Origin of the sequence: Streptomyces sp. AC550_RSS872, from assembly GCF_019049285.1 — a bacterium.
Lineage (GTDB): Bacteria > Actinomycetota > Actinomycetes > Streptomycetales > Streptomycetaceae > Streptomyces.
Window position 1 is genome coordinate 1 of sequence record NZ_JAGMUL010000010.1, and the last position, 57,671, is coordinate 57,671.

The 57,671-nt window shown below is 73.1% G+C and carries 22 protein-coding genes (1 of these 22 running past the window's edge); 20 read left to right on the plus strand and 2 right to left on the minus strand.

Going from position 1 to position 57,671, the window contains the following annotated elements; all coding sequences use genetic code 11:
* The 10 genes from KUM44_RS03890 to KUM44_RS03935 all read left to right on the plus strand — a co-directional run.
* Positions 1–3,716: SDR family NAD(P)-dependent oxidoreductase (locus KUM44_RS03890; RefSeq protein ID WP_217206266.1), on the plus strand; the 3,716-nt coding region annotated here is incomplete at its 5' end.
* A 19-nt stretch (positions 3,717–3,735) separates the two neighbouring features.
* Positions 3,736–5,352: a fatty acid--CoA ligase gene (locus KUM44_RS03895; protein WP_217206267.1), complete on the plus strand. Its 1,617-nt coding sequence runs from the start codon at positions 3,736–3,738 to the stop codon at positions 5,350–5,352.
* A gap of 38 nt (positions 5,353–5,390) precedes the next feature.
* Entirely contained in the window at positions 5,391–6,395 is a 1,005-nt protein-coding gene (locus KUM44_RS03900; protein ID WP_217206268.1) for an LLM class flavin-dependent oxidoreductase, read from the plus strand.
* Between the two features lie 47 nt (positions 6,396–6,442).
* Positions 6,443–7,210, plus strand: a complete 768-nt coding sequence (locus KUM44_RS03905) for a thioesterase II family protein (RefSeq protein WP_217206293.1) — start codon at positions 6,443–6,445, stop codon at positions 7,208–7,210.
* 237 nt (positions 7,211–7,447) lie between these two features.
* Positions 7,448–8,761 carry a cytochrome P450 gene (locus KUM44_RS03910; RefSeq protein WP_254389009.1) on the plus strand — a complete coding sequence of 438 codons (1,314 nt, stop codon included), beginning with the start codon at positions 7,448–7,450 and terminating at the stop codon, positions 8,759–8,761.
* A 61-nt stretch (positions 8,762–8,822) separates the two neighbouring features.
* Positions 8,823–10,289: an MFS transporter gene (locus tag KUM44_RS03915; RefSeq protein ID WP_217206269.1), complete on the plus strand. Its 1,467-nt coding sequence runs from the start codon at positions 8,823–8,825 to the stop codon at positions 10,287–10,289.
* 30 nt (positions 10,290–10,319) lie between these two features.
* The gene (locus KUM44_RS03920) at positions 10,320–11,150 is read left to right on the plus strand and encodes an alpha/beta fold hydrolase (protein ID WP_217206271.1); all 831 of its coding nucleotides are present in this window, start codon (positions 10,320–10,322) and stop codon (positions 11,148–11,150) included.
* Between the two features lie 396 nt (positions 11,151–11,546).
* Positions 11,547–12,512, plus strand: coding sequence for a diacylglycerol kinase family protein (locus tag KUM44_RS03925; RefSeq protein ID WP_217206272.1), 966 nt, complete (start codon positions 11,547–11,549; stop codon positions 12,510–12,512).
* Between the two features lie 84 nt (positions 12,513–12,596).
* Positions 12,597–12,965: a nuclear transport factor 2 family protein gene (locus KUM44_RS03930; protein WP_030234889.1), complete on the plus strand. Its 369-nt coding sequence runs from the start codon at positions 12,597–12,599 to the stop codon at positions 12,963–12,965.
* 127 nt (positions 12,966–13,092) lie between these two features.
* Positions 13,093–14,646: an MmgE/PrpD family protein gene (locus tag KUM44_RS03935; protein WP_217206273.1), complete on the plus strand. Its 1,554-nt coding sequence runs from the start codon at positions 13,093–13,095 to the stop codon at positions 14,644–14,646.
* A gap of 89 nt (positions 14,647–14,735) precedes the next feature.
* On the opposite strand, the gene KUM44_RS03940 is transcribed toward KUM44_RS03935, so the two are convergent.
* Positions 14,736–15,395, minus strand: coding sequence for a ScbR family autoregulator-binding transcription factor (locus tag KUM44_RS03940; RefSeq protein WP_254389010.1), 660 nt, complete (start codon positions 15,393–15,395; stop codon positions 14,736–14,738).
* A gap of 335 nt (positions 15,396–15,730) precedes the next feature.
* Here KUM44_RS03940 and KUM44_RS03945 point away from each other — a divergent pair, with 335 nt between their 5' ends.
* A complete protein-coding gene (locus KUM44_RS03945; RefSeq protein ID WP_217206275.1) occupies positions 15,731–16,696 on the plus strand; it encodes a ScbA/BarX family gamma-butyrolactone biosynthesis protein in 966 nt (321 codons plus the stop codon).
* Positions 16,697–16,741: 45 nt separating this feature from the next.
* Here the strand turns inward: KUM44_RS03945 and KUM44_RS03950 are convergent, their stop codons facing one another.
* Positions 16,742–17,344, minus strand: a complete 603-nt coding sequence (locus KUM44_RS03950; protein WP_308402480.1) for a TetR/AcrR family transcriptional regulator — start codon at positions 17,342–17,344, stop codon at positions 16,742–16,744.
* A gap of 88 nt (positions 17,345–17,432) precedes the next feature.
* On the opposite strand from KUM44_RS03950, the gene KUM44_RS46695 reads away from it, so the two are divergent.
* The 9 genes from KUM44_RS46695 to ccrA all read left to right on the plus strand — a co-directional run.
* Complete coding sequence (locus tag KUM44_RS46695) at positions 17,433–18,713, plus strand: acyl-CoA dehydrogenase family protein (protein WP_308402481.1); 1,281 nt, start codon at positions 17,433–17,435, stop codon at positions 18,711–18,713.
* A gap of 106 nt (positions 18,714–18,819) precedes the next feature.
* Positions 18,820–19,458, plus strand: coding sequence for an HAD family phosphatase (locus tag KUM44_RS03960; RefSeq protein WP_217206277.1), 639 nt, complete (start codon positions 18,820–18,822; stop codon positions 19,456–19,458).
* 786 nt (positions 19,459–20,244) lie between these two features.
* On the plus strand, positions 20,245–20,994 hold the full coding sequence (locus KUM44_RS03965; protein ID WP_217206278.1) for a thioesterase II family protein: 750 nt from the start codon (positions 20,245–20,247) through the stop codon (positions 20,992–20,994).
* Positions 20,994–22,706, plus strand: coding sequence for a non-ribosomal peptide synthetase (locus tag KUM44_RS03970; RefSeq protein WP_217206279.1), 1,713 nt, complete (start codon positions 20,994–20,996; stop codon positions 22,704–22,706). The genes KUM44_RS03965 and KUM44_RS03970 overlap by 1 nt, the downstream gene beginning before the upstream one ends.
* Entirely contained in the window at positions 22,703–23,965 is a 1,263-nt protein-coding gene (locus KUM44_RS03975; protein ID WP_217206280.1) for a cytochrome P450, read from the plus strand. Before KUM44_RS03970 ends, KUM44_RS03975 begins: the two co-directional genes overlap by 4 nt.
* Before the next feature lie 67 nt (positions 23,966–24,032).
* Entirely contained in the window at positions 24,033–38,009 is a 13,977-nt protein-coding gene (locus KUM44_RS03980; RefSeq protein ID WP_217206281.1) for a non-ribosomal peptide synthetase, read from the plus strand.
* Positions 38,009–55,960 (plus strand): amino acid adenylation domain-containing protein, encoded by a 17,952-nt coding sequence (locus tag KUM44_RS03985; protein WP_217206282.1) that lies wholly within the window; start codon positions 38,009–38,011, stop codon positions 55,958–55,960. Before KUM44_RS03980 ends, KUM44_RS03985 begins: the two co-directional genes overlap by 1 nt.
* Complete coding sequence (locus tag KUM44_RS03990; RefSeq protein ID WP_217206283.1) at positions 55,957–56,733, plus strand: thioesterase II family protein; 777 nt, start codon at positions 55,957–55,959, stop codon at positions 56,731–56,733. Before KUM44_RS03985 ends, KUM44_RS03990 begins: the two co-directional genes overlap by 4 nt.
* Positions 56,730–57,671, plus strand: the 5' portion of a protein-coding gene (gene ccrA / locus KUM44_RS03995) for a crotonyl-CoA carboxylase/reductase (RefSeq protein ID WP_217206284.1). Its footprint extends 318 nt past the window's final position; the window shows 942 of its 1,260 coding nt (coding positions 1–942); the start codon lies at positions 56,730–56,732; its stop codon lies off the right edge, out of view. The genes KUM44_RS03990 and ccrA overlap by 4 nt, the downstream gene beginning before the upstream one ends.

The window sequence follows — 57,671 nt, forward strand, 5'->3', positions numbered from 1 at the left end:
TCGCCGCGCCCGCCGAGGACGTCACCCCGCTCCTTGCAAGCCGCCCCGACCTCGCCCTGGCCGCGGTCAACGCCCCCGACCAGTGCGTCGTCTCGGGCGCCCTGCCCGCCCTGGACGAGGTCTGCGACATCCTCAAGGAGCGCGGCGTGCGCGTCGACCGGCTCGCGGTCTCGCACGCCTTCCACTCCCCGCAGATGGCCGAGGTCTACGACGACTTCCGCGCCGCCCTCGACGGCATCGACTTCCACGAGCCGGCCATCAGCCTGATCTCCAACGTGACCGGACGGCTCGCCCGGTTCCGCGACATCGCCACCCCCGACTACTGGGTGCGGCACATCGGCGAACCCGTGCGTTTCCTGGACGGCATCCGCGCGGTGGCCCGGCGCGGCCGGCACGCCATGATCGAGATCGGCCCGCAGGCCGCGCTGACCGCGCTCGCCCGGCGCGGCGTCGTAGCCGAGGACCACCTGTGGCTGGCCAGCCTGCGCCGCCGGGACCGGACGGCCACCACCACCCTGACCGCGCTCGCCGAGTACTACGCCGCCGGACTCACCGTCTCCTGGCCCGGCTACCACGCCGGGCACGCCGAGCCGGCCAAGACGGACCTGCCCACCTACGCCTTCCAGCGCAAGCGCTACTGGCTGCCGGCCGCCGCAGTCCGCCGCGCCACCGCGGGCGGCACCGCCCGCCACCCGCTGCTCGGCACCGAGGAACGCTTCGCCTCGGGGGTACGGGAGTTCACCGCGGAGTTCACCGCCGAGGACCTCGGCCCGCTCGCCGACCTCACCGACGGCACACGCACCACCCTGCCCGCCGGCGCCTACGTCGACCTGCTGTTCGCCGTCCAGGACGCGGTCCAGGGCCACGCCCGCTCCGCCCTGCGCGACCTGCGGCTGCTCGCGCCGCTCGACGTTCCCGCCGAGACCCCGACCGCCCTGACCACCCGCTGGCGGCCGCTGCCGGGCGGGGGCGCCGAAGCGGCGGTGTTCACAGTCGTCGGCGGGGAGGAGAACGTGCACGCCACCGCGGTCGTCGCCGCCGACCCCGAACCGCTCGTCCCCGTCTGCGAACTGGCCGAACTGGACGCCGGCCTCACCCCCGCCGCCACGCAGATCGACGACGAGGACATCTACACCGACCTCGCCTCCGTCGGCCGCCCGCACGGCCCCCGGATGCGGCTGCTGCTGCGCGCCGCCCGGCACGCCGACGGCCTGGTCACCGGAGAGCTGACCGGCCGCAACGCCACCGCCGTCGAACACGTGCCGGCGGAGCTCGTGGAGGCCGCCGTCCAGGCGTGCGTCGTCCTCGACCCCGAGGGCCCGGTGTTCGTGCCCCGCGCCATCACCTCGGTCCGCCACCTGCGCAAGCCCCGGGGCGAGACCCTGCGCGTCCTCGCCCGCGTCCACGGCGACCAGGACCGCCGCACCGCCGACGTGCTGCTCCTGGAGAACGGCGACCCGGTCGCCGAGCTGCTCGGCGTCCGGCTGGCCCGCCCCGAGTCCAGCACCGGCCGCCGCCGCTTCCTGCACCGCCCCGAGTGGGTCCGCCGCGCCCTGCCCGCACCGCAGAGCGCCGCCCCCGCCCGGCACGTCGTCCTGCTCGACCCGTCACCCGCCCGCGCCGCCGACCTCGCCGCACAGCCCGGCCTGAAGGTCACCCGCGGCGCCAACCTCACCGAACTCAAAGCGGCCCTGGAGGACCCCACCGTCACCGACGTCTGCCGCGTCTGGCGCCAGCTCCCGCAGGCCATGTCCGCCGACCGGCTGCGCGCCGAGTGCGAGGAGAACTACCGCGAACTGCTGGCCCTGGTCACCGCGCTGGACGCCGCGGGCACCCCCCGCCCGCCCCGCCTGTGGCTGGTGACCGAGGGCGCCCAGTGGCTGCCCGGCGACCCGGCCGGCGACGGCGGACACCTGGCCGCCGCCACGCTCTGGGGCTTCGGCCGGGTACTGCTCACCGAGTACCCCCAGTACCGGGCCACCCTCATCGACGTCGCCCCCGGCAGCGGCCTGGCCCCGCTGCTTCAGGAGTGGCACGCCGAACCGCCCGGCGAGTACCAGGTCGCCCACCGCCCGGGCCGCCGCTACGTGCGCCGGCTCCTGTCCGGCGACGCCCCGCTCACCTGGCCCGGCGGCTTCGAACTGCGCGCCCCCGACTCGGGCGACCTGTCCGACCTCGCCCTGGCCGCCGCCACGGACGTGCCCCCCGCAGCCGGCCAGGTCCACATCCGCGTCCGGTCGGTCGGCCTGAGCGCCGACGACGCCCGCACCGCCCTGGACACCGGCCGCGCGCAGCGCGAGGAACTGCTCGGCGCGCAGGAGGAACCCCCGCCGCTGCTCGGCACCGCGGCCACCGGCACGGTCCTCGCCGCGGCCGAGGACACCGGCTTCGCGCCCGGCGACGACGTCCTCGTACGCCACGACGGCACGTTCCGCTCCACACTCACCGTCCCCGCCGCGGCCGTGGTGCACGCCCCGCCCGCCGAAGAGGACGACGGCGCTGGGCACTTCCGCCTCGACGAGACCGGCGAGGCGCTGCGCACGGCCCTGTCAAACCCGTCGGGACAGTCCTGGGTGACCCTCCCGGACACCCCCGAGGCGCAGCCTGCCGCCCCCGCCGAGGAGGTTTCGGCCGCACTGCGCCCGGACCGCACCTACCTCGTCACCGGCGGTCTCGGCGGTCTCGGCCTGGTCACCGCGGCCAAGCTGATCGCCCTCGGCGCCCGCCACCTGACACTGGTCAGCCGCAGCGGACGGCCCACCGAAGAGGCCGCCCCCGTCCTCGCCGACCTCGCCGAGAGGGCCGAACTCGACCTGGTCCGGGCCGACATCGGCCGCGCCGGGGACGTGCGGCGGCTGGTGCGCCACCTCGCGGCCGGCCCGCACCCGGTGGGCGGGATCGTGCACGCGGCAGGCGCCTACGACAAGAAGCTCATCGCCGAGCTGACCTGGGAGGCCATCGACGCCCAGCTGGAGGCCAAGGCCTACGGCGGCTGGCTGCTGCACGAGGCCGCCCAGTCCTCCTTCCCGGAACTGGACTTCTTCGTCACCTACTCCTCGATCGCCTCGGTCCTCGGCGGCGCCACCCAGGGCCACTACGCCGCGGCCAGCGCCGCCCTCGACGCCCTCGCCGAGTGGCGCGGCCGCCGCGGCGTGCCCGGCCTCTCGGTGAACTGGGGCGCCTGGGCACGCGTCGGCATGTCGGCCCGTCTGGAGGAGCACCTCAGCCAGGAGATCGAACGCAGCGGCGTGCGCTTCTTCTCCCCGACCCGCGCCCTGGACACCCTGGCCAGGCTCTGGGGACGCCCCCGCACCCAGCGGGTGGTCGGCGAGTTCGACTGGGACCGCTACGTCGCGGGCAGCGTCACCGGCGACCTGTTCTACGACCGGCTCGCCCGCGACGACTCGGACGACGACACCGGCCCCGACCTCACCGCGCTCGCCGCCCTGGCGCCGGCCGAGCGCAGTGCCGCGGTGAGCGCCGTCGTCCGCGAGAAGGTCGCCGCCGTCCTGCACCTGGAGGAGGGCGACGAACTGAACCCGAACACCGAGTTCGTCTCCCTGGGCCTGGACTCGCTGATGGCCCAGCAGGTCAAGGCCGCCCTGGAGCAGGCGTTCCGGCTGCCCCTGCCGGCCTCCCTCACCCACGACCACCCGACCGTGCGGCAGCTGGCCCAGTTCCTCTGCGGGCAACTCGAGCCGGTGCCGGCCGCCTGAACGCACACAAGGACGGATCATGACTGACATACCCAGCGGCACACCGAGGGAGCGCTGGACGCTCACCCACTCCTCACGGGCCCACGCCGGCAGCCGGCCGGACCACCCGGCGATCATCTGCGACGGCCGCGTCACCACCTACGACAAGCTGCACCGCGACAGCAACCGCGCCGCGCACGCCCTGCGCGCCGGCGGCGCGCGGCGCGGCGACCGGGTCGCCTACCTGGGGCGCGAGTCGGAGAACTACTACGTGGTGATGCTCGCCTGCGCCAAGGCGGGCGCGGTCCTGGTGCCGGTCAACTGGCGGCTCACCCCGACCGAGGTGGACCACATCCTGCGCGACTCCGGCGCCGCCCTGATCTTCGTCGACGACGAGTTCTGGGACACCGTCGCCGCCGTGCGCCACCAACTGCCCGGTCTGCGGCGGGTGATCCGCGTCGACGGCACCGACGCCGACGGCGAACCCGCCCGCGGCGCGGGCCTGCCCGCCTGGGCCGCCGACCAGAGCGACTGCGAGCCGGTGCCGGGCACCGGCCCCGACGACGCCGTGGTGCAGATCTACACCAGCGGCACCACCGGACTGCCCAAGGGCGCCGTCCTCGCCCACCGCAGCTTCTTCACCCTGCCGCACGCGATGCGCGAGCACGGCGCCGCCTGGATCGACTGGCTGCCCGACGACGTCAGCCTCATCTGCCTGCCGGGTTTCGGCGTCGCGGGCATCGGCTGGTTCCTGCACACCTTCAACGCGGGCGGCACCAACGTGATCATGCCGCAGTTCGACCCGCAGGAAGCGGTCCGGCTGATCCGCACCCACAAGGTCACCACCACCTTCGCGGCCCCCGCCATGCTCCAGATGATGGCCGCCGAACGCGGCGCGGGACCGCAGGCGTTCACCTCCCTGCGCAAGATCGCCTACGGCGCGGCACCCATGTCCGAGACCCTGCTCAAGCAGTGCCTTCAGACCTACGGCTGCGAGTTCGCGCAGATCTACGCCAGCACCGAGACCGGCAGCGTGGCGGTCTGCCTGCCCCCCGGGGCGCACCACCCGGGCAGCGGGGTACTGGACTCGGTCGGCAGGCCGTGCCCCGGCAACGAGGTCAAGGTCATCGGCCCCGACGGCGACCCGCTCCCGCCCGGCCAGATCGGCCAGATCTGCGTGCGCGCCCCGTCCCGGATGCTCGGCTACTGGAACCTGCCCGAGGCCACCGCGCGCACGCTGGTGGGGGAGTGGCTGCACATGGGGGACGCCGGCTACCTCGACGAGGACGGCTACCTCCACCTGTGCGACCGCATCAACGACACGATCATCGTCGCCGGGCAGAACATCTACCCGGCCGAGGTCGAGAAGGCACTCGCCGCGCACCCGGCCGTCGCGGACGCCGCCGTCGTCGGCCTGCCCGACGAGCACTGGGGCGAGAGCGTGCACGCGGTCCTCGTCCTGCGCCCCGGCGCAAAGGCGCACCCGCGCGAACTGCTGCTCTCCCTGCGCGGCCGGCTCGCCGACTACAAGATCCCCACCGCCTACCACTTCACCGACTCCCTGCCCCGCAACCCCTCCGGCAAGATCCTGCGCCGCGCGGTGCGCGAACGGCTGACGGCACCGGCCCGGGGCCCGCTGGCCGGCACGGTCGCATGACACCGCCTCAGCCACCACGGACAGAAAGGCCCTCGCCCATGAACGGGCCCCTGCACGTCGGCATCCTGCTGCCCACCCGGGAACAGGCCATCAACGGCACCTACGCGGCGGCCCCGCTGCTGGGCTTCGCCCGGCAGGCCGAAGCCCTGGGATTCGACTCCCTGTGGGCGGGCGACTCGCTCACCGCCCGCCCCCGCCTGGACCCGCTCGTCGTCCTGGCCGCCGCTGCCGCCGCCACCGAGCGGATCACCGTCGGCACCGCCGCCCTCACCCCGGCCCTGCGCCACCCGCTGATCGGCGCCAACATGGCCGCAAGCCTCAGCCATGTGGCCGCGGGCCGGCTGGTCCTCGGGCTCGGCTCCGGCTTCCCCATGCCCGAGACCGAGCAGGAGTTCGCCTCCGTCGGCGCCGGCTTCACCGGCCGCGTCGCACGCCTCGACGAGATCACCGCCCTGTGGCGCACGGCATGGCGCGCCGGACAGGAGGGCGAACCGGCCGACTTCAAGGGCAGGTTCTGGCAGGCCGGCCACCTCGACCGGCTGCCCTGCCCGGCCACCGCCGGCGGCCCGCCGCTGTGGCTGGCCGGCAGCGACACCCCCAAGGTGCTCGCCCGCGCCGCCACCCGCTACGACGGCTGGCTGCCGTTCCTGCCCGACCCCGACGCCTACGGCCGGGCCCGCCGCCGGATCGCCGAACTCGCCCAGGAGGCGGGCCGCCCCGCCGACGCCGTCACCCCCGCCCTGTACGCGACGATCACCGTGAACCGCGACGAGCGGGCGGCCGAGGCCGAACTGGAGCACTACATCAGCCACTACTACGGCCGCAGTCTCGACCAGATGCGCACCATCCAGGCCTACGCCTGGGGCAGCGCCGAGAAGTGCGCCCAATGGCTCGGCGGCTACGTCCGGGCCGGCGCCCGCCACCTGGTCCTGAGGATCGGATCGCTCGATGCGGAACCGCAGTTGAAGGAGATCGCCGAGGTGCTGCTGCCCGCGGTACGCGCCCTCGGCCCGTCCACCACCGTGGGGAGTACACAGCCGTGACCAGTACCACCAACCAGGCGGACACCACCGCCGCCGCCGGCAGCTGGATGTCCCGCGCGGGCCAGTGGTTCCACCCGGTGGAGCCCTCGCCCGACGCCTCGATCCGGTTGTTCCTGCTCCCGCACGCGGGCAGCGGCGCCATCATCTACCGGGACTGGGAGAGCCTGCTGCCGCCCGACATCGCCCCGCAGGCGGTGACCCTGCCGGGCCGTCACAACCGCCGCGAGGAGCCGACGTACGAGGAGTTCTGGCCGCTGCTTCAAGCGCTGCACGAGGCCGTGCTCGACGACCTGGACGAGAGGCCCTTCGCGTTCTTCGGGCACTGCCTCGGCGCCCAGCTGGCGTTCCGGCTGGCCATCCGCATGCAGGAGGAGGGCGGCCCGGCGCCCGTCATGGTCGGCATGTCCGGCTGGTCGCCCGTGGGCTTCTTCCAGCCCACCGAGGAGCAGAGCCGGATGCCCGAGCCCGAACTCGTCGAGTGGATCAAGAAGCTGGGCTCCTTCCCGGCCGAGATCTACGACAACCCCGAGATGCTCGCCCTCGTGGTCCCCGCGCTGCGCGCCGACCTCAGGGTCGCCGCCCAGTACACCGACGACGGCGCGGCAGTCACCTGCCCGCTCGCCTCCTATGGCGGGCGCAGCGACCCCTTGCAGGAGGAGCCGGACGCCATGACCCACTGGGCCGGACGCACCCCCGCCTACCTCGGCCACAACGAGTACTCCGGCGGCCACTTCTACATCGACACCCACGCCCAGGCCGTCACCGCCCACTTCGCGCACCGCCTGCAGCGCATCGCCGCCCCCCACGCGCGCTAGCGCCGCGACCGCAAAGGCCGACCGGCCGACCGGCCGGCCCGGCCACAGCACCAGCGCCGCACCGCCGAACACGCCCCGCTGTGGCGCCTTCGGCGGTCTGCACCGCACATTCCCAGCACCGGCCCCACACGAGTGCCCCGGGTCGCACAGCACGGCCGGCACCCGTGTCAGCGCCGTGTCAGCGCACTGCGCGACAGTGACGCACGACCGTCCGCGGCTTGGGAGGGGACACCACCCATGTCCCCTTCCGCCCCGGGCGGCGTCAGCGCGTCCGAGTCCGACCACGCAAGAGAGCCGGTGCCCGGGATCCCCCTGCCTGCCCCCCCACCCCTGGAGGCCGACGTGTCGCTCGCGGACCACCCCGATGTCCTGGACTGGCCCTTCGCCCGCACCGAGGACGGAAACCCGCCGCCCATCCTGGCGGAACTGCGCGGCGCACCCCCCTGCGTGGTGCGCCTGCCGGCGGGAGCCGCCGCCTCCCGCCTGGCCTGGCTGGTGACCCGGTACGCCGACGTACGGCAGGCGCTGGGCGATCCCCGCCTCAGCGCCGACGAACGGCTGCCCGGCGCACCGGTGCGCATCCAGGTCCCGCCCGGCCAGAACCCCAGCTCCTTCCTGCGCCTGGACGACCCCGAGCACACCCGGCTCCGCTCCATGATCCAGACCGAGTTCACCGCGCGCCGGGTCAAGCGGCTGCGCGAACCGGTCCAGCGGCTGGTGGACGAGCTGCTGGACGGCCTTGAGGCACTGCCCCGGCCGGCCGACCTGCACGCGGTGTTCTCCCGCGCCCTGCCGACCCTCGTCATCGCACGGCTGCTGGGCGTCCCGGAGCAGGACTCCGCGTTCTTCATCGACAAGACCCGCGTCACCATCTCCCAGGAGGACCCGGCCATCTCCCTGGCCGCCTACGAGGAGATGTCCGAGTACCTGGCCAAACTGGCGCTGCGCAAGCTGGAGAGCCCCGGCGACGACCTGATCAGCCGCCTCGCCGTCAACCACCACGCCAAGGGCGCCATCACCCTGGACGAGCTGGTCGGCATCGCCCGGCTGGTCCTGGTGGCCGGACACGAGACCACCACCAACCAGATCGCCCTGAACATCCTGGCGCTCCTGCGCGACGACGACCTGCGGGCACGGGTCGCCGCCGACGACGGCGCGCTCATACCGAACTTCATCGAGGAGTCGATGCGCTACTGGTCCATCTCCCAGGACGCGATGGTCCGGCTGGCGGTGGAGGACCTCGAACTCGGCGGTGTGGCCGTCTCCAAGGGCGACGCCGTCGTCATCTCCGTCCCCGCCGGCAACCACGACGAGTCGGTCTTCGCCTGCCCCAACCGGATCGACCCGCACCGCGACACCAGCGGCCACCTGCAGTGGGGCTTCGGCCCGCACTACTGCCAGGGGGCCCCGCTGGCGCGGCTGGAGATGGAGCTGTCACTGCGCTCCCTGCTGCGGCGCTTCCCCGGCCTGCGGCTGGCGGCCGACCCGCGCACGCTCTTCCGCCGCGGCACCGTCTTCCACGGGGTGACACACCTTCCCGTGACCTGGTGACCGGCCACGCTACCGGCACCACCGGCCAACCACCCGAAATTGATCGAGAAACGGAGTCGTCATGACTTCTGAGACAAGCACGCAAGTCGTCGTCGAGGGGCGTGCGCCGACGCCCCCCGGCGGCGCACCCGCCGCCTCGGCCGGTGCCCTCCTGGTGGTGCTCGTGGGCACGTTCATCACGGTGCTGGACTTCTTCATCGCCAACGTGGCCGTCCCCGCCATCAAGGCCGACCTGGGCGCCAGCGCCGCCCAGGCCCAGATGTTCGTCGTGGGCTACGGCGTCGCCTTCACCGCGGGACTGATCACCGGCGGCAGGCTCGGCGACCTCTTCGGCCGCCGGCGGATGTTCACCCTCGGCATGGTGCTGTTCATGCTGGCCTCGGCCGCGTGCAGCCTGGCACCCACGGCGACCGTCCTGGTCGTCGCCCGCATCGCTCAGGGCGCCGCCGCCGCGCTGATGGTGCCGCAGGTGCTCGGCATCATCGGCACGGTGTACACCGGCGCCGCCCGCGACCGCGCCTTCAACGCCTACGGCCTGGTCATCGGACTCGCCGGCGTCTTCGGCCAGTTCATCGGCGGCGCTCTGATCACGGTCGACATCGCGGGACTGAGCTGGCGGACCATCTTCCTGATCAACGTCCCGCTGTGCCTGGTCTCCCTGGCCTTCGTCGGCCGCACGATCCCCGAGTCGCGCGGTGAGGGCGGCACCCGGCTGGACCTCGTGGGCGCCCTGCTGGTCACGGCGTCCCTGGGCATCATCGTCTTCGCGCTGCTGGAGGGCCAGGAGAGCGGCTGGCCGCTGTGGGTGTGGGAGGCGTTGGCCGGGGCGGCCGTCCTGCTGGCGGTGACCGTCTGGCACCTGCGCCGGCGGGCCGCGGCCGACCGGGGCCCGCTGATCGAACCCGCCCTGTTCAAGAGCCGGGTGTTCTCGGTGGGGCTGACCGCGACGGTGGTCTACTTCCTCGCCATGGGTTCCTTCTTCTTCGTGCTGGCCCTCTACCTGCAACTGGGCCGGGGCCTGTCGCCCCTGGAGTCCGGCTCCGTCTTCCTGGCCCTGGGCGCGGGCTACTTCGGCGCCTCGGCGGTGTCGTCGCGCAAGGCCGCCTCGGTCACCGCCCGCCAGGTGGCCGCCGGCCCGCTGACCCTGGCGGTCGGCTACGCGGCGGTCGCCCTGACCGCCGACCGCCTGGACACGACGGGACACGTGCTGTGGCTGCTGCCCGCCCTCCTCGTCGCCGGGCTCGGCATGGGCCTGACCACCGGCCCGCTGACCAACCTGGTGCTGGGCGCCGCCGCGCCCGAGCACGCGGCCTCCGCCTCCGGACTGCTGAACACCGCCCAGGAGGGCGGCGCGGCCGTCGGCGTGGCGATCGCCGGCGCGGTCTTCTTCCCCGCCCTGGCCGACGCCGGCGGCTCGGCCGGCGCCTACCCGCACGCGTTCGCCGTCACGCTCGTCCCGCTCATCGCCCTGGGACTGCTGGCCTGCGCCCTGGTGCTGGCGGCGCCGGGCCGCACCGCGCGGCGCTGAGGGTTCCCACCACCAAGGAAGGCAGGCGTCATGCCGTACGTCACCACCCGGGACGGGACCCGGCTCCACTGCACCGACTGGGGCGAGGGACGTCCCGTGGTGCTGCTCAGCGCAGCGATGGCCGACTCGCGGATGTGGGAGTTCCAGGCGCCCTTCCTGGCCGGTCAGTCGCTGCGCTGCGTCACCTACGACCGGCGCGGCACCGGCCGCTCGGACGTCCCCTTCAGCGGCTACGACTACGACACCCTCGCCTCGGACCTCGCCGACCTGCTCGACCACCTCGACCTGAGGGACGTGCTGCTGGTCGGCTACGCGGCGGGCGGCGGTGAGGCCGTGCGCTATCTGTCCCGGTACGGCGCCGGGCGGGTGGGGAAGCTGGCCCTGGTCGCCTCGACCACGCCGTTCCTGCTGCGCGCCCCGGACAACCCGGACGGCCTGGAGATGGCGCTGCTGGAGGAGACCGAGAAGGCCATCCGGACCGACCGGGCCGCCTGGCTGAGATCACTGACGGGGCCGTTCTTCGCCGGACCCGAGGCGGATCTGGCGAGCACGCCGCTCTCGCCCCGGCTGGCCGAGTGGCTGACGGACCTGGCCATGGACACCTCGCCGCGGGCCGCCACGGAGATCTACCGCACGCTGTTCACCACCGACCAGCGAGCGCAGACGGCAGCCGTCCGGGTGCCGACCCTGGTCATCCACGGCACCGCCGACCTCGCAGCGCCGTATCCGCTGTGCGGTCCGCGCACCGCGGAGCTCGTCCCCGGCAGCACCCTGCTGACCTACGAGGGCGCGGCCCACGGCCTGTTCGCCACCCACGCCGACCGTCTGAACGCGGATCTGCTGGCCTTCGCCAAGCAGTGACCGCGAGGGCGGCGCCTCCCGCGTGAGCGCCGCCCGGCCCGCGCCCCGCCCTCCCCTCGCTCCCACTCCCGGCCCATCGCACACGTGTCTCACACGCCCGCGGACCGGGGCGCCGGGGCGCGGCTTCGGGGCGGCGCCCGGAGTCCGGCCCAGGGTGCCCGCGGCGCCCGGCCCGGCGCACCGCGGGCGTCCGCGGCGGGCCGGGCGTGCCCTCGCCCCCCGTGTCCCCGTGCCCGGCGTGTCCCCGCCCTGCCTCCCCGCGCCCGTGCGCCTCGCCGGCGTCAGCCGCACGTCAGCGCCGTGACAGCGGTCGGCGGCAGAGTCGACGTCGTGGGGCCGAGGCGCGGCCCCGGCCTGGGACCTGCCGGCCCCGTTCCGACGAAGGAGTACGCCCGCATGGCAGATACAGCAGCCCCGGTCCCGACCCGGGCACTGCTCCTGGCCAACCCGGCCTCCGGCAGCCACAGCCCGGAACTGGTGGAACAGGTGCGCCAGTTGTGCGACTCCTACCTTGAGCGCACCGAGGCCCACTCGACCACCGGACCGGGGGACGCCACCGTCGCGGTGCGCAGGGCCCTCGAACGGCACACCGGTGCCCCCGACCTGGTGGTGGTCATCGGCGGCGACGGCACCGTCCGGGAGGCCGTCCAGGGCCTGGTGCCCGCCTCCGGGCGCGCCGCGCTCGCGGTGGTGCCCGGCGGCACCGGCAACTCCGGCTACAAGATGCTGTGGGGCGACCGTCCCTGGACGGAGTCCCTCAAGGCGGTCCTCACCGACTCCGGCATAGGCGGCAGCGCCCGCCCGCGCCGCCTGGACCTGGCCCGCCTCGCCGAGACCCGGCAGTACGTCTACCTGGGCGCCTGCTCCGGAGTGATCGCCGACGCGCTGATCACCGCACGCGACCTGCCGCTGACCGGCCGCGAGCGGTACGCCCGCGCCTTCGCCGACACCGCCGCCGCCTACGCGCCGTACCCGGGCCGGGTCACCGTCGACGGACGGGTGGTGCACGAGGGCCCGACCGTCCTCGCGAACGTCGGCGGCGGCTCCTACCGCGGCGGCCGGTTCAACGTCCTGCCCGACTCGCTGCTCGACGACGGCCTGCTCGACGTCTGCGTCATCGGCGACGGGATCGCTGCGGCCGACGTGCCGCGGCTGACCCTGACCGCCGCCCACATCGGCCACCGGGCCACACGGTACGCGCGCGGCCGGACCATCACCGTGGAGCGCACCGACGGCCGCCGGCTGCCGCTGGAGCACGACGGCGAGTACCAGCACGGCATCGGCTCCACGGCCACCTTCGAGGTCCTCCCCGGCGCCCTCCCCGTGTGGGCCCCGGCCCCGGACCGCCCCCAGACCCCCTGAGACATCCCAAACCCCCGTCGTACCGCCCGCCTGGCGACGGCACGCCGGGTCACCCGCACCAACGAAAAAACGAGGAGAACACGCATGAGCGACCTGACCACCACCGTCGACCGCTACCTGGCCATCTGGAACGAGGCGGACGCCGACAAGCGCGCGGCGGCCATCGCCGAGCTGTTCACCGCCGACGCCCCGTACATCGACCCGCTCGCCGCCGTCGAGGGCCACGAGGGCTTCGGCGCGGTGGTGGCCGGGGCCCGCGAGCAGTTCAAGGGCCTGACCTTCGAACTGCACGGCACGGTCGACGCCCACCACAACCAGGCCCGGTTCCAGTGGGGCCTGGTCACCGAGCCCGGCGCCGAGCCGATCGCGATCGGCTTCGACGTCCTGGTCGCCGACGAGGCGGGCCGCATCAAGGCCGTCTACGGCTTCCTGGACAAGGTTCCGGCCGCCTGAACCCCTCCCGCGGCGGCGGCAGCACCCACCGACGGTGCTCCCGCCGCCGCTTCCACCCGCCCGGAGCGACCAGCCGCCGGCCACGGCACGCCCGGGCCGGCGCACGGCGAGAGAGGTGCCTCGCGCCATGACGGCAGTACTCGGTGAGAGCGTGGCCAGGGCGCTGTGCGAGGACTGGGGGAGCACGGCGCCCAGGCGTCCTCGCCGGCCCACCGACACCCCGCTGCGTGAACTGTCCCAGTGGGCGGCGACGCTGCGCCCCGAGCACATCCCGTGCCGGGTGCTGAAGCTCGCCGCCAGCCAGGTGCTCTCGCAGGCCGCATCCATCCGGGCCGGGCTCCACCACCCGCTGGGACGGCGGCTGGTGGCGGCCTTCGGGCACCCCATGCAGCGCGACCCGCGCACCGCCGCGGGCGTCTTCGCCGCCCTCGGGTCCTGGCTCAACCTCGACGACACCGCCTACGCCGGACACCTGTCGAACTCCACCGTCGCGGTACCGCTCGCCTTCGCCTACACCCGCCGGCTCGACGGGCTGTCCCTGCTGACCGCCGTCGTCGCGGCCAACGAGTGCGCGGCCCGCATCACCGCCTCGGCCACCCTGGGCCCGCTGCGCGGCCAGAGCGCCGTGCACACGCACCTGGCGGGCGCGGTGGCGGGCCGGCTGCACTGCGACCGGGCCCCGGCCGCGCTCTGGGAGAACGCCCTCGGACTGGCCTTCGCCATGCCCAACTGGCCCCTGATGCGCGCCTTCCTGGCCAGCGACGCCCGTCTGTTCAACACCTTCACCCCGGTGCGCACCGCCATGGACGCCTGCGACGCGGCGTACGCGGGGCTGCGCGGCGCTCCCGACATCGTCGAGCACGAGGACGGCTTCCTCGCCCGGTTCGCCACCGTGCCGCTGCCGCAGGCGGTGGCCAAGGGGCTGGGCCGGCGCTGGCACACCGACACGCTCTCCTTCAAGATGCACCCCGGCGGGCCGGGCATCGACGCGGCCGTGGACTGCGCCGCCGAGATCCACCGGGAACTGGGCGGCCTGCGGCCCGAGGACGTCGCCGAGGTCGTCGTCGAGGCATCCCTGTACACCCTGTTCGCCGGTGAGCGCGCCGCCCGGTACGTCAACGGTCCGGGCTCCCCGCTCGGCGCCCTGGTCCTCGACGTGCCCTACCCCGTCGCGACCACCCTGCTCACCGGCGAGTTCACCGTGGACGACTTCTCCTCCCCGCACCTGGACGACCCGGCCCGCTGGGCGCTGGCCCGGCGGGTGCGCCTGGAGCACGACACCGAGATGACGCGCGAACTGTTCCTGTCCGACGCCCCGTTCGGCGAGGCGGTAAGGGAGGCGGGGGAGCGTGCCGTGCCGTGGCTGCGCGGCTTCGGCGGGGACGAACTGGTCGACCTGCTGGGCCCGCTGAGCGCCGACGGCCGGGACTTCTCCCGTGCCGCCAAGGCCACCGGCGCCCGCGTCACCGTCCGGCTGGCCGACGGCCGTACGGTGACGCGCACCCGGCTGATTCCGGTCGGTGCGGCCGGCCCGGAGACCCGGGTCCGGCACGCGGAGCTGGTGCGGGAGAAGTTCCTGTCGGTCGGCGGCCCGCACGAGGTGTCCGACAGCGTGGAGCGGCTGCACCGCATGCGTCCGGGCGCCCTGCGCCGCTGGATAGAGGCCGCCTTCCTGGAGTGAACCGCCCGGCCCGCCGCCGCACGGCATGGCCGGTGCGGCGGGCCGGAGCGGTTCACCGGTTCCCACCGCACCCGCCCGGCCACACCGTCCTACCGCGCCGGCACCGACAGCAGGGGGAAGGCGTCGACGATCTCCTCGACCCGTTTGACGATGTCGGCCCGGTCGTTTTGCACCCAGGAGATGTGCTGGGCGCCGAACAGGGCGGAGACCAGGACCCTGGCCAGGGCCTCGGGCACCGCGCTCTGCGGCAGCCGGCCCGCGGCCCGGCACTCCTGGAGGAGTCCGACGATCAGTGACGTGAAACCGACGTACGGGACCGGCATCTCCGCCTTGATGTACGGGCGTTCGATCTGCAGGCGCGACCCCGCCTTGATGTAGACGTCGTCGCGGAACCCGCCCGCGGTGCGCAGCAGCACGTCCACCACCGTCGAGGGCGAGGAGTGGTCGCCGTCGAGCGCGGGGGAGACGATCTCGTTGAGCCTGCGGTAGAACTCCTCCGTCACGGCGAGCGCGAGGGTCTCCTTGTTGGAGAAGTGGAAGTACACCGCGCCCTTGGTCATCTCCGCGCCGTCGGCGATGTCCTTGATGGTGACGTTCGGGTAGCCGTGCCGGGCGAAGACCTCCGCGGCCGCGTCGAGGATGGTGCGCCGGGTGCGGATGGCGCGCTCCTGTTTGAGGTGCGAGGTGTCGTCGGCCGAGGTGCTGCCGGGGATGTACGAGGTCTGTGTCGTGTCGCTGTGTTCGCTCATGACGTCCATTCGTGCTGTGCCGTCCGCTGCGTTCGGCGGCCGGTTCGTGGGGGGGACCGGGCCGGGGCACGTGCGGACGTTTCGAGAGTTTCGCCCCTCTGACCAGCAGGGATGACCAATCATCCGGCATGCTTCGCCCGACCTTTGCAATATACCTTCCCGAAGGTATATTAATTTCGTGCCGAAGGGCGCCGCACGTCTGTTAGTTCGCATGGTCCTGGTTCTTCCAGTACGGGGGAGGCGAATCCCAGATGTCAGTCGTGCTCAATCATCCCAGCAACCCGCAGGCGTCAGCAATGGCCCGCGCCTGCGATTCGTTGAGCTTTGCACGTCCCGTGACGCGTGAGCTGGTGCACCGCAGCTCCGTCGCGGAGGTCTTCGTCACCGACGGAGCCCGCGTCGGTGACCGCGAGTTCGTCGTCGCGGCCCAGTGGCCGCGCGACCACGCGCTCTACCATCCGGACGAGAACGGTCTGAGCGATCCCCTGCTGTTCGCGGAGACCCTGCGCCAGGGGATGGTCTACGTCGCCCACCGGCACTGCGGTGTGCCGCTCGGCCGGCGCTTCGTCGGCCGCGACATCGACTTCGAGATCACCGACCCCGCCGCCCTGCGGGTCGAGGGCGTACCGCTCTCGGTGTTCCTGGTGGGCGAGTGGACCTGGGACGGCGACGGCACGCGGGGCAGGGCCGGGGCCCGGATGGACTTCCGGCTCGTCGTCGACGGCCGCGCGTGCGGCTGGGGGGCCATCAGCATGCTGATGGTGGACGAGCGGCGCTACGGCCTGCTGCGCCGGCTCGGCGGCGGTGCCGCGGACGGGCCGGGCGCCGCACCGCCGCGGACGGCCTCGTCCGGGGCGCCGCGCACGCCCCCGCACCGGGTGGGGCGGCTGCGCTGGCGGGACTGCGTCCTGGAAGAGGCCGAGGGGCCCGACGGGTGGCGGTTGCGCGTCGACCGCGACCACGCGGTGCTCTTCGACCACCCCACCGACCACATCCCGATGATGGTGATGCTGGAGGGCTTCCGCCAGCTCGGCCACCTCAAGGTGCACGAGGCGTGCGACGGCCCGTTCGCCGACCTGTCCTTCGCGCTGGCCCGGACCACGGTGCAGTGCCTGGCCTTCGGTGAGTTCGGCCGGCCCCTGCGGCTCGTGGTCGATGAGTGCGCGTCGGGCGCCCGTCCGCGGGAAACGTTTCAGCTGTCCGTCTCGGCGGTCCAGGGCGACACCGTACTGGCCCGCGCACGGACCGCCTGGGCCTGCGTGGGCACACGCCCGGCGGCGGCCGTCCCGGCCTCCTGGTAGCGGCGGCCCGCCGGCCCGTGCCCCGGGCCGCGCGGTCGTCGGCTCTCAGGCGGAGGCGCGCATCTCCATCGCGCGCGTCAGCACGCCCCACATCGCGGCGACGCTGGGACCGGGCCGGTCCGGGCCCGCGCAGGCGCAGGTCCACAGCGCGGTGCAGAACGCCGCGACGATGAGATCGGCCAGGGCCTCGGCCGGCGGTGCCTCGTCCCAGTGCCGCCCCCGCTGCATCTCGCCCACGAGTTCGAGCGCGATGCCATGGGTGTCGCTCAGGAGAGGAGCCACGGTGCCGTCCGCCCGGGCCGCCTCCACCTCCAGCCGCAGGGCCGCCTGCGCCCTGGGGTCGGTCTCGAAGAGCTTGCCGAGTCCGAGCACCAGGGCCTCCAGGCGGCTGGTGGCCGGCTCGGGCGAGGTCCTGGCCTCGTCCAGCAGCGTCCGCATGTTCTGGGACAGATGTTCCGTCAGTGCGGCGGCCAGCTTCTCCTTGCTGGAGAAGTGCCCGTACAGGGCTCCCTTGGTCAGCCCGATCCGGTCGGCGATGCGCTGCAGGTTCGCGTTCACGTAGCCGTAGCGTGCGAACTCGTACGCGGCGGCGTCGAGGACGCGACCGTGCGTCCGAAAGGCACGCGCCTGCTTGACCACGCTGATCACCTCCTTCACCCCGGCCGGGGGTGAAGGACCGGCCAGGAAAAATTCGTTCTGGAACGAATTCTAGTCGTGGAGTAAAGGAGAGCGATAGGTGAACCCGCGTCAAATCTGCACAGGTCAGGGGGCACAGGGTGGCGCGCCGCAGGCGCGCGGACAGCTGGCGGGCGCCGTGGCCTGTGCCGCGGCACACGCGTCCGCGGCGGATGCCACCGGCCGGCTGTCCGCGCAGACCGTCGCGCTGCTGACCCGCGCCGGCTTCGCCCGCCACTTCGTGCCCGCGGCCTGGCACGGTACCGAGGGAACCTTCAGCGAACTCCTCACCCAGGCGGCGGCCGTCGGCGAGGGATGCGCGTCCGCCGCCTGGTGCGCCGCCCTGTGGGCGGCCCACGGCAGATACGCCGCCCACCTGCCCCTCGAAGGGCAGCTCGACCTGTGGGGCGGATCGCCCGATGTGCGGATCGCCGCCGGACTGCGGCCCTCCGGCTCCGCCGCCCGCTGCTCCGAAGGCTGGCTGCTCACCGGCACCTGGGAGTGCGTCAGCGGGCTCGAGGACGCGCACTGGCTGCTGCTGGCGGCCCCGGAACCGGACGGAGCGCAGTTACCCGGCGGCCCGTGCCGGCTCTTCGCCGTCCCCGCCGCCGAGATCCAGGTGCGCGAGACGTGGCGCAGCACCGGAATGCGCGCCACCGGCAGCCACACCGCGGTCCTCGACGGCCCGGTGGCGGTGCCCGATCACCGCACCTGCTCCCTGTCGGACGTGCTGGCGGGCTCTCCCGGACCCGGACGGTCCCGCTGCCACACCGCCCCGGCGTACCTGGGGACGGGACTGCTGCTGTGCGCGCCCGCCCTCGGGGCGGCCCGCCACGCCCTGCGGGAGTGGACCGCGTGGGCCGCGCGCAGGGGAGCCGGCCGGCGCTCCGAACGCGCCATGCTCCAGCTGACGCTGGCGCAGTCGGCCGACGACATCGAGGCCGCCGGGCTGCTGCTCGGGGACGCGGCGCTGCGGGCCGACTCGGGCACCCGCGCCGAGCGGGACGTGGCCCGCAACCGCCGGGTCGCGGCCGCCGCCGCACAGCACCTGGTCACCGCCGTCGAGCGGCTGTTCCGTGCGGCCGGAACCCACGCCTGCGCCGGCCCCGGGCCGCTGGAGCGCACCTGGCGCGACATCCACGTGCTGGCCGCGCACCAGGCCATGCGCCGCGAGACCGCGGCGGCCCTGTACGCGGACGCGGTGTTCGCCGACTTCGAAGACCCCCCCGGACGGGCGGCCGCGCCGGCGGGCGCGCAGACCGTGTCTGCCGGCCCGCCGACGGCCGCGCCCCGGTTCATGGCGCACTCCGCGCCGGCGGAGGTGGCCGCCGGTGTCCGCTGAAACCCGCAGCGGGCGAGGCCGGTCCCCGCGACCCGCGCCGCCGCCTGCCCGCCCCACGTCATCCCGGCCCGCGGCGCGGGCACACCCCGAAGAGCCTCGCCGGCTGGTGTTCTTCGACGTCGACGAGACGCTGATCGGCCGCAAGAGCGGCCCGGACTTCCTGCGCCACCACATCGCGCGGCTGCACGGCGCGGACGCAGCGCGCCGGGCCGGCGAACTGCTCGGCGAACTGGCCGGTCTGCCCCGCGCGGAGGCCAACCGCCGTTTCCACCGGGCCTTCCGGGGCTGCCCGGCCGCACAGGCCGAGGCCGCGGCCCGCCGGTGGTACCGGGAGCACAGCCGGGCCGACGGCTTCTATCTCCCCACCACACTGGCCGCGCTGCGCCGGCACCGGGCCGAGGGCGCGTCCGTCGCCCTGGTCTCCGGCACCTTCCCGCCCCTGCTGGCCGTCATCGCCGAGGCGGTCGGGGCGCAGTTCGTCCTCGGCGCGAAACTCGAACGCTGCGGGCCGCTGCTCACCGGCGAACTGATCGGCCCCCCGGCCATCGGCGAGGGCAAACGCACCCTGGTGCGCAGGCTCCTCGCCCGCCACCCCGACATCGACCCGGCCGACTGCTGGGCCTACGGCGACCATCCCTCCGACCTGCCCATGCTGCACAGCGTGGGACACGCGGTGATGGTCGCCCCGGACGGGACCCACACCACCGTGCCACCCCCCGACGCCGGGACCGACAAAGACCGGTGACCGCGGCGGTGCGCCGGCCGCAGGAAGCCACCTGAAGGTGCCACCCGGCAGGCGGCCCTCTGCGTGCCCGCGGACCCGGACCCGGCCCCGGGCCCGCGGGCGCCGAAAGGTCGGCCCAGCGGCTCGCGCAGGCCCGCAACGAAGACAGCCGGAGATCCCCATGCCGCCCCGTCGCTGGACGGACCCCGGCGTCCTCGGCGCCGCACGGACCCGGAGAACACGGTCTCTTCGGCCCCTGGCCCGACCCCGCACAGCCCGAAGAGGACAACGCCGGCCCGGGGCACGGCGCGCCCGAGTGCTCGCCGGAGCAGGGAACCCCAGCAAGGTCAGACTCACGGGATTTCCTGTACCTCAACCACTCACACCCGCTCGCGGTTCCGGGCGGCGAGACGCCCGCCGAAACGCAGAACAAATCCGGCCAGTTCAAGCAAGTTTGGAGGCGCTGGCAGCAAGAGTTGCGTCATCGATTGTTGTCGTGCGACGTCGCTGCAAGGGGAGGAACCTCCCCAATTCTGTCTCGGGCATCGGTGCCGAGTACTCAGCGTAAGGAAAGTCGAGCGAATAGTTCCGGACGCCCGTGGAAGATCGCTTGTGTCGCATAGGGCCTCGTGCGAATCTTGAGAAGCGACCCAAATTGCGAACTAGAGTTCGAAGCTGAGCCCCTGGGCGTGTGTCCCGTGCCGCACTGGTCCGAAGGTGTCTGTCGCCCGCTTCTTCTGCCCGGGCGTGAGCGCGCGGTGATCGACACGCTCCGGTGCCGGCCACGGGACTAATGGGGGAGACTGCATGTCGCTCGAGACCAGTCGCGTCCGCGGACAGTGGTTGCTTCACCGTCCCAGCGCAACTGCGCCCTGTCGGCTCTTCTGTTTTCCGTACTCCGGCGTCGGGGCCTCGATGTATGCGCGCTGGCCGTCAAACGTGGGGCCGGCGGAAGTCTGTCCGGTACAGCCGCCAGGTCGGGAGAACCGGCTGAGCGAACCGCATTTCGGAACCTTCGAGAACTACGCCGAGCAGGCAATCAAGCAACTTCAACCCTATTTGGACCGCCCGTTCGCGTTCTTCGGGCATTGCAGCTCGGCGCTGGCGGCCTTCGCGACGGCTGCCCAGTTGGAGCGGGCCGGTCTGCCGACGCCGAGCCGGTTATTTGTCTCCTCCCAGGTAGCTCCGCACGAGCCGCCCTACGGCCGGTTCCTTTCCATGGGGGACGACGAGCTGGCGATGGAAGTGACCACGTTGGCCAAGTCCATGGGCAGTCAGCTGACGCCAGAGCTGTTGGACCTGGGGCTTTCGGTGATGAAGGCCGACATCCGTGCCCACAAGGCGTACCAGCTCCCCGCTCCGCTCCCGCTGCCGGGCGGGGTGACCGCGATTGGATGGGACTCTGACGACGAGGTACGGCCCGAGTTGATGGCCGGCTGGCGGGCGTACGGCGACGACGTCCGGTTCATCACCGTGCGCGGCGCGCATCACACCTTTCTGAACGCACCCCTGGCACTCATGGCAGAACTGGCGCGGGACATGGAGGGCGTGGCTTGATGGACACGGTCCACGAGCTGTTCAGCGCCCATGCCGCCGCGACTCCGGACAAGCCGGCAATCCACGGGCAGGACGGCGTTGTGACCTACACGCAGTTGGATGCCCGGGCTGACGGGATTGCGCGTCGACTGGCCGCCCGGGGAATAGGCGTGGAGTCGAGAGTGGGCGTGCTGGCCGAGCGGTCCCTCGGTCTGGTGGTGACGCTGCTCGGCATCCTCAAGGCCGGCGCCGCGTATGTGCCCGTCGATCCCCGGCAGCCGGACGACTGGCGTGGGAGGGCCCTGCGGTCGGCGGGTGTGAGCTGCCTTCTCGACGCGACCGGGGCCGTGATCGAGTCCTCCGCGCTCGCCGACCCGGCTCCGGCCGGCGATCGGGCGGCCCGGGCGGGCGGCGGCAACCTCGCCTATGTCGCGTTCACTTCAGGGTCGACCGGCGCCCCGAAGGGTGTCGCGATAACGCACGAGTCGGTCCTGCGGCTGGTGCTCGACCAGGCCTACGCACCGGTCGAACCCGACGACCGTTTCCTGCAGTTCGCCCCCGTCGCGTTCGACGCCTCCACCTTCGAGATCTGGGCCCCCCTGCTCAACGGCGCCGAGCTGCTGGTCCATCCCCCGGGGGAGCCGTCGCCGGCCGAGCTGGCGCGCTTCGTCAGCGACCACAAGATCACCACGCTGTGGTTGACCGCGGGCCTGTTCCAGCAGGTCGTCGACCACCACCTCGACCTGCTGGCGAACCTGCGGCGCCTCGTCGTCGGCGGAGACGTGGTGTCCCCGCGCCATGCTGAGCTGGTTCTCTCACGGCTGCCGGGGATCCGGCTCGTCAACGGCTACGGCCCGACCGAGAACACGACGTTCACGTGCTGCCATGACATCACAGCGGGCGACACCGACCCGGTGCCGGTCGGGCGGCCGATCGCGGGCACCGAGGTGCGCGTCCTCGATGCCCGACTGCGGCCGGCCGAGGCCGGCGAGCTCTACGCCGTGGGGCCGGGGCTCGCCAGGGGATACCTGGGCGAGCCAGGGCAGACCGGTGCGCGGTTCGTCGCCGACCCGTGGAGCTCTCCGCCCGGCGGACGGATGTACCGCACCGGCGACCTGGTCCGCGTGCGGTCCGACGGTGTGCTGGAGTTCCTCGAGCGGTCCGACCGACAGGTCAAGATCAACGGCTTCCGGGTGGAGCCAGGCGAGGTGGAGACGGTCCTGGCGCGCCTGCCCGGCGTTCGCTCGGCGGCGGTCGTGGCACAGCCCGGCCCCACCGGCGCGCTCCGGCTCGCCGCATTCGTGGCACCCCATCGCGGACAGGTGGTGTCGGTCCTCGGCATGCGGCGTCAGATGACGGAGGCACTGCCCGACTACGCGCGGCCGGCCACCTACCGCGTCGTCGACGAGCTGCCGCTGACCGCGAACGGCAAGGTCGACCGCTCGGCGCTGGCCGGCACCGTCTCGCGTGAACGCCCGGACCTCTTCTCCGACTTCGTGCCGCCGGCCACCGGGGTGGAGGTGCTCATCGCCGAGATCTGGTCCGATCTGCTGGGTGTCGACCGCATCGGGATCGAGGACGACTTCATCGCGCTGGGCGGCCACTCGCTGCTCAGCATGCGGATGACCGAGGACGTTGCCAGGGAGTTCGGCGTGACGATCGCCCCGCGCGACTTCTATCTGCGGCCGACCGTGGCCGGGCTGGCGGCGCTGGTCGAGGAGCGGCGCCGATGAGGATGTCGCCGCACGCTCCGGACGGGCAGGTCGATCTGGACAGCGTCGATCTGTTCGATCCGTTCCTGCACAGCGAAGGCCACCCGCACGCGGTCTGGCGGGCCCTGCGCGCCCAGGCGCCGGTGCACCGGCAACAACTCCCCGACGGGCGGCAGTTCTGGTCGGTGACGCGCTACGCGGACGCCTGCCGGGTGCTGCGCGACCATGAGGACTTCACCTCCGAGCGGGGCACCCTCCTCAGCGCCTTGGACGTCGGCGACCCGGCGGGCGGCAAGATGATGGCGGCGAGCGACCCGCCCCACCACACCATGCTGCGCGAATCGCTGAACCGGGTGCTGTCGGCACGGGCGGTCAACGCACGGCGCAACACCTTGCTGGGGCCCGTCGACCGGCTGGTCGAGCCGCTGTTGACCGGCGAGCCCACCGATCTCGCCGTGCTCGCCGCCGACTTCCCGATGGACTTCATCGGCACCTTCATGGGTCTGCCGGAATCGGACTGGCCGCGTCTGACGAAGCTGACCACCATGGCCGTCGCGCCCCATGACCCGGCCTTCCAGGAGGGCTCGGCCCCACTCACGCTCGTCACCGCGCACCATGAGCTGTTCGAGTACTTCTCGGAACAGCTCGCCGCGCGGGACGGGACCCCGACGGACGATTTGATCGGCCACCTGATGCGGACGCGGATCGACGGGAAGCCGCTGGACCACGAAAGCATCGTCTACAACTGCTACAGCCTCATCCTGGGCGCGAACGTCACCACCCCGCACACCGTCACCGGACTGGTCCAGGCCCTGATGGACCACCCCGACGCCTACCACGCGGTCGTCGCAGACCCCTCCCTGGCCGCCGGCTGCGTCGAAGAGGGACTGCGCTGGACATCACCGGCCAGTCACTTCATGCGGTACGCCACCCAGGACGTGCGGCTGAGCGGCCGTACGGTCAAGGCCGGCTCAGCGCTCGCGGTGTGGCTGGGGTCGGCCAACCGGGACGAGGACGTCTTCGCCGACCCCTACACATTCGATGTCAAACGCCGCCCCAACCGGCACATCGCCTTCGGATTCGGGCCCCACTACTGCGTCGGGGCCGCGCTGGCACGGCTGTCGCTGCGCATGCTCCTGGAGCGCGTCTGCGCGCTGGTCGAGCGGATCGAACCGGCCGGGGAGGTGCGGCACCTGGCCTCCAACTTCGTCGCCGGGATCACGTCCATGCCGGTGCGCGGCGTACCACGGGACGGCGCGCACCCGACCCGCCTGTCGTGACCGCCGCGGACCATCCGGCAACCGGAGTGGGTGGAGGGTACTCGTGAAACCCCTGGAGCCGTCACACATGCCCGACGCACTGCCGCTCTCGCCGACCCAGCAGGACATCTGGCTGTCGTACCAGATCGACAGCGACGCCCCCGTCTACCGGGCGGCGGAGTGCCTGGAGATCGAGGGCCCGCTCGACCGTGGGCTGTTCGAGCGGGCGCTGCACCGCACGGTCGCCGACGTCGACGCGCTGCGGGCCAGGTTCATCGAGACGCCGCAGGGCCCGCGCCAGCTGATCGGCGCCGTCCCGCAGGTCCGGCCGGTCTGGTCGGACCTGCGCGACCGCCCAGATCCCCGGGCTGCCGCCGATGCGTGGATCAACGCGGACCTCGCCCGGACCGTCGACCTGGCCGACGACCCGCTGTTCACCTTCGCGGTCTTCCGGATCGCCGACCAGCGTTACCTCTGGTACCAGGGCTACCACCACATCGTCATCGACGGCGTCAGTTTCGCTCTGCTCAACGAGCGGTTCACCGAGGTGTACAACGCCCTGGCCGACGGACTGCCGGTGCCGCAGTCCGGCATCGGATCGGTCCGCGCCCTCGTCGAGGACCACCACCGGTACACGCAGTCGGCGCGGTTCGCCGAGGACCGGCACTACTGGGGTGAGCGGTTCGCCGACCTGCCGGAGCCCGGCCGGCTGGCGGGGGAGCCGCCGACGGGCTGGGCCACACCCTTGCGACGCCGGGTGTCACTGCCCGAGCGCGCCCTGAGCGCGCTGCGTCTGGCGGGCCAACGGCACGGGGTGCGCACCTCCCGGCTGCTGTTCACGGCTGCCGCCGTGCTGGTGCACCGTCACTCCGCCTGCCCCGACGTCGTGTTGAGCCTGCCGGTGACCGCCCGGGTCACCGAGACCGCCAAGCGCGCGGCCGGCCCGATGGTGAACGTGCTTCCGCTGCGCCTGTCGGTGCATCCGCGCACCACCGTGCGCGAGCTGACCGACCAGGTCGCCGCCGAGGTCAAGGCCGCGCTGGCGCACCAGCGGTATCCCGGCGAGCTGCTGCGCCAGGAACTCATGGCGCGCGGGCTGCGCCGCTCCGTGCTCGGCCCGGCCGTCAACGTCATCCCGTTCCACTACGGCGGACGACTGGGCGCGGCGCGGGTGGTGAGCTCCCGCAATGTGTCGGTACGGCGCATCCACGACATGAACGTGAGCGCCTATCGGCGCCCCGGCGGCGGATTCGACATCGACCTGGAGGCGGATCCGCGGCTGTACACCGAGGACGAGGCGGCCGGGCACCACGAGGCGTTCACCGAACTGCTCGTAGAGGTCGCCGACGGACTCGACCGGCCGGGCCGGACAGTCGCCGCGCTGGCCGCCGTGAGCCCCAGGCGCCGGCGCACGGTGCTCGGCTGGGGAAGCACTCCGGCCGCGCCGACGACGCCGAGCACCTTCCCCGAACTCTTCCGGGAGGTCGCATCGCGCCGCGGGACGGCGCCCGCGCTCCTGGTCGGCGACCGGCGTGTGGGGTACGCGGAGCTGCACGGCCGGGCCAACGCGCTCGCCCGGCTGCTCATGGCCCGCGGCGTAGGACCGGAGTCGGTCGTGGCCGTTGCGCTGCCCCGATCCGTCGATCTCGTGGTGGCGGTGCTGGCGGTGCTACAGGCCGGCGGAGCCTACCTGCCGCTCGATCCGGCTCATCCGCCGGAGCGGATCGCCTACCAGCTGGCGGACTCGGCGCCGCACTGCGTGCTCACCGTCGGCTCGCTGACGGGCGCGATCGACACGGCGGGCGCCCCGGTGATCCTGCTGGACGCGCCCGTGACCGTCGACGAGCTGGCCGGCACCGACCGCGGCGACGTCACGGACGCCGAGCGCGCCGGGCGACTGAAGACGACGAACGCGGCCTACATCATCTACACCTCCGGATCCACCGGGCGCCCCAAGGGCGTGGTGGTGAGCCACCGCGGCGTGGCGGCGCTGGCCCGGGCCCAGCAGCGCCGTCTGGACCTCGACGACCGGACACGGGTGCTCCAGTTCGCGTCGGCCACCTTCGACGCCGCGTTCTGGGAACTGGTCATGGCTCTGCTGTCCGGCGGCAGCCTGGTGCTTGCATCCATACCCGAGGAGCTGATGCCGCCCGCCCTCGGCGACTTCGTCGCACGGCAGGGCGTCACCCATCTCACCGTGCCGCCCGCGGTCCTCGCGGCGGTGCCCGAGGACACGATCCCGCAGCGGACCACGCTCGTCGTGGCCGGCGAGTCCTGCCCGCCGCAACTGGCGGCCGCATGGGCGCCCAGCCGCACCATGGTCAACGCCTACGGGCCCACCGAGACCACGGTGTGCTGCACCGCCAGCGATCCGCTGACCGGCCCGTTCGGCGACCAGGTGGTCATCGGCACACCCTTCGCGGACTCCGGCATCATGGTGCTCGACCCGGCCCTGCAACCGGTCCAGCCCGGCGTCACCGGCGAGTTGTACGTGACCGGTCCGGGGCTGGCCCGGGGCTATCTCGGCCGTCCCGGCATGACCGCCGCACGCTTTGTCGCCGACCCGTTCTCAAACGACGGCGGGCTCATGTACCGCACCGGCGACCTGGCACGCTGGCGGGACGACGGCCGGCTGGAGTTCCTCGGCCGCGGCGACCAGCAGGTGAAGATTCGCGGCTTGCGGGTCGAACTGGGCGAGATCGAGTCCGTGCTGCTGGCGTCGGACGGCGTGCGGCAGGCCGTCGTCGTGCTGCGCTGCGACGACGGCGACCGGCAGCCGGCGCAGATCGTGGCGTACGTGGTGCCCGCGGCCGGACACACGGTCGACGTCGACGCGCTCCGCGAGCGGCTGGCCGCCGTGCTGCCGGAGCACATGCGGCCCCGCGCGATCGTCGTACTGCCGAACCTGCCGGTCACCTCGCACGGCAAGGTGGACCGCGACGCGCTGCCCGCACCGCACCGCGCGGTGGGCCGCGGCCGGGCGCCGCGCGACCGGGCCGAGAAGCAGGTGTGCGCTCTGTTCGCCGAGGTGCTCGGCGTACCCGCGGTCGGCATGGACGACGACTTCTTCGCGCTCGGCGGGCATTCGCTGTCCGCGACGACACTGGCGGCCCGCGTCCGCGAGGAGAGCGGCATCGCCGTCGGCGTCCGCGCCGTCTTCGACGCGCCCACCCCCGCCGGGCTCACCGCGCTGCTCGCCACCACCGCCGAACCCGCCGCACCACTGCGCATCACCGCGACCACCGAGGACGCTCCGCTGTCGTACGCGCAACGGCGGCTGTGGTTCCTCGACCGGCTGACCGGCGCCGACGCCAGCTACCACATCCCGCTCGTTGTCCGGCTGTCCGGACGGCTGGACCAGGACGCCCTCGGGCAGGCGATCGCCGACGTGGTGGCCCGGCACGCCCCCCTGCGCACGACCGTGGAGGACCGCAACGGCGAGCCATGGCCGGTGCCCGCCGGATCGCCCCCCGAGATGGAGGCGGTGGCCCTCGCCCAGGGGGAACTGGACGCGCGGCTGCGCGCCGAGATCCATCGCGGCTTCGACCTGGCCGCCGAACCGCCGCTGCGGGTCCGGCTCTATGCCCTGGCCGCCGACGAGCACGTACTCCTGTTGCTCCTGCACCACATCGCCGCGGACATGCTCTCGCTGCGTCCGCTCTCCCGCGATCTCGCCACGGCGTACCGGGCGCGGACGACGGGCCGGCGCCCCGACTGGCCCGTCCTGGAGGTCGGCTACCCGGACTACGCGCTCTGGCAGCGGCGGACACTCGGCGAACTCGGCGATCAGGACGGGGCGCTGCACGGTCAGCTCGCGTACTGGCGGGACCGCCTCGCCGGGGCGCCCGAGGAGATCCCGCTCCCCACCGACCGGCCGCGCTCTCCCGCGGCCGGTTCGGCGGGCGGCGCGGTGCCGATCGAACTGTCGGCGCAGACGCACGCCTCGATCGAGCGAGTCGCCCGCGAGCACGGCGCGAGCACGTTCATGGTGCTGCACGCGGCACTGGCCGTGCTGCTGCACCGACTCGGCGCCGGCCGCGACATTCTGCTGGGCACCCCGGTCGCGGGCCGCGGGGCACCCGCGCTGGAGGACGTGGTCGGCTTCTTCGTCAACACCCTTGTGCTGCGCACAACGGTGACGGGTACGGACGGCTTCGCCGACGTCCTGGCGCGGGTACGCGCGGGGGACCTTGAAGCCTTCGGCAACCAGGACATCCCGTTCGACCTGTTGGTGGAGGAGCTGAATCCGCAGCGGTCGACGGCTCGGCACCCGCTGTTCCAGGTGATGATCGCGCACAGCGCCGAGCCGGAGCCGACGCTCGACCTGCCCGGTCTGCGCACCGGTCTCGACACCGTCCGCCCGGACACCGCCAAATTCGACCTCACCTTCAACTTCCGGGAGCGGCGTACCGACGGCGCCGGTCCGGCCGGCGTCGGCGGCGTCGTGGAGTTCCGCAGCGATCTCTTCGACCGGCAGACCGTCGAGGCGCTCGTCCGCAGGCTCGGCACCGTCCTGGAACAGGCGCTCGCCGACGTGGAACGCGCGGTCGGCCGGATCGACGTACGACTGCCGGAGGAACTGCCCGCCCCGGTCGGCCCGTCGGCCCAGGTCGCCCCCGACCGGGCACGCTGTCTGCACGAGGTGTTCCAGGAACACGCAGCGCGGACCCCCGACCGCCCCGCCGTGGTCTTCGGCGACATGACACTGAGCTACGGCGAACTCGACGCCCGGGCTGACCGGTTGGCACGCCGGCTGGCTGGTTTCGGCGCGCGGCCCGAGACCTCGGTGGCGCTCGTGCTGCCCCGTTCCCCCGAGCTGATCGTCGCGATCCTCGCCGTGCTCAAGACCGGCGCGGCGTACGTCCCGATCGATCCGGCCTATCCGCAGGGCCGGATCGACTCGATCATCGCCGGCGTCCGCCCCGTCCATGTCCTGCACAACCTCCCCTCAGCCGACGACCCCGCGGACAGCGCGCCATCAGATCCGCCGCTGGGCGCGGTGCGGGTCGATCCGGCGGGCGCCGCCTATGTCATCCACACCTCGGGGTCGACCGGCCGGCCCAAGGGGGTGGTGGTGCCGCACACGAACGTCCTGAGATTGTTCCAGGCCACCGAGAAGTGGTTCGACTTCGGACCGCAGGACACCTGGCTGCTGTTCCACTCGGCGTCCTTCGACTTCTCGGTCTGGGAGATCTGGGGCGCGCTGCTGCACGGCGGCAGACTCGTCGTGCTCACCCATGAGCAGAGCCGGTCGCCGCGGGACGTGCTGCTCACCGCCGCGCGGACCGGCGCGACCGTGCTCTGCCAGACCCCTTCCGCGTTCGCCCAGCTGAGCGCCGCCGCAGCCGCACTGGGCGACACGCTGCCCCCGACCGCCCTGCGGTGGGTCATCTTCGGAGGCGAGCGACTGGACTTCGCGCTGCTGCGGCCGTGGTACGAGCGCCACGGCGAGCGAGGTCCGGTCCTGGTCAACATGTACGGGATCACCGAGACGACCGTGCACACCACCTTCCAGCGGCTCGACGCCGAGCTGGTGCGCCACGCACGGGCGAGCGGCATCGGCGTGCCGCTGCCGGACCTCACCGTCCAGCTGCTCGACGACATGCTGTGCCCGGTGCCGCCCGGCGTCGTCGGCGAGATGTACGTCAGTGGTCCCGGACTCGCGCGGGGCTATCTGGGGGCCCCCGGCCTGACGGCCGAGCGGTTCGTGGCGGACCCGTCCGGCAGCGGCCGGCGCATGTACCGGACCGGTGACCTGGCCAAGCGGCGGGTCGGCGGCGGTCTGGAGTTCGTCGGCCGCGCGGACGACCAGGTCAAGATCCGGGGCTTTCGGATCGAGCTGGGCGAGATCGAGTCGGTGGTCGGCCGGTGCCCGGGCGTCGGCCGTGCCGTGGCCACGGCGGCGGACGGGCGGCTCGCGGTCTACGTGAGACCCCTCCCGGGGGCCGAGCCGGATGCCCGGCAGGTTCGCGAGTTCGCCGCGGAACTGCTGCCGGACTACATGGTTCCGTCGGATGTGCTGGTGGTCGACGAGTTCGCGCTGACGACCAGCGGCAAGGTGGACCGCCGCGCCCTGCCCGCGATCGTCCGGGAAGGCGGCGGACAGGCGCCGAGAGGCGCCGTGCAGGAAGTGCTGTGCGGCCTGTTCGGCGAAGTCCTGGGCGTCGTCGGGGTCGGTGCGGACCAGGGCTTCTTCGAGCTGGGCGGCCATTCGCTGCTCGTGACACGGCTGGTGAACCGGGTCCGTCAGGTCCTCGGACGCGAACTGTCCGTGCGCTCGGTGTTCGAGCATCCCACGGTGGCGGGACTGGCCCGGGTACTGGCGGACACCGGCCCGGCCCGGCCGGCGCTGGCACCCGCCACCCGCCCGCAACGGGTACCGCTCTCGCCGGGCCAGCAGCGGCTGTGGTTCCTCCAGAGCGTCGAACCCGGTTCGGCCGCCTACCACCTGCCGGTGGTTCTCGACGTCCACGGGCCGGTCGACGCCGACGCCCTGGGCGCCGCCCTGAACGACGTGGTCCGGCGGCACGAGGTGCTTCGCACGTACTACCCCACCGATGAACAAGGCCCCTACCAGCAGGTTCTGCCCGACATCACGATCCGGGTGGAGACTGGCGGACCGGAAACCGCCCCCGGCCGGCCGGTGACCGACCCGGTCGGGGAGTACGTCACACGTCCCTTCGACCTGTCGGCCGAACCGCCCCTGCGGGCAGCCTTGTGGCCGGCGCCGGACAGCGACGCCCGCACCCTCGTACTGGTGCTGCACCACATCGCTGTCGACGGCTGGTCCCTCGGCGTGCTGCTGCGCGACCTGGACGCCGCCTACCGGGCCCGGCTCGGCGGGCGGGCTCCGCACTGGCGGCCGCTGCCCGCGCAGTACGCCGATGTCGCGCTGTGGCAGCGCGCGTTACTGGGCGACGTCGAGGACCAAGGCAGCCTGTCCGCCCGGCAGCTGGAGTTCTGGAAGGAGACGCTGGCCGGTGTCCCGCAGGAGGTGACGCTGCCGGTGGACCGGCCGCGCACCGCCGCGCCGAGCCGCTGCGGCGACGTCGTCCCCTTCACACTGGCCGGCCAGGTGTGGCAAGGGCTGCTCGATCTGGCACGCCACCACGGGGTGAGCGTGTTCATGGTCCTGCACGCCGCGGTGACCGCGCTGCTCTCCCGGCTCGGTGCCGGGGACGACATACCGGTGGGCACCGCGGTCGCCGGCCGTGACGAGCAGGCGCTCGACGATCTGGTCGGCTTCTTCGTCAACACGCTGGTCCTGCGGGTCTCGACAGCGGATGATCCCGCCTTCGCCGACCTGCTGGAACGCACCCGGGCCGTCGACCTCGCGGCCTACGCCCACCAGGACGTGCCGTTCGAGCACGTGGTGGAGGCACTCAACCCGCAGCGCTCGCCGGCCCGGCACCCGCTGTTCCAGGTGATGCTGACCTTGCAGCACACCCAGGACGCGCCGCCCGACCTGGGCGGCCACCACGTCAGCCGACGCTTCGCCGGTCTGGGGCAGGCCAAGTTCGACCTGTCCTTCCTCCTCACCCAGCACGCCGACGGGCTGACCGGCGCAGTGGAGTACGCCTCGGATCTGTTCGAACGCGCCACGGTGGAGCGCGTGGTGACGATGCTGCGACGGCTGCTCGACGTGGTCGTCGCCGATCCCGCGGTCCGGCTCGCCGACATCGACCTGCTCGGCGCCGCCGATCGTGAACTGCTCCTGCACCACTGGAACGACACCCGCCACGAAGTCCCGTACCCGACCGTGATCGACGGCTTTTGCCGACAGGCGGCACAGACGCCCGACGCCGTCGCCGTGAGCGCGGACGGCACCCGGCTCAGCTACCGCGAACTCGACGCACGCTCCGACCGCATCGCGGGTGCCCTGCTCGCCCGGGGCGCCGGTCCCGAACAGCTGGTGGCGATCCTCCTGCCGCGTGGCGTGGACCAGGTCGCGGCCGTGCTGGCGGTCTTGAAGTCAGGCGCCGCCTACCTGCCACTCGATCCCGGCCACCCCGCCGATCGGCTCGCCCGAGTCATCGAGGACGCGGCGCCTGTCCTGGCGGTGACCCATTCCGGGCTCGCCCATCGCACACAGCTGCCCACCGTCCTCCTCGACGAGGACATCCGCGCGGAGTCCACCACCCCGGGCAAACTCCCGCCCGTCCACCGCGCACACCCCGCCTACGTGATCTACACGTCCGGTTCCACCGGCCGGCCCAAGGGCGTCGTCGTCGAGCACCGCGCCCTGGCCGACTACGTCGCCTGGGCGGCGCGCACGTACCCGGGAGCGCGCACCGGTGCCCTGCTGCACTCGCCCGTCACCTTCGACATGCCCGTCACGGCGCTCTTCGCGCCGCTCGTGTCCGGCGGCCGGATCGAGATCGGCGAACTGACGGCCGGCCGGGCCACCGAAGGCGGATACGGCCTGGTGAAGGTGACCCCCAGCCACTTGGCCGCGCTCGGCGACCAGCTGCCGGTGTTCCCTCCCGGCTGCGATGTGGTGGTCGGCGGCGAACAGCTGCCCGCCGAGCTGACCGGCGCCTGGCTGGAGAGGATCCCGGGGACGACGGTCCACAACGAGTACGGCCCCACCGAGGCCACCGTCGGATGCGTGCTGTTCTCCGCGACGTCCGCGACACCACTGCCGGACGGCGACACCCCGATCGGGCGGCCCGCGTGGAACACCGCCGTCTACGTCCTGGACGCCCGGCTCAACCCGGTGCCCGTGGGCGTGAAGGGCGAACTGTACGTGTCAGGCACCGGGCTGGCCCGCGGATACCTCAAGGCACCGGGCGCGACCGCGGAGCGTTTCGTGGCCGATCCCTGGTCTGCGGGCGCACGGATGTACCGCACCGGCGACATCGCCCGGTGGACGGCCGAGGGGCTGCTGCGGCTGCACGGCCGGGTGGACGACCAGGTGAAGATCCGCGGCTTCCGGGTGGAGCCGGGCGAGGTCGAGTCGGTGATCGGCCGGCATCCGGCGGTGACACACGCGGTGGTGGTGGCCCAGGAGCACGAACTCGTGGCCTTCCTCACCACGTCGTCCCCGGTGACCGCGGCCGAACTGCGGGCCTGGGCCGAGCGGGAACTGCCGGGCTACATGGTGCCCTCGCACTTCGTGACGCTGGACGAACTGCCGATGACCGCCAGCGGAAAGGCGGACCGCCGCGCCCTGCCACGACTCACGGCGCGCGGCGGCGCCGGCGCCCCGCGCGGCGCGGTCGAAGAGATCCTCTGCGGCCTGTTCGGCACGGTGCTGGGCGCCGAGGACGTCGGCCCCGACGACAGCTTCTTCGACCTCGGCGGCCACTCACTGTCGGTGATGCGGCTCGTCAACGCGATCCGGTCGGCCCTCGGCCGCGAGGTGCCCGTCCGGTCGGTCTTCGAAAACCCGACGGCCCGCCGGCTGGCGCGGCTGCTGGACGACGCCGACGGCGCCCGCCCGGCGCTGCGCCCGAGCGCGCACACGGGCCGCATCCCGCTGTCACCGGCGCAGCGCCGACTGTGGTTCCTCAGCCGGATGAACCCCCACGACCGCACCTACAACGTCCCGCTCCTGCTCGCCCTGGAGGGAGACGTCCAGGTCCCGGCGCTGAGGGCGGCACTGGCCGACCTGGTCGAACGCCATGAGCCGCTGCGCACGGTCCTGCCCGACGACGGCGAACCGTGGCTGCACGTGCTGCCACCCTCTCCGCAGCTGCCGCCGACGGTGATCGACGAGACCGGGACAGGCGCCGACGAACTGGCCACGGCGATCGAACAGGCCCAGCGGCACGTCTTCGACCTCACGGCGGAACCCCCGCTGCGGGTGTGGCTGCTGCGAGGCGCGCCCCAGAGCTGGCACCTGCTGCTGGTGCTGCACCACGTCGCCGTGGATGGCCTGTCGTTCGGCCCGCTGCTGCGCGACCTGGACCTCGCCTACCGGGCACGGTGCCGGGGACAGGCCCCGCACTGGCGGCCGCTTGCGGTGCGGTACGCCGACTACGCGCTGTGGCAGCGCGAACTCCTCGACGCCGGCGCCTCCGACCGGGGCATCGAGTTCTGGACGTCCGCGCTGGCCGGCCTGCCCGACGAGGTGGCGCTCCCGGTGGACCGGCCGCGTCCGGCGGTACCGAGCCCGGTCGCCGGGGTGGTGCCGTTCGAACTGGACGCCGAGGTGTGGAACGGGGTCACGACACTGGCCCGCCGCTACGAGGTCAGCGCCTTCATGGTCGTGCAGGCGGCGGTGACGGCCCTGCTGACCCGGCTGGGCGCCGGGGACGACGTGCCGATCGGTACGCCCGTCGCCGGCCGGCAGGACGAGGCACTTGAGGACCTGGTCGGCTTCTTCGTCAACACCGTGGTGCTGCGGGTGTCCACGGCGGGCGCCCCGTCGTTCGCCGAACTGCTGCGGCGGACCCGGACGGCCGACCTCGCCGCGTTCAGCCACCAGGACGTGCCGTTCGAGCACGTCGTCGAAGCGCTCAACCCGGCACGGTCGCTGGCCCGCCACCCGCTGTTCCAGGTGATGGTGACGGTGGAGCACACGCCGGACAGCCGGCCGGAGCTCGGCGGCCTCGCCGTGACCCGGACGCTTCCCGACGCCACGGCCACCAAGGTGGACCTCGCCTTCGGATTCGTGGCCGAAACGCACGCCGGAAGCTGCCGAGGCGCCCTCCAGTACGCGACCGACCTCTTCGACCGCGGCACGGCCGAGCGGCTCGTCGCCATGATGCGGCGGCTGCTGCGCGCCGTGGTCGCCGAGCCCGAAACCTCCGTGGCCGACGTCGAACTGCTCGGCCCGCACGAGCGGGAACTGGTCCTTCACCGCTGGAACGACACCCGGCACGACCTCCCGGCCGAAGCCGTCACCGACGCCTTCGCGGCACGGCTCGCCGCCGGCCCCGAAGCGCCGGCCGTGATCGACGGCGACACCACGCTGACCTACCGCGAACTGGACGAGCGCGCCGAGCGGCTCGCGGACCGCCTCGCCGAGCTGGGCGTGACCACCGAATCCCGCGTGCTGCTGCTGATGGGCCCCTGCCTGGACCTGCCCGTTGCGGCACTGGCCGTGCTGAAAGCGGGCGGCGCCTACGTTCCGCTCGACCCCGCGTACGCGCCCGCCCGGATGCGCGTCGTGGCCGGGCGGACCGAAGCACTCCTGGTGCTGACCCCCTCCCGGCTGCGTGACCACGCGGCCCTGGACGTCCTGGGGCTGCCGGTGGCGTTCGCCGACGACCCTCAGCCGGCCGCCGCCCCGCGACGGCGCCGCCCGCGCCACCCCGCGCAACTCGCCTACGTCATGCACACCTCCGGCTCCACGGGCACCCCGAAGGGCGTGGCGATCAGTGACGCGTCGGTGGTCGGGCTCGCCCGCGACCGGTGGTGGTCCACCGGGACGACAGCACGGACGCTGCTGCACACCTCCATCGCGTTCGACCCCTCCACGTTCGAGCTGTGGGCACCGCTGCTCACCGGGGGAACCACCGTGGTCGCCCCGTGGACACGTCATCCCGAGCCGCACCTGCTGGCCGAGGCGGTCGCCCGGCACGCCGTCACCGGAGTGGCGCTGTCCGCCGCCGTCTACCAGGCCCTGGCCGCCGCCCCGGACTGCTTCCGGGGGCTGAAGGAAGTGTGGACCGGCGGCGAGAGCATGTCGCCCGAGCTGACCGCCCGGGTGCTGGCCGCCGCGCCCGGTACCGCCGTGACCAACAGCTACGGTCCGACGGAGACGACGTTCGCCGTGACGCAGCACGCCGTGGCAGGCACCGGGCCGGATGGCCGCGTCCCCATCGGCCGGCCACTCGACAACACCCGGTGCTATGTGCTCGACGAACGGCTGCGGCCGGTCCCCGTGGGCGTGGCCGGCGAGTTGTACGTCGCCGGAACCGGGCTCGCCCGCGGATACCTGGCCGGCCCCGGTCTGTCGGCGGCACAGTTCGTGGCGTCCCCCTTCGGCCCGGCCGGCGAGCGGATGTACCGCACGGGCGACCTGGCCAGACACCGCCCGGACGGCGCCCTGGAGTTCCTCGGCCGCGCCGACCAGCAGCTGAAGGTCCGCGGCCACCGGGTCGAGGCCGGCGAGATCGAGGCCGCGCTGGCGCGCTGCCCCGGTGTCGCGCGCGCCGCGGTGGCACAGCACGAGACCAGGCCCGGAAAATCCGTCCTCGTCGCCTACCTGGTCCCCGAACCCCAGGGGCCGGCCCTGGCCCTGGACGCGGTCCGGTCGCAACTGGCCGAGCTGCTGCCGCCCTACATGGTGCCCGCGACGTTCGTGGAGCTGGCGGACCTCCCCCTGACCCGCAACGGCAAGGTCGACCACGGCGCGCTTCGCGCACCCGCCCCGGCCGCCGGCACCGGCGGCTCGCGTCCGCCGCGCGACGAGCGTGAGGAACTGCTGTGCCGGGTGGTCGCCCAGCTGCTCGGCCTGGAAGAAGTCGGCACCGACGACAACTTCTTCGACCTCGGCGGGGACAGCATCCTGTTCATCCAATTGGTCAGCCAGGTGCGGGCCGCCGGACTGCTGCTCAGCGTGCGGGACGTCTTCACCCATCAGACGGTGGCCGAACTGGCCCTGGCCGCCAGACAGGTCCCGCAGGACGGCACACGTGCGGCCGAGCCCGCAGTCGGCACCCTCCCGGCCACCCCGATCATGCACTGGCTGCGTGAACTCGGCGGCCCCGTCGCGGCGTTCAACCAGTCGGTGACCCTGCGGGTGCCCGCCGGACTCGACCGCGCGATGCTGGCCGACGCCCTCCAGGCCCTGCTCGACACGCACGACATGCTGCGGGCCCGGCTCCGGCCGGACTGGTCCCTCGAAGTGCCCGAGCCCGGCACCTGCCCGGCCGCAAGGCTGGTCCACCGGGTGGACGTGGCAGGGCTGGACGGGACCGCGGCAGCCGCCGCCGCTGCCGAAGCCGGCGCCGAAACCGCGCGCCGACTCGACCCGTGGGCGGGGGTGATGCTCCAGGCGGTCTGGCTCGACGCGGGCCCGCACCGCCCCGGCCGGCTGCTGCTGGTGATCCACCACCTCGTCGTGGACGGAGTGTCCTGGCGCATCCTGCTGCCCGACCTGGCCTCGGCCTACCGGGCCCTGGAAGCCGGCAACACGCCACGGCTCGCACCGGTACCGGCGTCGTTCCGCGGCTGGGCCCGAGACCTGGCGGACGCCGCGGCCGACCCCGCACTCCACCGGCAGACGCCGTGGTGGCGCCGCACCGAGAACACCACGGCCCCCGGCGACGCCGGGCGGTCCTCGCGCCCGCCCACCTTCGCCGACCTCGCACAGCTGCGCCGCACCGTGCCCGAGCAGGTGACGCAGCAGATCCTGGGAGAGGTCTGCACGGAGCTGGGGCTGCGGGCGGACGACGTCCTGCTGACCGCGCTGGCGCTCGCGGCCGGCCGCTGGCGCAGCGGCCGGCACGGCCCCGGCGGCGGCCTGCTGGTGGACATCGAGAGCCACGGCCGCGACCTGGTGGGCGAGCGGGACGACACCGACCTGTCCCGCACGGTCGGCTGGTTCACCCGCATGCACCCCGTACGGCTGGAACCCGGCAACGTGCCCGCGCAGGACTTCCGGGACGGCGGCGCGAGCGTGGCCCGCGCCGCGCGCCGGGTGAAACAACAGCTTCGCGAGTGCCCGGACGGCGGAGCAGGGTACGGCCTGCTGCGCTACTGCGCGCCGCCGGGCGGCGACGCCGAACCGGCCAGGTGGCCCACGGCCGAGATCGGCTTCAACTACCTGGGCCGGTTCGCAGTCTCCGGTGAGGCGGACTGGCAGCCGGTTCCCGACCCGGTGGCCGTGCCCGCCGCCGATCCGCGCATGCCGCTGCCGCACCCCCTGGAACTGACCGTCGTCTGCCGCGACCGCGGCAGCGCGGCGGAGCTCACGGTCACGTGGGGGTGGGCCCGCGGGCGGTTCACCGAGGCCGAGGTGACGGCCTTGGCCGAGCTGTGGGAGCAGGCGCTGACCGCGCTGTGCGCCAGTGCCCGCATCGGCCAGAACACCGCCCGCACCCCGTCCGACCTTCCCCTGGTCTCGCTCAGCCAGGACGAACTGGACCTGCTCGAAGAGGATTGGAGTATCTGATGGCTCGTTCCGGGCTGGCCGACGTCCTGCCGCTGTCACCACTGCAAGAGGGGCTGCTGTTCCACTCACTGCTGGCCGGCGGGCAGGCCGACCCCTACGTCGTGCAGCTGGTCCTCGGACTCGACGGGGCCCTGCGCCCCGACCGGCTGCGCCGCGCCGCCGAGCAGGTGCTGACCCGCCACCCGAATCTGCGGGCCGGCTTCGTCAGCCGACGCGAGGGCACACCCGTCCAGATCGTGCCGCGCCGCGTCACCGTCGACTGGCGCGAGCACGACCTGTCGGGGCTGGTGCAGCCCGACCGGGACGCCGCACTGGACCGGCTGCTGCGGGAGGACCGCGACGCCGGCTTCGACCTGACCGAACCACCGCTGATCCGCTTCATCCTGGTGCGTCTCGCACCGGACACCCACCGTTTCGTGGTGACCAACCATCACATCCTCCTCGACGGCTGGTCCGGTCCGCTGCTGCTGCGTGACCTGTTCGCCCTCTACGCCGCCGACGCTCACGCCCCGCAGCTGCCGCCGGCCCCGCCCTACCGGGACTACCTCGCATGGCTGTCCCGGCGGGACCGCGAGGAGACCCGGCGCGTGTGGCGCGAGGCCCTCACCGGCCTGACGCAGGGGACGCTGCTCCCCACGACGGTCCCGGGCCCGCAGACCGCCGCGCAGCCGCCCCGTCACGAGCACGTCGAGGTGACGCTGCCAGAGCCCTTGACCGCGGCCTTGCAGGACACCGCGAAGTCGCTGCGCATCACGGTCAATTCAGCGGTGCAGACCTGCTGGGCCCTGCTGCTGTCCCGGCTGACCGGGCAGCACGACGTGGTGTTCGGCGCGGTGACCTCCGGCCGGCCCCCGGTGCTGCCCGGGATCGAGTCGATGGTGGGCCTGCTGATCAACACCGTGCCGGTGCGCGTCCGGCTCGACCCGGCCCAATCGCTCGGCGACCTCGCCGCCCGGGTCCAGCGGGAACAGTCCGCGCTCGCCGATCACCAGTACCTGGGCCTGGCCGAGTTGCAGTCCCTCGCGGGCGTGAGCGAACTGTTCGACACCGCTGTGGTGTTCGAGAACTACCCGGTGGACCGGGGCGGCATCCAGGCGGCCCTGGACGGGCTGCGGATCTCGGTGGAGCACGCCGAGGACACCATGCACTACCCGCTGGGTCTGGTCGCGGCGTTGCGCGGCGACCGGCTGCAACTGCGCATGCAGTACCGCCCCGACACCGTCGGCGCCCAGGAGGCGCGGCGCATCGTTGACCGGCTGGCCGCCGCACTGACCGAACTGGCCCACCGGCCCGACCGCCGCGTCGCCGCCACCGACGTGCTCTCCGTGGCCGAACGGGCCGACGCGCTGGCCCGCGGCAAAGGCGCCGACGTGCCGCTGCCCCCCACCGACCTGGCACGCATGGTCCAGGAGCAGGCCGCCCAGAGCCCCGACGCCGTGGCGGTCGTCTTCGAGGACGCCACGCTGACCTACGCCCAGCTCGACGACTGGACGAACCGGCTCGCCGCACACCTCGTCACGAAGGGAGCCGGGCCGGAGCGCACCGTGGCGGTGGCGCTGCCCCGCTCGCTCGAACTCGTGGTGGCCCTGTGCGCGGTGCACCGCACCGGGGCCGCCTATCTGCCGGTCGATCCCGGCTATCCGCCGGACCGGACCGCGGCGATGCTGGCCGACGCCCGGCCGGTGGCCCTGCTGGACGACCCCGCCTCGGTCCACGTCCCGCAGACCGGCACCGACACCGACACGCTCAAGCCGTGCGAGGGCTCACCGCTTCGTCCGGCGTACGTCATCCACACCTCGGGGTCCACCGGCCGCCCCAAGGGCGTGGTGGTCAGCCACGCCGCGATCGCCAACCGGCTGCGGTGCATGCAGGACGACCTCCGGCTGGGCCCCGGCGACCGGGTGCTGCAAAAGACGCCGTCGAGCTTCGACGTGTCGGTGTGGGAGTTCTTCCTGCCGCTCGTCGCGGGAGCCACGGTGGTGCTCGCGCGGCCGGACGGCCACCGGGATCCGCGCTACCTCGCGGAGCTGATCCAGCGCCAGGACATCACCACGGCCCACTTCGTCCCCTCGATGCTCCAGACGTTCCTGGAGGAGCCGCAGGCGCACGCGTGCACCTCACTGCGGCGCGTGGTGTGCAGCGGCGAGGCGCTCCCCGCCGAGCTGGCGCAGGAGTTCCGGCGGACCCTCGACGCCGACCTGCTCAACTACTACGGCCCGACCGAGGCCGCCGTGGACGTGACGGGCTGGCAGGTACGGGACGAGGCCGTACCGATCGGCCGGCCCGGCTGGAACACCCAGGCCTACGTCCTCGACGCCTGGCTGCGTCCGGTGCCCCCCGGCGTGCCGGGCGAGTTGTACCTGGGCGGCGCACAGCTCGCGCGGGGCTATCTGGACCGGGCCGCACTGACCGCGCAGCGATTCGTCGCCGACCCGTGGACCCCGGGGGAGCGGCTCTACCGCACCGGCGACCTCGCCCGGCAGGACGCCGACGGCGTACTGGAATTCCTCGGCCGCACCGACGACCAGGTCAAGATCCGGGGCTTTCGGATCGAACTCGGCGAAGTCGAGACGGTGCTGTCGCGGCATCCCGGCGTCCGCCGGGCCGTGGTGGCGGCACGCGGCCAGGAACTGGCCGCCTACCTGCTCGCCGAGGCTCCGGTCGACGCGGCCGAGATCCGTGCCTTCGCCGCCACTGTGCTGCCGGACCACATGCTGCCGTCCACCGTCACGACGCTGGCCGAGCTGCCCCTCAAGCCGAACGGCAAGGTCGACTGCGCTGCGCTGCCCGCACCGCACCGCAGCGCGGGCGGCCGGCGGGCCCGTGACCCGCGCGAGGCCATCCTGTGCGGACTCTTCGCCGAGGTGCTGGGGCTCCCCGAGGTCGGTGTGGACGACGACTTCTTCGCCCTCGGCGGGCACTCGCTGCTCGCCACCCGCCTCGCCAACCGCATCCGCTCCACCCTCGGTGTCGAGGTCGCCCTGCGGCAGCTGTTCGAGACATCGACCGTGGCCGGTCTGACAGCCGCGCTGAACGACACCGCAGCAGCCAGGCCGCGGATTCGGCCACTGCCCAGGCCCGAGCGCATACCGCTCTCCTTCGCCCAGCGCCGGCTGTGGTTCCTCAACCGGCTCGAAGGCCGCAGCCCGACCTACAACATCCCCGTCGTGCTGCGGCTGACCGGACAGCTGGACCCCGCCGCGCTGCACACCGCCCTCGCCGACGTGGTACGGCGCCACGAGAGCCTGCGCACCGTCTTCCCGGCCACCGACGGCGTGCCGCACCAGCTCGTGCTCGACCCCGAGGCCTGCGCACCCCGCCTGGACACCGCCGAGGTGGACCCCGCGGAACTGGACGACGCGGTCCGCGCGGCCGTGGCGCACGGCTTCGACCTTCAGACCGAACCCCCGCTGCGCACCTGGCTGTTCACCCCGGCAACCGGCACCGCGCAGGACGAGGAGCACGTGCTGGTCCTGCTGCTGCACCACATAGCCGGTGACGGCTGGTCGCTCAAGCCCCTGCTCGACGATCTCGGCGCGGCCTACGACGCGCGGCGCCATGGCACGGAGCCCGGCTGGGCACCGCTGCCCGTGCAGTACGCCGACTACACCCTCTGGCAGTCCCGGTTGCTCGGCGACCAGCAGGACGGCACCAGCCTCATCGCACAGCAGACGCGGTACTGGACCGCCGCGCTCGACGGCGTCGCGGCAGAGCTGGAACTGCCGACCGACCGGCCCCGCCCCCCGACGGCCAGCTACCGCGGCGACACCATCGACTTCACGCTCGACGCGGACCTGCACGCCGGTCTCACCGCCCTGGCACGGACCGACGGGGCCACCCTGTTCATGGTGCTGCAAGCCGCCTTCGCCGCTCTGCTGACCCGGCTCGGGGCCGGCACCGACATCCCGCTCGGCACGCCTGTCGCAGGCCGCACCGACGACATCCTCGACCCGCTGGTCGGCTTCTTCGTCAACACGCTGGTCCTGCGCACGGACACGGCGGGCAACCCCGGCTTCCGTGAACTGCTGGCCCGGGTCCGCACCGCCGACCTCGACGCCTACGCCCACCAGGACCTGGCGTTCGAGCACCTGGTCGAGACGCTCAACCCCGCACGCTCACTGTCCGGCAACGCGCTGTTCCAGGTGATGTTCGCGCTCCAGAACGTGGCGGCCGTGACGGCCGACCTGGCCGGACTGACCGCCACCCCGTACCCCGTGCACGCCCGCAACGCCAAGTTCGACCTGTTCGTCAGCATGGCCGAGCGGCGCACCGCGACGGGGAGCCCCGACGGGGTGTACGGCACGGTCGAGTACGCCACCGACCTGTTCGACCGGGAGACCGTGCAGCGGCTCGTCGCCTGGTACGAGGCATTCCTGCGCGCCGTGCTGCGCGACCCCGCCACACCCGTCGAGCACGTCGACTTCCTCAGCCCCGACGAGCGGCACGACCTGCTGACGGCCAGGAACGACACCGCCCGGCCCCTGCCCGACCACTACCTGCACGAGCGGTTCCAGCAGCAGGCTGCCGCCGCCGGCGACGCCCTGGCGGTGCGCTGCGGCACCGAGGAAGCGACGTACGCACAGCTCAACGAGCGCAGCAACCGGCTGGCCCGGGAGCTGATCGCCCGGGGCGTCGGCCCGGAACACGTCGTGGCGCTGGCCGTCCCGCGCTCGGTGGACATGGTCGTGGCGATGCTGGCCGTGCAGAAGGCCGGCGCGGTGTACCTCCCCATGGACCCCGCCCATCCGGCGGAGCGGCTGGCATTTCTGCTCTCGGACGCCCACCCCGTCGCGCTCATCACCCGAACCGAGATCACGCCCACCCTGCCCAAGACCGACACCCCGACGATCGTCCTCGGCGATCCCGCGGTGGAGGACGGGCTGTCCGCGCGTGCGAGCACCGATCCCGTCGACGCCGACCGCGTGGCGCCGATCCGGCCCGACAACGCCGCCTACATCATCTACACCTCCGGCTCCACCGGCCGCCCCAAGGGCGTGCTCATCTCGTACCGGAGCATCATCAACAACCTGACCGGATTCGCCGAGCGGTTCCCGGTCGGTCCGTACGACCGCTTCCTGGCGACGGCGACGATCGCGTTCGACATCGTCGCCGTCGACGTCTACCTGCCGCTGCTGCACGGCGCGAGCGTGCTCATCGCCGAGCCGGAGACCATCCGCAACCCCGTCGCGCTGTCGGAACTCGCCGCGGCGAGCGAGGTCACGGTCCTGCAAGCCACCCCCTCGCTGTACCGCACGATGCTGGCCAACGCCCCCGAAGGCCTGCGCGGTCTGCGGCTGCTCGTCGGCGGCGAGGCGCTCACCAGCAGCCTCGCCGAACAGATGCGCGCGGTGGGCAGCCAGGTGGTCAACCTCTACGGGCCCACCGAGACCACCGTGTGGAGCACCCTGGCGGAGGTCGACCCGTCGAGGGCGGCCACCGACGGCCCGCCCCCGGTGGGCAGCCAGACCCAGAACGTCCGGATGTACGTGCTGGACGCCGGCCTGCGCCCGGTGCCGGCCGGCGTCACCGGCGAGCTGTACATCGCCGGCACGGGGCTCGGCCGGGGATACCTCAACCGCAGGCCGCTGACCGCCGAACGGTTCGTCGCCGACCCCTTCGACGAACCGGGCAGCCGGATGTACCGCACCGGCGACCTCGTGCGCTGGCGGCGAGACGGCCAACTCGCCTTCGTCGGCCGGGCCGACGACCAGGTCAAGGTGCGCGGCTTCCGCATCGAACTGGGCGAGATCGAGGCCGCGTTGTCGCGGCAGGAACACATCGCCGAGGCCACGGTCCTGCTCAGCCGCGCGAGCGACGGCGAGGGCCGGCTCGTCGGCTACGTCGTCCCCGGCGCCGAGTGGTCGGCCGGCCGGGACGAGCAGGAGGAGGACGAACAGGTCCGGTTCTGGCGTGAGCTGTACGACTCGCTCTACGCCGAGCAGGTCGCGGACGGCGGCTTCTGGGACGACTTCGCCGTCTGGCAGAGCAGTTACGACGGCCGGCACATCCCGCTGGAGGAGATGGAGCGGTGGCGGTCGGCCGCCGTCGACCAGGTACTGCGCCTTCGCCCCCGCCGGGTGCTGGAGATCGGCGTCGGCAACGGGCTGCTGTTGTCCCGGCTCGCCCCGCACTGCGAGGCGTACTGGGGAACCGACTTCTCCCCGTCGGTCATCGACGCGCTGAAGCAGCAGCTGCGCTCGCGAGGCGAGGACCTGCCGGGAGTGCGGCTGCGCGTACAGGCCGCCGACGACACGGACGGGCTGCCCCGCGACTTCTTCGACACCATCGTCCTCAACTCCGTGGTCCAGTACTTCCCCCACGCCGGCTATCTCGTGGACGTCCTGCGTACCTGCCTGGAGCTGCTGGTGCCCGGCGGCGCGATCGTCCTGGGCGACATCCGCAACCTGCGCCTGCTGCGCTGCCTGCAAAGCGCTGTTGCCGCCCACCGGCTCACGCAGGACTGCGACACCTCCTCGGTCCGCGCGGTGGTGGAGCAGAAGGTCGCCGCCGAGGAGGAACTGCTCCTGGCACCCGACTTCTTCGTCGCCCTGGGCCGCTCGCTGGCGGACATCGGCGAGGTGGACGTCAGGCTCAAGCGGGGCAGGTTCGGCAACGAGCTGTCGCGCTACCGCTACGAAGTCGTGATCACCAAGGCGCCCACCACCGCGCAGCCCGTCGACCGGCTGCCCCGGCTGCCCTGGACGGACCTGGCCCCGGCAGACACGCCCACCGAAGCCGCCATCGACACGCTGGCCGACGCACTGCGCGCCGCGCCGGCAGGCATGCGGGTGACCGAGGTGCCCAACGGCCGGCTGCTGGCCGAGTTCGATGCGATGCGCGAACTCAACCGGGGCGGCGGCGTCGCGCAGATCCTGGCCGAACTGCACACCGAAGCCGCCGGGATCGACCCGGAGGACCTCCACGACCTCGGCGCGCGCTGCGGCTTCCAGGTGGTGACCACCTGGTCCGCGCACGGCCGCGAGGAGTGCTTCGACGCCGTCTTCCTGCCGCGCGACGCCCGTGCCGCCGTGGTGCCGGCGTACGAAGGACCGCGGGCCGGCGCCGACCCGCTGGTCCACGCCAACAGCCCGGCCCGCACCCGCAGGCTGCGCGCGTTCAACGACGCACTGCGCACCCGACTGAGCCGGTGGCTGCCGCACTACATGATCCCCGCCGCCTTCGTGGCACTCGACCAACTGCCGCTCACCGCCAACGGCAAGCTGGACCGGCGGGCGTTGCCCAAGCCCGACTTCGGCGCCCTGTCGGCCGGCCGGCCGCCTCGCACATCGCGCGAGCACGTGCTCTGCGAGCTGTTCGCCGAAGTGCTCGCCGTGCCGAAGGTGACCATCGACGACGACTTCTTCGCCCTCGGAGGCCACTCGCTGCTGGCGACCAGGCTGGTCAGCAGGATCAGGACGGTCACCGGGATCGAGATCCCCATCCGCCGGATCTTCGAGGGCCCCACCGTCGCGGCGCTCAGCGAACGGCTGGACGCCGAGCAGCCGGCCCGGCCTGCGCTGACCCGGCGGCCCCGGCCGCAGCGGGTGCCGCTGTCGTTCGCCCAGCTGCGCCTGTGGTTCCTCAACCGCTTCGAGACGTCCTCGCCCAGCTACAACCTTCCACTGGTGCTGCGGCTGCACGGCAGCCTCGACCGGGCCGCGCTGCAAGCCGCCCTCGGCGACCTGGTGGACCGGCACGAGACGCTCCGCACGGTCTTCCCCGAGCAGGACGGCGAGCCCTTCCAGCACGTTCTGCCGGCCGAGCGGGCACGCCCGGCATGCCCCGTCGTGGACGTCGGCCCCACCGCCCTGCCACAGGCCATGGCCGAGGCGGCGCGCACCCCCTTCGACGTCACCCTGGACCCCCCGTTGCGGGCCACGCTCTTCGCCGTGGCCCCGCGGGAGCATGTGCTGCTGCTGGTGCTGCACCACATCGCCGGCGACGGCTGGTCCATCGGACCGCTCGCCCGCGACCTCACCGCCGCCTACCGGGCCCGCCTGCACACCGAGGAACCGGCCTGGCCGCAACTAGCCGTGAGCTATGCCGACTACGCCCTGTGGCAACGCGAGGTGCTCGGCAGCACCGACGACCCCGACAGCGCCGTCTCCCGGCAGCTCGTGTACTGGCGGCGGGCGCTCGCCGCGGCGCCCCGTGAGATGCCCCTGCCGGTCGACCGGCCGCGGTCCGCGGTTGCCGCACCGGCGGGCGAGCGGCTCGCCTTCCACCTCGACGCCGCACTGCACGCCCAGCTGCTCGACATCGCGCGGGAGCACCGGGCCAGCCTGTTCATGGTGGTGCAGAGCGCCCTGGCCGCCGTCCTCACCCGGCTCGGCGCGGGCACGGACGTCGTGCTCGGCGGCGCGATCGCAGGCCGCACCGAGGCGGCGGTCGAGAACCTCGTGGGCTTCTTCGTCAACACGCTGGTGCTGCGCCTGGACACCTCCGGCGACCCGTCGTTCGGGGAACTGCTCGACCGGGCCCGCACGGCCGACCTGGCGGCCTACGACAACCAGGACCTGCCGTTCGAGTACCTCGTCGAGGCACTCAACCCGCAGCGGTCCCTGGCCCGCCATCCGCTGTTCCAGGTGATGCTGGTGCTCCAGAACGCGCCGCGCACGGACGTCACGCTGCCCGGGGTGCGCATCACCGGCGAGCCACTGGACGTCGGCGCGGTCAACTTCGACCTGGGCTTCAACCTCGCCGAGCGGGAACCGGTCGCAGGCCGCCCCGGCGGCGTGGCCGGCATGGTGGAGTACCGGACGGACCTGTTCGACCGCGACACCGTGGAGCGGATCGTCGACCGGCTGCGGCGGCTGCTGACGGCCGTCGCGGCCGACCCGGCCCTGCCGATCGGCGCCGTGGACCTGACCGGGCAGGACGCACTCGACCACTGGCTGCGGCCGGTGCCGGCGGACCGGGAGATCGACCTGGCCCGGATCGAGGAGGTGCTCGCCCAGTTCGACGGCGTACGGGAGGTCGCCGCCGTACTGCGCGACGCCGCACAGCCCTCGCAGCGTTCGGTCGCCGTCCACGTGGTGGCCTCGCCGGACGCCGACTGCGACGCCGAGCGGCTGCGCGCCTTCGCCCTGCAATGGCTGCCCGAGCACCTGGTGCCGGCCTCGTACACCGTCCTCACCGGCACCGACGCGGTCGCAGGCACCGGTGCGGACCCCACGCCGTGGGCCGGTGACCGGACGCCGCCGGCCACGCCGCGGCAGGAGATCCTGTGCGGGCTCTTCGCCGATGTGCTCGGCAAGCCCGCGGTGGGCGTGCACGACGACTTCTTCGTGCTCGGCGGACACTCCTTGCTGGCCACGCGCCTGGTCAGCCGGGTCCGTGAGACGCTCGGGGTGGAACTTCCCATCCGCCGGCTGTTCGAGGTGCCGACGGTGCACGGGCTCGATGCCGTACTCGACGAACACGGCGCCGGCCGCCCCCCGGTGGTCGCCATGCCGCGGCCCGCACGGATCCCGCTGTCCTTCGCGCAGCTTCGGCTGTGGGTGCTCCACCAGCTGCACGGCCCGTCGGCCACGTACAACATCCCCTTCGCGCTGCGGCTGACCGGCCCGCTGGACGACGCGGCGCTGCGGGAGGCGCTGCGGGACGTGGTGGACCGGCACGAGGTGCTGCGCACCACGTTCGGCAGCGAGGCGGGCAACCCCCACCAGCGGATCCGGTCCGTCGACGAGGTCCGGCCCGACATGCCGGTGCGCGACGTACGGACCGAACAGCTGCCCGCCGAACTGGCCGCGGCGTCGTCCCACCCGTTCGACCTCGCCACCGAAGCACCGCTGCGGGCGACGCTGCTGCGGCTCGCTCCCGAGGACCACGTGCTCTCCCTCGTGGTGCACCACATCGCCGCCGACGGCGCGTCCCTGGGCCCGCTCGGCGCGGACCTGTCGACCGCCTACGCCGCCCGCAGGCGGGGCACCGCCCCGCACTGGGAGCCCCTGGCCGTGCAGTACGCGGACCACACGCTGTGGCAGCGCGCCACGCTCGGCGACGAGGACGATCCCGGCAGTGTGCTGGCCCAGCAGATCCGTTACTGGACCGGCGTGCTGGAGGGGATGCCCGACGAACTTGCGCTGCCCGCCGACCGCCCGCGCCCCGAGGTCGCCGGGCACGACGGCGCGGTGATCGAGTACGCCGTCTCGCCCCAGACCCACCGGTCGCTCGCCGAACTCGCCGAACGCCACAGCGTGACGCTGTTCATGGTGCTGCACGCGGCTGTGGCCGCCGTCCTCACCCGGCATGGTGCCGGCACCGATGTGCCGATCGGCACGCCGGTGGCCGGCCGCGGTGACAGCGCACTGGACCCGCTGATCGGCTTCTTCGCCAACACCCTGATCCTGCGCACCGACACCAGTGGCGATCCCGACTTCGCCACCTTGCTGGACCGGGTCCGGCGCACCGACCTGGCCGCGTACTCCCACCAGGACGTGCCCTTCGAACGGCTCGTCGACATCCTCGGCGTCGAACGGTCGCTGGCCCGAAACCCGTTGGTGCAGGTGATGCTGGTGTTCGACCAGCACCGTGAGGCCGCGCTGGACCTCGACGGGGTCGGCGTGCGCTCCCACCCCACCGGCTACGCCGCGGCCAAGTACGACCTCGCGGTCAACGTCGCCGAGCGCCGCGGCCCCGACGGGGAACTCCTGGGGCTCGCCGGGGCCCTGGAGATCGCCACGGACCTGTTCGACCGACGGACGGGAGAGGAACTCGCCGAACGCCTGGTGCTCTTCCTCGACCAGGTCGCGGCCGATCCCACCCTGCGGATCGGTGCGGCACGCCTGGAGCCGGCCACCGACCGGTTCCCGTGGAACGACACGGACCGCACCGTCCCCGTCGAGCACGCGCTGGCGGCCTTCGAACGGCAGGTCCCCCACCGGCGCGACCGCGACGCCGTCGTGTGCGGCGAGGACCGGATCAGCTATCAGGAGCTGAACGAGAGGGCCAACCGGCTCGCTCACCGGCTCATCGCGCGCGGGATCGGTGCCGAACAGATCGTCGCGCTCCACCTGCCGCAGTCCATTGATCTGGTCGTCGCCCTGCTGGCGGTGCTGAAATCCGGCGCGGCGTATCTGCCGGTGGACCCCGACTACCCGCCCGAGCGTGTGCGCCTGCTGTTCGACCGCGCCGCTCCCGTACTGGTCCTCGCGCACGGCGACGCAGGCCCGGCGACCGCACCCGTCCTGGACCCGGCGCAGCCCCTGCCGGACCTGCCCGCGCACGACCCGACCGACGCCGACCGGGTGGTCCCCTGGATGCCTGACCATCCGGCCTACCTGATCCACACCTCCGGGTCGACCGGCACACCCCGGGGCGTCCTGGTGACCCACCGCGGACTTCCGGGCCTGGCCCTCAGCCTCGCGGAGGCCTATCACGTCGCACCGGACAGCCGTGTTCTGGAATTCGCCTCCCCCGGCTTCGACGTGGCGACCGGGGACCTTCTGTTCACGCTGTCATCAGGGGCGGCCGTGGTACTGCCTGACAGCGACCGGGTCACCGCCGCGGCACACCTGGCCGAACTGATCGCACGTCACGGCGTCACGCACACGACACTGACCCCGACCGTTGCCGCGGCCATTCGGCCCGGTGCCCTGCCGGACGGCTTCGTGCTCGCACTGGGCAGCGAGACGGTGCCGGGTTCACTCGTCGACCGATGGGCCTCGACCTGCCGGGTCCTGAACGTCTACGGCCCGACCGAATGCACGGTGGCGTCGACGATCACGGGGGCGTTGACCGATGGGGGCACCCCGCCCCTCGGCCGGCCGCTCGCCAACACCAAGGCGTACGTGCTCGACCCCGCGCTGCGCCCGGTGCTGCCCGGAATGACCGGGGAACTCTACCTGTCAGGTCCCGGACTGGCCCGGGGCTATCGCGGCGAACCCGCCGCGACCGCCGGCCGGTTCATCGCCGATCCGTACGGCGCCCGGGGTGCGCGCATGTACCGCACGGGAGACCTGGTGCGCCGGCGCCGGGACGGCAACCTCGAATTCATCGGCCGGGCGGACGGGCAGGTGAAGATCCGCGGTCACCGTGTGGAACTGGGCGAGGTCGAGCAGCACCTTCTCGGCCACCGGGCCGTGCGCGCCGCCGCGGCGGCCACGTACACCACGCCGAGCGGGGTACGGCTGGCCGGCTACGTCGTCACAGAACCCGGCGGCGTCACCCTCCCCGAGCTGCGCGGCTGGCTCGCCGAGCGGGTCCCCGGGCACCTCGTGCCGACCGCGCTCGTCCCTGTGGACAGCCTGCCGTTCACCGCCCACGGCAAGGTGGACCGGACGAGACTGCCCGCTCCCGTCACCCACACGGACACGGGCGCCGGCCGGGTGCCGGACGCTGCTTCAGGCACCGACGACGAGCGGATTCTGTGCCGCCTGGTCGCAGACCTGCTGGGGCAGCCGGTCCCCCCGGCCGACGGCCACTTCTTCGAACTCGGCGGCGACAGCATCCTGGCCATCCAGCTGGTGAGCCGGGCGGACCGGGAAGGCATCTCGCTGACCACCCGCGACGTCTTCGCTCATCCGGTGATCGCGGAACTCGCCGCCGTCGCCCGGTCCGGCCGCCGTGCACCGGCGGTGGTGTCCGGCCGGGGGGTGGGGTCCGTCCCGCTGACGCCGATCATGCACTGGCTTCGCGAACTCGGTGACGACATCGCCGGCTTCCAGCAGTCCGTCGTCGTTCCCGTGCCGCCGGGCCTCGCTCAGGAGCAGGTGAGCCGCGCGCTCCAGGCCGTCGTGGACCACCACGACGCGCTGCGGATGAGGCTGTCCCGTGACCACGACACGGACCTGTGGGCGCTGGACATACCCGAGCCGGGGTCCGTCGCCGCCGACGATCTGCTGGTCTGCGTGGACGCATCCGCCCTGTCCGGCGAGGACCTGAGCCGGCTGACGGCCCGGTCGGTGGCGCAGGCCCGGGCCCGCCTGGACCCGGACAACGGGGTCATGCTCAAAGCGGCCTGGCTGTCGAGCGGGCCCGGCAGGGCCGGCCGGCTGGCCCTCACCGCACACCACCTGGTGATCGACGCCGTGTCCTGGCGCATCCTGGCTGCCGATCTGGCGGCGGTCTTCGCCGACCTGGCGGCGGGCCGCCCCATCGAACTGGCGCCCGTCGGCACCTCGTTCAAGCGCTGGGCGGAAGAGCTGGTCGCCTCCTGCGGAAACCGCACCCGGCTGGCCGAAACCCGCCACTGGGCGACGGTGCTGCGCACCCCCGACCCCTTGCTGGGCGAGCGCGCCCTCGATCCCGAAACGGACACGGTCGCCACCGCCCGCTCCCTGCGGCGGACGGCGCCGAACAAGACCACGGCCGCACTGCTCACCGAAGTGCCCGCGGCGTTCCACGGCCAGGTCACCGACGCCCTGCTCACCGCCGTGGCCCTGGCCGTGGACGAATGGCGGACGCGGCGGGACATCCCGGCCACGAGCGCGGTCCTCGTCGACGTCGAGGGCCATGGCCGGGTCGAGCACGACGGCACGGACCTGACCCGGACCGTCGGCTGGTTCACCACCCTGCACCCGGTGGCGCTCGATCCCGGGACACTGGACTGGGCCGAGGTCCGCCGCGCAGACGACAGCGTCGGCGCGGCCGTCAAGCGCGTCAAGGAGCAGATGCGGTCGGTTCCTGACAGCGGCATCGGGTTCGGACTGCTGCGCTACCTCAACCCGCAGACGATGTCCGCCCTGGCACGGGCGGGCGCGCCGCAGATCTGCGTGAACTACCTCGGCCGGCTGAGCGGTTCGGACGAGACCGACGTCGCGGCGGCCCTGCCCCAGGACACCGCCACCCGGGCGCTGGCCCACACCGTGGCGCTCGACACCCTGGTCAGGGACACCCCGCAGGGACCGCGGCTGGTCGCCAACTGGACATGGCCGAGCGGTCTGCTGGCCGAACGGGACGTGGCGGAACTGGCCGACCTGTGGTTCGAGGCGCTGGCCGGCATCGTCGACCACGCACGCCGTACGGCCGGCGGCCGCACGCCCTCGGACTTTCCGCTCGTCGACCTGGACCAGAAACAGGTGGACTGGATCGAGCGGACCTGGCCGGCACCGGCCGACGTGCTGCCGCTCGCACCGCTCCAGGAAGGCATGCTCTTCCACGCACTCCTGCAAGGACGCTTCGACGCCGGTGATCCCTGCGAGGACGAGCCCGAGGGGGACGACCCCTATGTCGTACAGACCGTCCTCGCCGTGCCCGGCAGCCCGAGCCCGGACACGCTGGAGCATGCGGTGCAGACCGTCCTCGACCGGCATGACGCCCTGCGCGCGGCGTTCGTCCAGCCACCGGACGGCCCCTGGGTGCAGGTGATTCCCGAGAAGGTCACCGTGCCGTGGCGGGTGCGCACCGCGGCGGACCAGGCCGAACTGGCCGCGCTCGCCGCGGCGGAACGACGAGAGGGATTCGACCCGGCAAAGCCGCCCCTGGCCCGCTTCCTGCTGGTGCGGCTGTCCGACGACGGCCACGCGGCGCCCGGGCGATCCGCCGAGCACCGGCTCGTCGTGACCAACCACCACATGCTGCTGGACGGCTGGTCGCTGCCGTTGCTGCTGCGCGAGATCTTCGCCGCCTGCCGTCCCGACGGCGACGCACTGCCGGCGGTGACTCCCTACCGGGCGTACGCGTCATGGCTGGCACAGCAGGACGTCCAGGCTGCCGAAGACACCTGGCGGGCAGCACTGTCGGGGATGGACGGCTGCCGCGTCGTCCCGGGCGCGCCCCGCACCGCGGGACCTCGGCGGGAGCTGCGCCGACGGCTGCCCGAGCGGGTCACCGCAACGCTGCGGGACACCGGCCGCAGCCTCGGGGTCACCACCAGCACCCTGGTGCACACCGCCTGGGGGCTGGTACTCGGGCGGCTCACCGGACGGTGGGACGTGGTCTTCGGCAGCGTGGTGTCAGGCAGGCCCCCGGCCGTACCCGGCATCGAGTCGATGATCGGCTGTTTCATCAACACGGTCCCCGTCCGGCTGCGACCGCGCCCGGGGGAGAGCGCCGCGGAACTGCTGCGGCGTCTGCAGAGCGAACAAGCGGCCCTGGGCGAGGCACATCACCTCACGCTCGCCGCCGTGCACCGCCTGGCCGGTGCCGGTGAACTGTTCGACACCCTGGTGGCCTTCGAGAACTATCCGGTCGACGCAAGCGCCGTGCGGACCGCAGCGGGCGAGGAGGCCGTACGGCTGGAGCAGGCCAGGGACGGGATGCACTATCCGCTGGGCCTGATGGCCGCCGCCGCTCCCGACGGGCTCGGGCTGCGGCTGATCCACCGGGCGGACCTGATCCCGCCGGAGCGGGCCGAGCAGGTCATGACCTGGCTGTGCGACGTACTGGAGTCTTTGGCGGCCGACCCCGGCCGGCCCGTCGAGCAGGTCGCCGGCCGGCCGGCCGGCACCGCGTCACCCGTCCCACCGGCCGGTCCGACGCCGCACCGCGACCCCGTCGCGGTCTTCGCCGACCGGGTGGCCCAGACACCGGACCACCCGGCCGTCGCCGGCCAGGACCACACCGTCACCTACGCGGAACTCGACGCCTGGTCCGACCGGTTGGCCCGCACTCTCGCCGCGGCCGGGGCCGGGCCGCACAGCACGGTCGCCCTGCTCCTCGACCGCACACCCGCGATGATCGCCGCCCTGCTCGGGGTCCTGAAGGCGGGCGCCGGATACGTGCCGCTCGACCGGCGATTCCCCGCCCGGCGCATGCGCGAGATCATCGCCGAGTCCTCGGCCACCGTCCTGCTGGCCGACGGCGATGTTCCCGCAGACCTCGGGATCCCGGTCATCGCCCCGGACCCCGCCGAACCGTCCGGCGAGAGCGAGACAGCCGGCGCCGAACCGCGCCCGGTACCCGCACGAGCCCTGGCCTACGTCATGTACACCTCCGGATCGAGCGGGCGCCCCAAGGGCGTCGCGGTGTCCCGGCGCGAGATCGCCTGGCTCGCGGGACAGGACGCGTTGCGCACACCGCGACGAGTCCTCGTGCACAGCCCGCTCGCCTTCGACGCCTCCACCCTGGAGATCTGGGGCACCCTGCTCAACGGCGGCTGCGCGGTGCTCGCGCCCGGCGGCGACCCCGACACCGCCACGCTCGCCCGCGTCATCCGGGCGGGGCAAGTCACCCGGGCCTGGTTCACCGCCGGCCTGTTCCGCATCCTCGTGGAGGACGAGCCCTCGTGCTTCGCGGACCTGCGCGAGGTGTGGACCGGCGGGGACGTCGTCCCGCCCGCGACCGCGAAGGACCTCCTGCGCCGGCACCCCGGACTGACCCTGATGAACGGATACGGCCCGACCGAGACCACCGTGTTCGCCACGGCCCACCGGATACCCGCCGCCGACACCGTCGGCGAGAGCGTCCCGATCGGACAGCCGCTGCCCGGCACCCGCATCCGTCTGCTCGACGACGCGCTGCGCCCGGTCCCCGACGGCTCCATCGGCGAGGTCTACATCGCGGGCGACGGAGTCGGCCGCGGCTACATCGCACAGCCTGGGCTCACCGCGGCGCGGTACGTCGCCGAGGTGGACGGTTCGGGCGAGCGGATGTTCCGCACCGGCGATCTCGCACGGCTCGGCCCGGACGGCCGGCTCGACTACGTCGGCCGGGTGGACGCACAGCTCAAGATCCGGGGATTCAGGGTCGAACCGGGCGAGACCGAGACGGCGTTGGCCACCCACCCGGCGGTCGCGCACTGCGTCGTGGTGGCGTCCGGTGAACCGGCGCGCGCACGTCTGACGGCGCACGTCGTCCCGGCAGCGGGACAGATGCCCGAGGAGGCCGAGCTGATCCGGTACGCCGAGGACCTGCTGCCGGCCTACCAGATACCGGCGGCCGTCCAGATCCGCGACTGCCTGCCGGTGACACCCAACGGAAAGGTCGACCGGCAAGCCCTCGGCGCGGCGACCGCCGCACCCCGCCGCCTCGTCACCCCGGCCAACCAGGTCGAAGAAGCCCTCTGCGCGCTGTACCGCGAGGTGCTCGGCGTGGCCGAGGTCGGCACCGACGACGACTTCTTCGACCTGGGCGGCGACTCCCTGCTCGCGATGCGGCTCATCGGCAGGATCCGGCACCGGCTGGGCGGGCAGACCACCATCAGGGACCTCTTCCGCGACCCCACGGTCGCCGCTCTCGCCGCGCGTCACATCACCGGCGGCGCAATCGCGCCTGACACGGCCTTCGACACCGTGCTGCCGCTGCGCGCCGAGGGCACCAAAGCCCCGGTGTACTGTTTCCCCCCTGCGAGCGGGCTGGGCTGGCGGTACTCGGGACTGATCCGCGAACTCCCGCGCGGCATACCGATCTACGCCCTCCAGGCCCGCGGATACGACGACAAGGGCCCACTGCCGGGCACCGTGTCCGAGATCGCCGCCAACTACGCGGCGCGCATCACAGAGCTGTCACCGGGCCCCTACCGGCTGCTCGGCTGGTCCTTCGGCGGACTGGTCGCCCACGAGGTCGCCAGGATGCTGCGCGACACGGGCAAGGAGGTGACGTTCCTCGCCCTCCTCGACACCGCGCCGGCGGACGGCGTGGCGACCCGTCTCCCCGACCACGCGACGATCCTGCGCTCGCTGCTCGAATCGGTCGACGGCCCGCCCGAGCGGCTGCCCGAGGACCTGACAGCGCACAGCGCCCAAGCGCTGCTGCGCGAACACGACAATCCCATGGTCGCCCTTCTGGGCGAGCGCTCCTCGCGCCTGGTGGAGATCGCACGGCACTTCACCGAACTCTCGGCCACACACACACCGGGCACCTTCGACGGCGACATGGTCTTCCTGCCCGCCGCCCGAGGCCGCGCCGAAGGCCCCCTGACCCAGGAGCGCTGGAACCCGTACGTCACCGGCACGATCACCACCCGCCCGATCGACTGCGAACACCACCAGATGCTCGACGCCCAACCGCTGCGCGACATCGGCAGCGTCCTGCGCGAGTTCATCGACGACACCGGAGCGGGCGCATGACGAGCCGAGCACTGTCCGCGCATGTGATGCTCGGGCCCGCTGACGCACCGCACCGAGTCCTGTTCCTGCACTACGCGGGCGGGTCGGCCGTGTCGTTGCTACCGCTGGCCAGGACCCTGCCGGACGGCTGCGCCGTCGCACTGCTGGAGGCCAACGACCGACAGGCACCGGCGAACTCCTTCACCGAGGCGGTGACCCGGCTCAGACCCGACTTCACGTCGCTGGTGGACCGGCCGGCCACCGTCTTCGGCCACAGCATGGGGGCGCTGCTCGCGCACGCGCTCGTCATGGGGCTGCCGGCAGAACAACGCGGCCTGCTGCGCGACGTCGTCCTGTCAGGATCCCGCTCGCCCGCCACGACGAGCCGGATCGCCTCGCATCCCCAGGCGCCGTTCACCCACCGGTCACGGGCCGAGCTGATCCAGGACCTCGACCGCTACGGCGGCTGCCCGCCCGAGGTCTTCGCCGATCCACACATGCTCAACCTGGCCGTGACCGCCCTCGGCCAGGACCTGCAACTGGTCGACACCTACCGGGCGACCACCCCCGCCCCGGCCGGCCATGCGCCGGACACCGGCGCGGCCTACCACGTCTGGTACGGGGCCGACGACGAGGAGGCATCCCTCCACGAGGCCCGGCGGTGGGCCGCCGACCTGCCCCGGCCACCCCGTCTGAAGGGCTTCCCCGGAGGCCACTTCTACCTGCTGGAACACCCTGAGGCAGCCGGCCACGCCCTGCGCCACCTCGTCACGACCGGAGATGGATCACCATGACACGAGACCTCTACGAGCTGGGCGAGCTGCCCCCGCTGGGGGAAGTGCCGCGCCAGATGTACGCCGCCCTGATCCGTCAGGAGCGATACGGGATGCCGCAGAACGCGTTCAAGGTCGAAGTCGTGGACGTGCCCCCGCTCGGCCCCGGTCAGGTCCTGGTCCTGGTGATGGCAGCCGGCATCAACTACAACGGCATCTGGGCCGGCCTGGGCACACCGGTCGACGTGATCGCCGCACGACAGCGCAAGGGCGACCCCCACGACTTCCACATCGCCGGTTCGGAAGGATCGGGCGTGGTCTGGGCGACCGGCGAGGGCGCCACCCGGTTCCAGGCGGGCGAGCACGTCGTCTTCGGCGGGCTGAAATGGGACGAACAGGCCGACGACATCCGGCTCGGCGCCGATCCGACCACCTCGACGTCCCAGGCCGCCTGGGGCTACGAACTCAACTTCGGCACCTTCGCCCAGTTCACCGTCGTCGACGAGTACCAACTGCACCCCAAGCCGCAACGGCTCACCTGGGAGGAAGCCAGCTGCTTCCTCGCCGGCGGCGGCACCGCCTACCGCCAGCTGCGCGGCTGGGCACCGCACACTGTGCAGCCCGGCGACCCGGTGCTGGTGTGGGGTGGCTCCGGCAGCCTCGGGTCGATGGCGATCCAGATCGTCCACCAGTTCGGCGGTGTGCCGATCGCGGTGGTGTCCAGCGAGGAGAAGGCCGAACACTGCCGAAGGCTCGGAGCCCAAGGCGTGATCAACCGCACCGAGTTCGACCACTGGGGCAGACTGCCCGACTACACCGACACCACCGCGTACAAGGACTGGCTCGACGGCGTACGCGCTTTCGGCCGCGCCTTCTGGGACGCGCTCGGCGAGCGCCGCTCACCCCGCATCGTGCTCGAACACCCGGGCCAGGACACACTCCCCACCTCGCTGTACCTC

Coding starts and splice junctions, on each gene's coding strand:
- KUM44_RS03930 (WP_030234889.1), top strand. CDS start 12,597: ATGAGCGACCTGACCACCACCGTCGACCGCTACCTGGCCATCTGGAAC.
- KUM44_RS03980 (WP_217206281.1), top strand. CDS start 24,033: ATGCCCGACGCACTGCCGCTCTCGCCGACCCAGCAGGACATCTGGCTG.
- KUM44_RS03970 (WP_217206279.1), top strand. CDS start 20,994: ATGGACACGGTCCACGAGCTGTTCAGCGCCCATGCCGCCGCGACTCCG.
- KUM44_RS03915 (WP_217206269.1), top strand. CDS start 8,823: ATGACTTCTGAGACAAGCACGCAAGTCGTCGTCGAGGGGCGTGCGCCG.
- KUM44_RS03965 (WP_217206278.1), top strand. CDS start 20,245: ATGTCGCTCGAGACCAGTCGCGTCCGCGGACAGTGGTTGCTTCACCGT.
- KUM44_RS03985 (WP_217206282.1), top strand. CDS start 38,009: ATGGCTCGTTCCGGGCTGGCCGACGTCCTGCCGCTGTCACCACTGCAA.
- KUM44_RS03905 (WP_217206293.1), top strand. CDS start 6,443: ATGTCCCGCGCGGGCCAGTGGTTCCACCCGGTGGAGCCCTCGCCCGAC.
- KUM44_RS03940 (WP_254389010.1), bottom strand. CDS start 15,395: ATGAGCGAACACAGCGACACGACACAGACCTCGTACATCCCCGGCAGC.
- KUM44_RS03910 (WP_254389009.1), top strand. CDS start 7,448: ATGTCCCCTTCCGCCCCGGGCGGCGTCAGCGCGTCCGAGTCCGACCAC.
- KUM44_RS03895 (WP_217206267.1), top strand. CDS start 3,736: ATGACTGACATACCCAGCGGCACACCGAGGGAGCGCTGGACGCTCACC.
- KUM44_RS03990 (WP_217206283.1), top strand. CDS start 55,957: ATGACGAGCCGAGCACTGTCCGCGCATGTGATGCTCGGGCCCGCTGAC.
- KUM44_RS03900 (WP_217206268.1), top strand. CDS start 5,391: ATGAACGGGCCCCTGCACGTCGGCATCCTGCTGCCCACCCGGGAACAG.
- KUM44_RS03925 (WP_217206272.1), top strand. CDS start 11,547: ATGGCAGATACAGCAGCCCCGGTCCCGACCCGGGCACTGCTCCTGGCC.
- KUM44_RS03920 (WP_217206271.1), top strand. CDS start 10,320: ATGCCGTACGTCACCACCCGGGACGGGACCCGGCTCCACTGCACCGAC.
- KUM44_RS03975 (WP_217206280.1), top strand. CDS start 22,703: ATGAGGATGTCGCCGCACGCTCCGGACGGGCAGGTCGATCTGGACAGC.
- KUM44_RS03935 (WP_217206273.1), top strand. CDS start 13,093: ATGACGGCAGTACTCGGTGAGAGCGTGGCCAGGGCGCTGTGCGAGGAC.